This is a genomic window from Blastococcus sp. SYSU DS0828, from assembly GCF_054050975.1.
Window position 1 is genome coordinate 57381 of sequence record NZ_JBJHAK010000014.1, and the last position, 47675, is coordinate 105055.

43 protein-coding genes and 5 tRNA genes (1 of these 48 only partly in view) are annotated in these 47675 nt (G+C 73.5%); 14 read left to right on the plus strand and 34 right to left on the minus strand.

Going from position 1 to position 47675, the window contains the following annotated elements; all coding sequences use genetic code 11:
- The 19 genes from secD to ACI79Q_RS12825 form a co-directional block, all read right to left on the minus strand.
- Positions 1–607, minus strand: the start of a protein-coding gene (gene secD, locus ACI79Q_RS12735; protein WP_456614802.1) for a protein translocase subunit SecD. The gene continues 1025 nt to the left of window position 1, outside the view; 607 of the gene's 1632 nt are visible here — the first part of the coding sequence; its start codon is at positions 605–607; its stop codon lies beyond the left edge, outside the window.
- 14 nt (positions 608–621) lie between these two features.
- Positions 622–933: a preprotein translocase subunit YajC gene (yajC, locus tag ACI79Q_RS12740; RefSeq protein WP_456588630.1), complete on the minus strand. Its 312-nt coding sequence runs from the start codon at positions 931–933 to the stop codon at positions 622–624.
- A 148-nt stretch (positions 934–1081) separates the two neighbouring features.
- On the minus strand, positions 1082–2206 hold the full coding sequence (gene ruvB, locus ACI79Q_RS12745) for a Holliday junction branch migration DNA helicase RuvB (RefSeq protein ID WP_456588629.1): 1125 nt from the start codon (positions 2204–2206) through the stop codon (positions 1082–1084).
- On the minus strand, positions 2203–2841 hold the full coding sequence (ruvA, locus tag ACI79Q_RS12750; RefSeq protein WP_456597719.1) for a Holliday junction branch migration protein RuvA: 639 nt from the start codon (positions 2839–2841) through the stop codon (positions 2203–2205). The genes ruvB and ruvA overlap by 4 nt, the downstream gene beginning before the upstream one ends.
- Positions 2838–3410 carry a crossover junction endodeoxyribonuclease RuvC gene (ruvC, locus tag ACI79Q_RS12755; RefSeq protein ID WP_456597718.1) on the minus strand — a complete coding sequence of 191 codons (573 nt, stop codon included), beginning with the start codon at positions 3408–3410 and terminating at the stop codon, positions 2838–2840. The genes ruvA and ruvC overlap by 4 nt, the downstream gene beginning before the upstream one ends.
- A 108-nt stretch (positions 3411–3518) precedes the next feature.
- Positions 3519–4280, minus strand: a complete 762-nt coding sequence (locus ACI79Q_RS12760; protein WP_456588626.1) for a YebC/PmpR family DNA-binding transcriptional regulator — start codon at positions 4278–4280, stop codon at positions 3519–3521.
- On the minus strand, positions 4277–4906 hold the full coding sequence (gene pdxT / locus ACI79Q_RS12765; RefSeq protein WP_456588625.1) for a pyridoxal 5'-phosphate synthase glutaminase subunit PdxT: 630 nt from the start codon (positions 4904–4906) through the stop codon (positions 4277–4279). The genes ACI79Q_RS12760 and pdxT overlap by 4 nt, the downstream gene beginning before the upstream one ends.
- Positions 4903–5811, minus strand: a complete 909-nt coding sequence (gene pdxS, locus ACI79Q_RS12770) for a pyridoxal 5'-phosphate synthase lyase subunit PdxS (RefSeq protein ID WP_456614803.1) — start codon at positions 5809–5811, stop codon at positions 4903–4905. The genes pdxT and pdxS overlap by 4 nt, the downstream gene beginning before the upstream one ends.
- Before the next feature lie 48 nt (positions 5812–5859).
- Complete coding sequence (locus tag ACI79Q_RS12775; RefSeq protein WP_456588623.1) at positions 5860–6411, minus strand: hypothetical protein; 552 nt, start codon at positions 6409–6411, stop codon at positions 5860–5862.
- Between the two features lie 11 nt (positions 6412–6422).
- Complete coding sequence (locus ACI79Q_RS12780) at positions 6423–7637, minus strand: glycosyltransferase family 4 protein (protein WP_456588622.1); 1215 nt, start codon at positions 7635–7637, stop codon at positions 6423–6425.
- Entirely contained in the window at positions 7637–8581 is a 945-nt protein-coding gene (locus tag ACI79Q_RS12785; protein ID WP_456614804.1) for a phosphatidylinositol mannoside acyltransferase, read from the minus strand. The genes ACI79Q_RS12780 and ACI79Q_RS12785 overlap by 1 nt, the downstream gene beginning before the upstream one ends.
- Complete coding sequence (gene pgsA / locus ACI79Q_RS12790) at positions 8578–9195, minus strand: phosphatidylinositol phosphate synthase (RefSeq protein ID WP_456599338.1); 618 nt, start codon at positions 9193–9195, stop codon at positions 8578–8580. Before pgsA ends, ACI79Q_RS12785 begins: the two co-directional genes overlap by 4 nt.
- Positions 9196–9777, minus strand: a complete 582-nt coding sequence (locus ACI79Q_RS12795) for an HIT family protein (RefSeq protein WP_456588619.1) — start codon at positions 9775–9777, stop codon at positions 9196–9198.
- Positions 9774–11819: a threonine--tRNA ligase gene (gene thrS, locus ACI79Q_RS12800; protein ID WP_456614805.1), complete on the minus strand. Its 2046-nt coding sequence runs from the start codon at positions 11817–11819 to the stop codon at positions 9774–9776. The genes ACI79Q_RS12795 and thrS overlap by 4 nt, the downstream gene beginning before the upstream one ends.
- A gap of 50 nt (positions 11820–11869) precedes the next feature.
- Positions 11870–13000, minus strand: a complete 1131-nt coding sequence (locus ACI79Q_RS12805; RefSeq protein WP_456614806.1) for a CapA family protein — start codon at positions 12998–13000, stop codon at positions 11870–11872.
- Between the two features lie 10 nt (positions 13001–13010).
- Positions 13011–13556, minus strand: a complete 546-nt coding sequence (locus ACI79Q_RS12810; RefSeq protein WP_456599335.1) for an MOSC N-terminal beta barrel domain-containing protein — start codon at positions 13554–13556, stop codon at positions 13011–13013.
- A gap of 9 nt (positions 13557–13565) precedes the next feature.
- Complete coding sequence (locus tag ACI79Q_RS12815; RefSeq protein WP_456588615.1) at positions 13566–13949, minus strand: HNH endonuclease; 384 nt, start codon at positions 13947–13949, stop codon at positions 13566–13568.
- Between the two features lie 92 nt (positions 13950–14041).
- Positions 14042–14113: transfer RNA gene (locus ACI79Q_RS12820), tRNA-Val, on the minus strand.
- Positions 14114–14139: 26 nt separating this feature from the next.
- Positions 14140–14595: a TIGR02611 family protein gene (locus ACI79Q_RS12825; RefSeq protein ID WP_456588614.1), complete on the minus strand. Its 456-nt coding sequence runs from the start codon at positions 14593–14595 to the stop codon at positions 14140–14142.
- A 367-nt stretch (positions 14596–14962) separates the two neighbouring features.
- Here ACI79Q_RS12825 and ACI79Q_RS12830 point away from each other — a divergent pair, with 367 nt between their 5' ends.
- From ACI79Q_RS12830 to ACI79Q_RS12845, 4 genes are all read left to right on the plus strand, one after another.
- On the plus strand, positions 14963–15427 hold the full coding sequence (locus tag ACI79Q_RS12830; RefSeq protein ID WP_456588613.1) for an SsgA family sporulation/cell division regulator: 465 nt from the start codon (positions 14963–14965) through the stop codon (positions 15425–15427).
- A 95-nt stretch (positions 15428–15522) separates the two neighbouring features.
- Positions 15523–15595 (plus strand) — tRNA-Gly (locus tag ACI79Q_RS12835).
- Positions 15596–15636: 41 nt separating this feature from the next.
- Positions 15637–15707, plus strand: a tRNA-Cys gene (locus ACI79Q_RS12840).
- Positions 15708–15763: 56 nt separating this feature from the next.
- Positions 15764–15838: transfer RNA gene (locus ACI79Q_RS12845), tRNA-Val, on the plus strand.
- 123 nt (positions 15839–15961) lie between these two features.
- Here ACI79Q_RS12845 and coaE read toward each other — a convergent pair.
- The gene (gene coaE, locus ACI79Q_RS12850; RefSeq protein WP_456588612.1) at positions 15962–16558 is read right to left on the minus strand and encodes a dephospho-CoA kinase; all 597 of its coding nucleotides are present in this window, start codon (positions 16556–16558) and stop codon (positions 15962–15964) included.
- Between the two features lie 145 nt (positions 16559–16703).
- On the opposite strand from coaE, the gene ACI79Q_RS12855 reads away from it, so the two are divergent.
- On the plus strand, positions 16704–16964 hold the full coding sequence (locus tag ACI79Q_RS12855) for a hypothetical protein (RefSeq protein WP_456588611.1): 261 nt from the start codon (positions 16704–16706) through the stop codon (positions 16962–16964).
- Between the two features lie 212 nt (positions 16965–17176).
- Here the strand turns inward: ACI79Q_RS12855 and rpsA are convergent, their stop codons facing one another.
- Entirely contained in the window at positions 17177–18646 is a 1470-nt protein-coding gene (gene rpsA, locus ACI79Q_RS12860) for a 30S ribosomal protein S1 (protein WP_456588610.1), read from the minus strand.
- 220 nt (positions 18647–18866) lie between these two features.
- Here rpsA and ACI79Q_RS12865 point away from each other — a divergent pair, with 220 nt between their 5' ends.
- Positions 18867–19721: a class I SAM-dependent methyltransferase gene (locus tag ACI79Q_RS12865; protein WP_456613110.1), complete on the plus strand. Its 855-nt coding sequence runs from the start codon at positions 18867–18869 to the stop codon at positions 19719–19721.
- A 12-nt stretch (positions 19722–19733) separates the two neighbouring features.
- Here the strand turns inward: ACI79Q_RS12865 and ACI79Q_RS12870 are convergent, their stop codons facing one another.
- Positions 19734–20807: an AI-2E family transporter gene (locus ACI79Q_RS12870; protein WP_456588608.1), complete on the minus strand. Its 1074-nt coding sequence runs from the start codon at positions 20805–20807 to the stop codon at positions 19734–19736.
- 52 nt (positions 20808–20859) lie between these two features.
- Positions 20860–23598, minus strand: coding sequence for a DNA polymerase I (gene polA, locus ACI79Q_RS12875; protein ID WP_456588607.1), 2739 nt, complete (start codon positions 23596–23598; stop codon positions 20860–20862).
- Between the two features lie 66 nt (positions 23599–23664).
- On the opposite strand from polA, the gene ACI79Q_RS12880 reads away from it, so the two are divergent.
- The 5 genes from ACI79Q_RS12880 to ACI79Q_RS12900 all read left to right on the plus strand — a co-directional run bounded on the left by ACI79Q_RS12880 (position 23665) and on the right by ACI79Q_RS12900 (position 28517).
- Complete coding sequence (locus ACI79Q_RS12880) at positions 23665–24075, plus strand: PaaI family thioesterase (protein ID WP_456588606.1); 411 nt, start codon at positions 23665–23667, stop codon at positions 24073–24075.
- Positions 24076–24239: 164 nt separating this feature from the next.
- Positions 24240–25616 (plus strand): branched-chain amino acid ABC transporter permease, encoded by a 1377-nt coding sequence (locus tag ACI79Q_RS12885; RefSeq protein ID WP_456588605.1) that lies wholly within the window; start codon positions 24240–24242, stop codon positions 25614–25616.
- A 3-nt stretch (positions 25617–25619) separates the two neighbouring features.
- The gene (locus ACI79Q_RS12890; protein ID WP_456588604.1) at positions 25620–26618 is read left to right on the plus strand and encodes a branched-chain amino acid ABC transporter permease; all 999 of its coding nucleotides are present in this window, start codon (positions 25620–25622) and stop codon (positions 26616–26618) included.
- A complete protein-coding gene (locus tag ACI79Q_RS12895) occupies positions 26608–27615 on the plus strand; it encodes an ABC transporter ATP-binding protein (RefSeq protein ID WP_456588603.1) in 1008 nt (335 codons plus the stop codon). Before ACI79Q_RS12890 ends, ACI79Q_RS12895 begins: the two co-directional genes overlap by 11 nt.
- Complete coding sequence (locus ACI79Q_RS12900) at positions 27612–28517, plus strand: ABC transporter ATP-binding protein (RefSeq protein WP_456588602.1); 906 nt, start codon at positions 27612–27614, stop codon at positions 28515–28517. Before ACI79Q_RS12895 ends, ACI79Q_RS12900 begins: the two co-directional genes overlap by 4 nt.
- 379 nt (positions 28518–28896) lie before the next feature.
- On the opposite strand, the gene ACI79Q_RS12905 is transcribed toward ACI79Q_RS12900, so the two are convergent.
- On the minus strand, positions 28897–30237 hold the full coding sequence (locus ACI79Q_RS12905; protein ID WP_456588601.1) for an ABC transporter substrate-binding protein: 1341 nt from the start codon (positions 30235–30237) through the stop codon (positions 28897–28899).
- A gap of 234 nt (positions 30238–30471) precedes the next feature.
- The gene (locus tag ACI79Q_RS12910; protein ID WP_456597702.1) at positions 30472–31071 is read right to left on the minus strand and encodes an ANTAR domain-containing response regulator; all 600 of its coding nucleotides are present in this window, start codon (positions 31069–31071) and stop codon (positions 30472–30474) included.
- 79 nt (positions 31072–31150) lie between these two features.
- Between ACI79Q_RS12910 and ACI79Q_RS12915 the strand changes: the two genes are divergently transcribed.
- Positions 31151–31224: transfer RNA gene (locus ACI79Q_RS12915), tRNA-Leu, on the plus strand.
- Positions 31225–31232: 8 nt separating this feature from the next.
- On the opposite strand, the gene ACI79Q_RS12920 is transcribed toward ACI79Q_RS12915, so the two are convergent.
- Positions 31233–32561 (minus strand): MFS transporter, encoded by a 1329-nt coding sequence (locus ACI79Q_RS12920; RefSeq protein ID WP_456614807.1) that lies wholly within the window; start codon positions 32559–32561, stop codon positions 31233–31235.
- Between ACI79Q_RS12920 and ACI79Q_RS12925 the strand changes: the two genes are divergently transcribed.
- On the plus strand, positions 32560–33567 hold the full coding sequence (locus ACI79Q_RS12925) for a DUF5937 family protein (protein WP_456613113.1): 1008 nt from the start codon (positions 32560–32562) through the stop codon (positions 33565–33567). The two genes, ACI79Q_RS12920 and ACI79Q_RS12925, sit on opposite strands and share 2 nt — an antisense overlap.
- 21 nt (positions 33568–33588) lie before the next feature.
- A complete protein-coding gene (locus ACI79Q_RS12930) occupies positions 33589–35166 on the plus strand; it encodes a pyridoxal-dependent decarboxylase (RefSeq protein ID WP_456613114.1) in 1578 nt (525 codons plus the stop codon).
- A 16-nt stretch (positions 35167–35182) separates the two neighbouring features.
- Here ACI79Q_RS12930 and ACI79Q_RS12935 read toward each other — a convergent pair whose 3' ends face one another.
- The 8 genes from ACI79Q_RS12935 to ACI79Q_RS12970 all read right to left on the minus strand — a co-directional run.
- Positions 35183–36061 (minus strand): acyl-CoA thioesterase, encoded by an 879-nt coding sequence (locus tag ACI79Q_RS12935; protein ID WP_456588596.1) that lies wholly within the window; start codon positions 36059–36061, stop codon positions 35183–35185.
- Positions 36058–37473, minus strand: a complete 1416-nt coding sequence (gene pyk, locus ACI79Q_RS12940; protein WP_456588595.1) for a pyruvate kinase — start codon at positions 37471–37473, stop codon at positions 36058–36060. The genes ACI79Q_RS12935 and pyk overlap by 4 nt, the downstream gene beginning before the upstream one ends.
- Positions 37474–37586: 113 nt before the next feature.
- Positions 37587–39077 (minus strand): glutamate synthase subunit beta, encoded by a 1491-nt coding sequence (locus tag ACI79Q_RS12945; RefSeq protein WP_456613115.1) that lies wholly within the window; start codon positions 39075–39077, stop codon positions 37587–37589.
- Entirely contained in the window at positions 39070–43734 is a 4665-nt protein-coding gene (gene gltB, locus ACI79Q_RS12950) for a glutamate synthase large subunit (protein ID WP_456613116.1), read from the minus strand. Before gltB ends, ACI79Q_RS12945 begins: the two co-directional genes overlap by 8 nt.
- 358 nt (positions 43735–44092) lie before the next feature.
- Positions 44093–45034 (minus strand): prolipoprotein diacylglyceryl transferase, encoded by a 942-nt coding sequence (lgt, locus tag ACI79Q_RS12955; RefSeq protein WP_456588592.1) that lies wholly within the window; start codon positions 45032–45034, stop codon positions 44093–44095.
- Positions 45031–45831 (minus strand): tryptophan synthase subunit alpha, encoded by an 801-nt coding sequence (trpA, locus tag ACI79Q_RS12960; protein WP_456614808.1) that lies wholly within the window; start codon positions 45829–45831, stop codon positions 45031–45033. The genes lgt and trpA overlap by 4 nt, the downstream gene beginning before the upstream one ends.
- Positions 45828–47177 (minus strand): tryptophan synthase subunit beta, encoded by a 1350-nt coding sequence (trpB, locus tag ACI79Q_RS12965; protein WP_456597693.1) that lies wholly within the window; start codon positions 47175–47177, stop codon positions 45828–45830. Before trpB ends, trpA begins: the two co-directional genes overlap by 4 nt.
- Positions 47178–47262: 85 nt before the next feature.
- A partial coding sequence (locus tag ACI79Q_RS12970; protein ID WP_456614809.1) for an HNH endonuclease signature motif containing protein occupies positions 47263–47675 on the minus strand: 413 nt, incomplete at its 5' end.

Consider the following 47675-nt stretch of genomic DNA (forward strand, 5'->3'; position numbering starts at 1 on the left):
TCACCTCGCCCAGCAGCTCCTCCGCGTCGCAGGTCAGCGTCGCGAACTCGGCGGCGGCCTCCTCCTGCGTGACGGCGGGGGCGTCCGGGTCGGGCAGCGTGGGGTCGGCGACGGCGCCGTCGCCGGTCGCCGGGTCCTCCGCCGCGTCGCCGGTGTCCTCCGCGGCGCTCCCGTCGGCCGTCTCCCCCTCGGTCGCCTCGGCGTCGGTGCCGGGCTCCTCCTCGGCGGGGCCGGCGGGGGCCACCTCCAACACGGGCCGGAAGCGCAGCTGCGCCGTGGCACCGAGCTCCCGGGCCTGTTCGCCGTCGTCCCCGGGCACCGAGATGATGATGTTGGAGTCGCCCTCGGTGACCACCGAGGCCTCGGCGACGCCGAGGCCGTTCACCCGCTGCTCGATGATCCGCCGGGCCAGCTCCAGGTCCTCCTGGGCCGGCGCCTGGCCGTCGGGGGTGCGGGCGGTCAGGGTCACCGTCGTGCCGCCGCGCAGGTCGAGGCCGAGCTGCGGCGTCCGGGTGTCCCCGGTGAAGAAGACCAGCCCGTAGAGCAGGGCGACGATCAGCACGAACGCGCCGAAGTAGCGCCCCGCGGGGAGGGTGCGGTTGGCCACGGAGGTCCCCCGGGTCAGACCGTGCCGTCGGCCGGGCGCGCGGGGTCCTCGTCGGACGGCGCGGTCCCGGCCGGGCGGCGGACCTCGAGGATCGCCTGGCGGGCGAAGGTCGCCACGACACCCGGCGCGATCTCGAGGTCGATGGTGGTCTCACCGACCCCGGCCACCGTGCCGTGCATGCCGCTGGTCGTCATGACCGGGGTGCCGACGGTCAGGGAGGCCAGCAGAGCCGCGTGCTGCTCCTGCATCTTCTTGCGCTGTCGCGCGGGCAGCACGAACAGCACGACGGCCAGCAGGGCCAGCATGATCAGCGGGAAGTACTCCACGACAGGTGTGCCTCTCTTCCGCGACCGGTTGCTCGCGGTGGGTGCGGCCCGGGACGGGACCGCTCGGGTGCATCGGTTGCCGTACGCACGGCGACCAGGCGGGACGCGCACGGCCCGGCCTGCGAGTTGCGCGCCAGCGTCCGGGAGTCTAGGCGTCGAACAGGGTCTCTGACGACGACCCCGGTGCCTGTGGGTCTGCTGTGACCCGGCCGAGCGCGCCGCCGCCGGCCGGCAGCGGCCGGCCGAGGTGCGCCCAGGCGGCCTCGGTCGCGACCCGCCCGCGCGGCGTGCGGGCCAGCAGCCCGGCGCGCACCAGGAACGGCTCGCACACCTCCTCCACCGTGTGCGGCTCCTCGCCGACGGCCACCGCCAGGGTGGCGACGCCGACCGGCCCGCCACCGAACTTGCCGACCAGCGCGTCCAGCACCTCCCGGTCCAGCCGGTCCAGGCCCAGGTGGTCGACGTCGTACAGGGCCAGCGCGGCCTCGGCGACCTCGCGGGTCACCCGGCCGTCGGCCTCCACCTCGGCGTAGTCGCGCACCCGGCGCAGCAGCCGGTTGGCGATGCGCGGGGTCCCGCGGGAGCGCCCCGCGATCTCCGCCGACCCCTCGTCGGTCAGCTCCACCCCGAGCAGCGCCGCGCTGCGGGCCAGCACCCGCTGCAGGTCGGCCGGCTCGTAGAACTCCATCTGGCCGACGAAGCCGAACCGGTCCCGCAGCGGGCCGGTGAGCAGCCCGGCGCGGGTGGTGGCGCCGACCAGCGTGAACGGGTTGATCTCCAGCGGGATCGCCGTCGCCCCGGGGCCCTTGCCGACGACGACGTCGACCCGGAAGTCCTCCATCGCCATGTAGAGCAGTTCCTCGGCGGGGCGGGCGATGCGGTGGATCTCGTCGATGAAGAGGACGTCGCCGGGGGCCAGGTTCGACAGCATCGCGGCGAGGTCGCCGGACCGCTCGATCGCCGGCCCACTGGTGATCTTCACCGAGGTGCCCAGCTCGGAGCCGATGATCAGCGCCAGGCTGGTCTTCCCCAGCCCGGGCGGGCCGGAGAGCAGGACGTGGTCGGGCGTGCGGCCACGGCGGCGCGCCCCCTCGAGCACCAGCGCCAGCTGGCGGGCGACCTTGGGCTGGCCGATGAAGTCGTCGAGCGAGTGCGGGCGCAGCGCCGACTCGACGACCCGCTCCTCGTCCCCCGCCTGCGGCGACACCGACCACTCCGGCGCCGCCTCGGCGGCCAGCTCACCGGTCAGCGACCGGTCGAACGGCGCGGTCACGACCTACCCAGCAGCTGGAGCGCCCGCCGCAGCAGCACCGCGACCTCCACGCTCCCCGTCGCCGCGAGCTGCTCGTCGGCCACCGGGGCCAGCTGGGCGACCGCCCCCTCGGCCTCCTTGCCGCTCCACCCCAGCCCGACGAGGGCCGAGGTGAGCTGGTCCCGCCACGGGGCCACCGGCGTGACCGACGGCAGCCCGGCGGGCGCCGGCGCGTCCAGCGAGGTGTCGGTGCTGGTCGAGCCGAGGCGGTCGCGCAGCTCGAGGATGAGCCGCTCGGCCCCCTTCTTGCCGATGCCGGGGACCTGCATGAGCGCCTTGACGTCGGCCATCGAGACGGCGCGGCGGACCTCCCGTGGCGGGTGGATGGCCAGCACCGCCTGGGCCAGCCGCGGCCCGACGCCGTTCGCCGTCTGCAGCAGCTCGAACAGCTGGCGCTCGTCGTCGTCGGCGAAGCCGTAGAGGGTGAGCGAGTCCTCACGCACGACCAGGCTGGTGGCCAGCCGGGCGGCCTCCCCCACCTGCAGCCGGGCGATCGTCCCCGGGGTGCACTGCACCGCCAGGCCGATCCCGCCGACCTCGACGACGGCGCCGTCGGGCCCCACCGCGGCCACCCGGCCGTGCACGCTGGCGATCATCGGGCCGCCACCCCCGTCCACCGGGGCAGCGTGCCGGTGGACCGCACCGGCGCGCCGATCCCGCCGGCGATCGCGGCGGTCCGCAGCCGCTGCTGCGCCGGGCCGCGCCACGCGTGGCAGACCGCCAGCGCCAGGGCGTCGGCGGCGTCGGCCGGCTTGGGGGCGGTGGCGAGCCCCAGGACCCGGGTGACCATGAGGGTGACCTGCTCCTTGTCCGCGCGGCCGTTGCCCGAGATCGCCGCCTTCACCTCGCTGGGCGTGTGCCAGGCGACCGGGCGGTCGGCCTGGGCGGCGGCCAGCGCGGCGACGCCCGCCGCCTGCGCCGTGCCCGTCGCCGTGCCCTTGTTGTTCTGGGTGAACACCCGCTCGATCGCCACGACGTCGGGACGGTGCTCGCGCAACAGCGCCGTGACGGCGGTGTGCAGCTCGAGCAGCCGCAGCTCGAGGTCGAGCTCGGCCATGGTGCGGACCACGCCGACGCCGACCGCCGTCGGCCGCGCCCCCGGGCGCCCGTCGACCACGCCCCACCCGCACCGGGTGAGGCCCGGGTCGATACCGAGCACCCGCATCGTCACGCTCCCGTCAGCCGAACTGGTGTTCGACCGAGGCTAACCGCAGCCCCCGACCGGACCCCGTCAACACGCCAGGTGATCTGACGAATCGGCACCGGGGTCCTTCTAGGCGTCGGCGGTGACCTTCTCCATGACGTCGTCGGGCACCTCGTAGTTGGCGTAGACGTTCTGCACGTCGTCGAGGTCCTCGAGGGCGTCGATGAGCTTGAAGACCTTGGTCGCCCCGTCCTCGTCGAGCTCCACCTGGACGCTGGGCAGGAAGCCGGCGTCGGCCGAGTCGTACTCGATACCGGCCTCCTGCAGCGCGGTGCGCACGGCCACCAGGTCACCGGGCTCGCAGATGACCTCGAGCGTGTCGCCCAGGTCGCGCACCTCCTCGGCGCCGGCGTCCAGCACCGCCATCAGCACGCTGTCCTCGTCGACGTCGCCGGACTTCGGCACCACGACCACGCCCTTGCGGGAGAAGAGGTAGGAGACCGAGCCGGGGTCGGCCATCGACCCGCCGTTGCGGGTCATGGCGGTGCGGACCTCCATGGCCGAGCGGTTCTTGTTGTCGGTGAGGCACTCGATGAGCACCGCGACACCGCCGGCCGCGTAGCCCTCGTAGGTGATGCCCTGGTAGTCGACGCCACCGGCCTCGGCGCCCGATCCGCGCTTGACCGCACGGTCGATGTTGTCATTGGGCACCGAGCTCTTCTTCGCCTTCTGGATGGCGTCGAAGAGCGTCGGGTTGCCGGCGGGGTCACCGCCGCCCGTGCGGGCGGCGACCTCGATGTTCTTGATCAGCTTGGCGAAGAGCTTGCCGCGCTTGGCGTCGATCCCGGCCTTCTTGTGCTTGGTCGTCGCCCACTTGGAGTGGCCGCTCACGGCTCTCCCCTCTCTGCGTCGGCCAGGTGAGCGCGCACGATGTCGACGAACAGCGCGTGCACCCGGCGGTCCCCGGTCAGCTCGGGGTGGAAGCTGGTGGCCACCACGTCGCCCTGGCGGACCGCGACGATCCTACCGTCGGCCGCACCGCCCACGACCCGCCCGAGGACCTGCACCCCCGGGCCGGCCTCCTCCACCCACGGCGCGCGGATGAAGACGGCGTGCAGCGGGCCCCCGCCGAGCCCGTCCAGCTCGACCCGGGTCTCGAAGGAGTCGGCCTGCCGGCCGAAGGCGTTCCGCCGGACGGTCACGTCCAGCCCGCCGACGGTCGGCTGCCCCGGCGGGGCGCCGACCAGCCGGTCGGCGAGCAGGATCATGCCCGCGCAGGTCCCGTAGGCGGGCAGCCCCGCGCGCACCGCCGCGCGCAGCGGCTCGAGCAGACCGAACCGCCCGGCCAGGGTCCCCATCGTCGTCGACTCCCCGCCGGGGACGACGATCCCGTCGACGCCGGCCAGCTCCTCCGGCCGGCGCACCGGCCGCGGCTCGGCCCCCTCGGCCCGCAGCACCGCGAGGTGCTCGCGGACGTCGCCCTGCAGCGCCAGCACCCCGATGACGGGGGCGGTCACCACCCGCGGGTGGCGTAGCGCTCGGCCGCCGGCAGCGTCGAGACGTCGATCCCGACCATCGGCTCGCCCAGCCCGCGCGAGACCTTGGCGATCACGTCGGGGTCGTCGGAGAACGTCGTCGCCTGCACGATGGCCGCCGCCCGCTGCGCCGGGTGGCCGGACTTGAAGATGCCCGAGCCGACGAACACGCCCTCGGCGCCCAGCTGCATCATCATCGCCGCGTCGGCCGGGGTGGCGATGCCACCGGCGGTGAACAGCACCACCGGCAGCTTGCCGAGCCGGGCCACCTCGGCCACCAGGTCGTACGGCGCCCGCAGCTCCTTGGCGGCCACGAAGAGCTCGCTCTCGTCGAGGGTGCCCAGCGCCTTGATGCCGGCCCGGATCGACCGCATGTGCCGGGTGGCCTCCACGACGTTGCCGGTGCCGGCCTCGCCCTTGGACCGGATCATCGCCGCGCCCTCGGAGATGCGCCGCAGCGCCTCGCCGAGGTCGGTGGCGCCGCAGACGAACGGCACGGTGAACGCGTGCTTGTCGATGTGGTGCGCCTCGTCCGCGGGGGTGAGCACCTCGGACTCGTCGATGTAGTCCACACCGAGGGACTGCAGCACCTGCGCCTCGACGAAGTGGCCGATGCGGGCCTTGGCCATCACGGGGATGGAGACGGCGTCGACGATCCCCTGGACCATGTCCGGGTCGCTCATCCGCGCGATGCCGCCCTGGGCGCGGATGTCGGCCGGCACCCGCTCCAGCGCCATCACCGCCACGGCGCCGGCGTCCTCGGCGATCCGGGCCTGCTCTGGCGTGACGACGTCCATGATGACGCCGCCCTTGAGCTGCTCGGCCATGCCGCGCTTCACGCGGTCGGTACCGGTCCGGGCGACGGACGGGTCGGGCTGCGTCGTCACAGGTTTCCGCCTTGGGGTCGAGAACGGGGGTCCCCCACCCTACGGGCGTCAGCCGGCGAGGCGGCCGGCCACGTCGGCGTCCTTGGTCACGTCGCCCAGGCGGTCGTCGATGTCGAAGTAGCGCGGCAGCGGGCGCGTGCGGTGCAGGCCCGCCCAACGGGGGAAGCGCCGGCCGCGCAGCTCGCGGGTGTCGCGCACGGCGTCGTTGTAGAACCGGCGGGCCAGGGCGACCCGCGTCTGGGTGCCCGCCAGGTCCGCGCGCAGCGCCGCGGGGACGCCCGGCAGGCCGGGCGGCAGCTCGCGCAGCTGGTGCCCGAGCGCGTTCTCCGCCAGCTCGCGGTCCCCCGCGTCGCGGGCCGCGCGCGCCTCCGCTGCGTGCGACACCAGGCCGAGCCGGACCTCGGCGGCGAGGGCCGCTGGGTGGTGGCGGGCCAGCTCCTCGGCGAGCCCGGCGCGGCGCTGCAGCTGGGCGTCCAGCGTCGCCCAGGCCCGGTCGACCCGGGCGTCCAGCCGCCGCAGCCGGGTGAGCGTCCAGCCGGTCCAGACCACCAGGAGCAGGAGCACTCCGGCGGCGAGCAGCAACCAGGCCAGGGACGTCACGGTCCCCGAGGCTAGCGGCGCGGCCGCCGTATGCGGGGAGGTCCGGCCGCGGTGCCTGTCGGCGGCACGCCGGGGAACTCGTCCTCGGGCGCCGCGGTCACCACGCCGCCGCCGGGCGGCAGGACGGTCTCGTACACCGCCAGGACGCGGCGGGCGAGCACCTGCCAGTCGTAGCGCGCGGCCACCTGGGAGCCGCGCGCGGCGAGCTCGGCGCGCCGGGCGGGGTCGGCGAGCAGGTCCGCGAGCGCCCGGCCGAGCGCGGCCGGGTCGTCGCGTCGCACCACGACTCCCGCGGCCCCGTCGTCCAGCACCCGGACGAAGGCGTCCAGGTCGCTGGCGACGACGGGCGCCCCGGCGGCCATCGCCTCGATGAGGATCACGCCGAACGACTCACCGAGCAGGTTGGGTGCGCAGTAGACGTCCACGCTCCGCAGCAGCGCCGCCTTGTCCGCCTCCGAGACCTCCCCGAGCAGGGTCACGTGCGGCCGCAGCTCGGTGCCCACCATGGACCACAGCTGGTCGGCGTCACCGCGTCCGGCGATGAGCAGCCGCACCGCCGGGTGGGTCCGGACGACGGTGCGCAGCGCCGCCAGCAGCACCGGCAGCCCCTTGCGGGGCTCGTCGAACCGCCCGACGAAGCCGATGGTGGGCGGGGCGCCCGTCCCCCGGCCGTAGCCGGGCAGCGGCGGCCCGTCGGCGAAGAACGGCACGTGCACGCCGTTGGGGATGATGACGGCGTCGCCCCCCAGGTGCTCGACCTGCACGCGCCGGGCGAAGTCGGAGACGGCGATCCGGCCGCTGATCTTCTCCAGCCAGGGCCGCGTCATGGGGCCGACGGCAGCCAGCCACTTGGAGCGGGTCGTCGCCGCGTGGAAGGTCGCCACGATCGGCCCGGTCGCGATCATGCAGACCAGCAGGGACACCGACGGGGTCGCCGGCTCGTGCACGTGGACGACGTCGAACCGGCCCTCCCGGAGCCAGCGGCGCACCCGCGCGGCCGACACGGGGCCGAACTGGAGGCTCGCCATCGAGCCGTTGTACGGGACCGGGACGGTGCGGCCGGCGAAGGTGACGAAGGGGTCGGTGACCGACTCCTCGTGCTGCGCGGGCGTGAGCACCTCCACGTGGTGGCCCATCCCGCGCAGCGTCACGGCGAAATCGCGCACGTGGTACTGGACACCACCGGGGACGTCCCAGCGGTAGGGGCAGACCAGGCCGATGCGCATCAGTCCGCGCCCCCCCGGCCGGGCGCGACCGGATCGGCCGGCACGTCGGGCCAGATCCGGCCGAGCATGTGCCAGTCCTCGGGACGCTCGGCGATCCCGGCGGCGAACACGTCGGCCACCTGCTGCATCGCCGTCCCCACCCGGTCGGCGAGCCGGCCGGGACCCCGGACCGGCACCTCGGGCGAGATGCACATCCGCCACCCGGTCGCGGTGAACTGGCAGACCGCCGGCACGAGGGCGGCACCGGTGCGCTCGGCCAGCAGCGCCGCGCCACCGGGCATGGTGGCCGCCCGGCCGAAGAACGTCACCGGGACACCGCCGGCACCGAGGTTGCGGTCGACCAGCAGGCAGGCCACGCCGCCGTCGGCCAGCCACTCGCGCAGGACCTCCGAGCTCGACCGCTCCCCACCCGTGAGCGGCACCACCCGGAAGCCCAGGGACTCGCGGTAGTCGAGGAACCGCCGGTACAGCGACTCGGGGCGCAGCCGCTCGGCGACGGTCATGAAGGGGCCGTCCAGCCAATCGGTGAACCAGGCGCCGGCCGCGTCCCAGTTGCCGCTGTGCGGCAGGGCGGCGATCACCCCGCGCCCCTCGGCGCGGGCGCGCGCGATGTGCTCGATCCCGGGGACCACGCTGTCGCGCCGGATCCGCTCCGCGGTCAGCGTCGGCAGCCGGAAGGCCTCCTGCCAGTAGCGGGCGTAGGACCGCATCGCCCGGCGGGTCAGCTCCGCGAGCTCCGGCTCGGACAGCCGCCCGCCGGTCACCACCCGCAGGTTGGCGCGCAGCTGGCGGACGCCCCGGCCGTCGCGACCGGCGGCCCACTCCCCCGCCCGGTCGAACAGTGACCGCGCGGCCGGCTCCGGGAGCATGCGCACCGCCCGCCACCCCGCTGCGTACCCCGCGTCGGACAGCCGACCGGCCAGCCGCTCCCGAGCGCCGCTCACGGTTCGATCCGCCGTCCGTCCGCGGACCGCTTCACCGCCAGCACCCGCTGGGCCACCGTGACGGCGCTGCCGGCCAGCAGCACCCACAACGCCACGTGGACGGCGTACGGGATGCCCAGCCCGGTGAAGCCGGTGCCGGTCAGCACCAGGATCAGCCGCTCCGTCCGCTCGACGACGCCGACGTCGCAGGACAGCCCCATCCCCTCGGCCCGCGCCTTGATGTAGGAGGTGAGGACGCCCAGCACCAGGCAGAGCAGCGCGAGCAGGACGAGGAGCCGGTTGTCCCCGCTCCCGGCGAACCACCAGATCAGCGCGCCGAAGATGGCGGCGTCGGCGGCGCGGTCACCGGTGGAGTCCAGCACGGCACCGAAGACCGAGCCGCCGCCGCGCAGGCGGGCCAGCGCGCCGTCGAGCATGTCCAGCAGCACGAAGACCGTGACGGTGAACGCCCCCCAGAAGAGGTGCCCGGTCGCGATGAGCCCGGCGGCGCCGGCGATCGCCCCGACGGTCCCGGTGATCGTGACCATGTCCGGGGTGACCCCGAGCCGGGCCAGCCGCACGGCCAGCGGGTTGACCACCTTGGCCACCACGGGGCGGGCGTTGACGCCGAGCACTCAGGCCTCCGGGCTCGTGGCGTGGTGATCCGCCCAGGCGGCGGCGAGCAGGGCGCGCGTCTCCCCCAGCACCTGCGGGAGCACGCGGGTGAGCCCGATGACCGGCATGAAGTTGGTGTCCCCGCCCCAACGCGGCACGGCGTGCTGGTGCAGGTGGTCGGCGATGCCGGCGCCGGCGACGGAACCCTGGTTCATCCCGATGTTGAAGCCGTGCGCACCGGTCACCGCCCGCACCACCCGCATCGCCGTCTGCGTGAAGGCGCCGAGCTCGGCGACCTCCGCCGGCGTGAGGTCCGTGTAGTCGGGCACGTGCCGGTACGGCACCAGCATGAGGTGGCCGGCGTTGTAGGGGTACAGGTTGAGGACGGCGAAGACCGTCTCCCCCCGCGCCACGACCAGCCCGGCGGCGTCCTCCAGGGTGGGGATGACGCAGAACGGGCAGTCGTGCGCGCCCGTCGGCTTCCCCTCCCCGCGGATGTAGGCCATGCGGTAGGGCGTCCACAGGTGCTCGAACACCGTCGCCGGACCGCCGTCGTCGGAGGAGACCGCCACCCGGTACGGCTCGTGCGGCTCTCCGGTCATCCGGGGACCGCCGCGGTGTCCGCCGTCGGGTCGGCGTTGGTGCGGGCCGCGACCCAGGCCGCGACGAACTCGACGGCGTCGTCGACCAGCACACCGTTGCGCTGGCTGCCGTCGCGGAAGCGGAAGGAGACCGCGCCGGCGTCGGCGTCGGTGGCCCCGGCGATGAGGACGAAGGGGACCTTCTGCTTGCTCGCCGTCCGGATCTTCTTCTGCATCCGGTCGTCGGAGTCGTCGATCTCCACCCGCAGGCCGCGGGCGCGCAGCTTCAGCGCGACGTCGGTGAGGTAGGGCACCTGCTCGTCGGTGACCGGGATGCCGACGACTTGGACCGGGGCCAGCCACGCCGGGAAGGCGCCCGCGTAGTGCTCGGTGAGGACGCCGAAGAAGCGCTCGATCGAGCCGAACTTCGCCGAGTGGATCATCACCGGCTGCTGGCGGCCGCCGTCGGCGGAGGTGTACTCCAGGCCGAAGCGGGCCGGCTGGTTGAAGTCGTACTGGATCGTCGACATCTGCCAGGTCCGGCCGATGGCGTCGCGGGCCTGCACGGAGATCTTCGGCCCGTAGTAGGCCGCCCCGCCCGGATCGGGCACCAGTTCCAGGCCGGTCTCCTTCGCCGCCTCCTCGAGGACGGCGGTGGCGACCGCCCACTCCTCGTCGGACCCGATGAACTTGTCGGACGCGTCGCGGGTGGACAGCTCCAGGAAGTAGTCGTCCAGCCCGAAGTCGCGCAGGAGGCCCAGCACGAACGCCAGCAGGTGCCGGATCTCCCCGGGCGCCTGCTCGGGGGTGACGTAGCTGTGCGAGTCGTCCTGGGCGAAGCCCCGCACCCGGGTCAGGCCGTGCACGACGCCGGACTGCTCGTAGCGGTAGACCGAGCCGAACTCGAACAGCCGCAGCGGGAGCTCGCGGTAGGACCGCCCGCGCGACCGGAAGATCAGGTTGTGCATCGGGCAGTTCATGGCCTTGAGGTAGTACTTCGCGTTGTCCAGGTCCATGCCCGGGAACATGGTCTCCTCGTAGTACGGGAGGTGCCCGGAGGTCTCGAACAGCCCGCTCTTGCTGATGTGCGGGGTGCCGACGTAGTCGAAGCCCTCCTCCAGGTGCCGGCGCCGGACGTAGTCCTCCATCTCCCGCTTGATCACCCCGCCCTTGGGGTGGAAGACGGGCAGCCCGGAGCCGATCTCGTCCGGGAAGCTGAACAGGTCCAGCTCGACGCCGAGCCGGCGGTGGTCGCGTCGCTCGGCCTCGGCGAGGTGCTCCAGGTAGGCCTTGTGCGCCTCCTTGCTCTCCCAGGCGGTGCCGTAGACGCGCTGCAGCTGCGGGTTCTTCTCGCTGCCCCGCCAGTACGCCGCCGCGCTCCGGGTGAGGCTGAAGGCGGGGATGCTCGACGTCCGCGGCAGGTGCGGGCCGCGGCACAGGTCGGTCCAGACCCGCTCGCCCGACCGCGGGTCGAGGTTGTCGTACATCGTCAGCTGCGCGCCGCCGACCTCGACGTCGGCGCCCTCGGCCGCGGCCCCGACGTCGTCGCCGGCGCCGCCCTTCAGCCCGATGAGCTCGAGCTTGTACGGCTCGTGGGCGAGCTCCCCCTCGGCGTCGTCGTCGCTGATCTCGCGCCGGGCGAAGTACTGCCCGGCCTTCACGATCTCCTGCATGCGCTTCTCGAGCGCCTTCAGGTCCTCGGGGGTGAACGGCCGCTCGGGGTCGAAGTCGTAGTAGAAGCCGTTCTCGACCGGCGGGCCGATGCCCAGACGGGTGCCCGGGAAGAGGTCCTGCACCGCCTGGGCGAGCACGTGGGCGGCGGAGTGCCGGATGACCGCGCGCCCGTCGGCGCTGGACGCCGCGACGGCCTCGACCTCGGCGTCGGCGTCCGGGGCCCAGGCGAGATCCTTGAGGTTGCCGGTGGCCACGTCGCGGACGACGACGGCGCCGTCGGGGCCCTTGAGCGGGACGCCGGCGGCCTTGAGCGCGTCCTGGGCCGTCGTCCCGGCCGGCACCCGGATCGGTCCGACGGCGGTGGGCGAGGGCTGGGTGGACACGAGCATGCTCCAGGGGATCGAGGAACGGGCGCCCTGAGCCTAGTGCGCCCCCGCGCTCACCCCGGGACGATGCCCAGCCCCGCGGCCACCGCACCCCGCCGGTCGAGGACGCCGGCGATCCGCGCGAAGCTCTCGGGGTCGGCCGGGACGATCCGCACGGCGTCCTCCCCCAGTTCGATGCGCAGCGGCACCGCCTCCGCCCGGGAGACGGCGAACCGGCCGTCGGCGCCGCGGGTGAAGGTGAAGCGGGCGGCCACCGAGTCCTCGGTCGGGTACCCGCGGGTGGCGTGCTCGGCGAGGTGGTTGCTGAGGCCGTAGGCGACCCACTCGCCGCCGATCTGCTCGACCGGCTGCACCACGTGCGCATGGTGGCCGAGCACGAGGTCGACGTCCGGGGAGCCCAGCAGCGCCCGCGCGGCCGCCTCCTGGGTGGGCGTCGGGTCGTTGTCGTACTCCTGGCAGCAGTGGAGGCTCGCGACGACGACCTCGGCGCCCGCCGCCCGCGCCCGCGCCGCGGCGGCCAGCATGCCGGGCACGTCCGGCAGGGCGGCGACGTCCACCGACCACTCCCGGCCGGCAGGCAGCGGCACGCCGTTGAGGCTGAACGTCGCCGCGACGTGGCCGACGCGCACGCCGTCCACGTCGACGAGCGTCGGCCGGCCGCTCTCCTCCCGGCTGCGGTACGTGCCGGTGTGCCCGATGCCGGCCCCCGCCAGCGTGTCGATCGTGCGGGTGAGCCCGTCGAAGCCGGCGTCCAGCGAGTGGTTGGACGCCGTGGAGCACAGGTCGTACCCCGCGCCGGCCAGCGCGTCGACGATCTCCGGCTGGACGCTGAAGCTCGGGTAGCCGCGGTACGGGCCACCCTCCGGGGCGACCGGCGTCTCCAGGTGGCAGATGGCCAGGTCGGCGTCTCCGATCAGGTCGGCGACGGGCGCGAACACCCCGCTGAAGTCGTACGAGCCGTCGGGCTGCCGGGCACCGGAGGTGAGCGCCCGGCCCTGGTGCACCAGCACGTCGCCGGTCGCGAGCAGCGTGAAGCTCTCGGGCTCGGGCTCGGGCGGCGGTTCCGGGGCCGCAGCGGACGCCCCGGGCCCGGAGACGTCGGCCGGCTCGGCGGGCGCACCGGCCCCGCCACCGCAGCCGGCCAGCAGGAGCACGGCCGCCCCGGCGGCCCGCCAGCGACGCATGGCGCCGACGCTAGAGCAGGACGGCGTCGCCGACGGTCAGCTCGCCGGGCTGTCGCACCTCGGCGTAGACGCCGAGGCAGTGCTTGGGGGTGCGGACCACGGCCAGCTCGGCGGTGCCGATCCGCACCGTGCGGCCCACCCAGCTCCGCTCGTCGTCGTCGGGCAGGTCCAGGAGCACGTTGGCGCGCGGGTCGTCGGCGGAGCAGCCCTCGGGGACGTCGCCGGCCGCCGCCCGGTCGATCGCCTGGCGGGAGACGAGGTGCACGGGGGCCGCGTCGGCACCGGAGCCCCCGGGTGCCCGCTCGATGCGCACCGGCCGGCCCAGCGCACCGCTCACCGCCGCCGCGTCGGCCTCCGGAGCGCCGGCGGGCGTGAGCGCGGCCAGGCCCGGTGCGTGCTTGCCGCGCAGCACCTCCCCGCTCTCCGCGTCGACGACCGTCCAGGCCCGGTCGCCCTCCGGGCCGGCCCAACCGACGCGGACGGAGTTCCGGGCCGTGCCGCCGAGGGACTTGACGGGGTAGATCCAGATCCGCGCCACGCGCCCGGTCGTCGTCACGGCCCGACCCTAGGCCGCCGACCGCGATCGGCGCAGGCGGCGGAGCTGCGCGTCCAGGTAGGGCCGGGCGCGCCGCTGCCCACCGGTCCGGGTGATCGCGGCGGCGAGATCGCCCAGGGCTCGGGCCAGGCGCGCCTCGTCGGCCGGCCAGCCCCGGCGGCGGCACTCCTCCAGCCACTCGACCGGGCTGCGGTGGCCCCGCTCGCCGTTGCAGCGCGAGCAGGCGGCGACCTCGTTCTCCAGCCACGACGGCCCGCCCTTGACGCGGGGCACGACGTGCTCGGTGGTGGGGCGGACCAGCGGGGAGAACCGGCGCCCGCACCACATGCAGGTCGGCCCGTCGCGGTCCAGGAGCAGCTGGAGCCGGGCGGCGCGGTCGGGCTGGGCGCTCATCGCACCCATCGTCCCGCGATCCGGGCCGGGCCGCCGCGGAACGCCGAAGGGCCAGGCCTCCCTGCCGGGACGACCTGGCCCTTCGCGTGCGGTGGGCGATACTGGGTTCGAACCAGTGACCTCTTCGGTGTGAACGAAGCGCTCTACCACTGAGCCAATCGCCCGTTGCGCCTCTGATTGTGCCAGACGCTCATCGCCAGAGCGGTACCCACCCCGGCACCCAGTCGGGGACGCCCACCAGGTGCAGGCTGACGACGAGGATGCCGTACACGAGGGCCGCCGTCGCCAGCGCGAGCAGCAGCCGCACCCAGACCGGCTGCGCGGCGACCCAGTCGGTCCAGCGCGCGACGTGGCGCTTGGTGAACTCGAGCAGCCGCTCGGCCCAGGTGAACTCGGTGGCGAGGATGAAGAGGCCCGCGATGACCGTCAGCCACCCCGGTCCGGGCAGCGGGATGGTGACCAGGCCGATGGCCACGATGAGGCCGCCGACGATCCCCACGCCCACCCGGTAGCCGTGGTTGAGGCTCCGGCGCACGGCCAGCCGCCTCCGCCAGCGCGCCTCGGCCACGCGCTCGCGCAGGCTGCGCACGTCATCGGCGTCGTAGCGCGCGCGCCGCTCGTCCGGGGTCTCCGAGTGCTGGCGCACGCCCGCCGCCGGTGCCGTCGTGGTCTCTGATCCGCTCAGCTGGTCACCTGCCCGGTCGCGACTACCTCCGTCGGTGCCGACGGAGCCTGCCGACCGGGCTCGAGCAGATGCCGTATCCGGGGAAGCCGTCGAGGCCGGTCACCTGGGAGCCTACGGCGCCGATCTCGATCTGTGACCGCACGACGTCGCACGTGGCGAGCGCCACCGGGTCGCCGAGCCCCCCGCACGACGCACGTCGCGGCGGTGGCGACCCGGCCGGTGCGACACGCCCAGCAGGTTCGGAACACCCGTCCGTGGCGCATGATGCGGGTGTGACCAGAGCACACGAAGCACGTCACTTCTCACAAGCGCCGTCGTTGGAACTGTCATGACCAGCCGATGGACTCCCGGCCACATCTCCCCCGTCACCCTGCAGCTGGTCGGCCCGCGCTCGTGGACGGAGGTCCCGGCCCTGCTCTGCTACGACCCCACCGATCCCTACGCGGTGCGCATCGCCTTCGGTGACGCCGGGGACTCGGACGACGCGGTCGACGGCGAGGAGAGCATCGCCTGGCTGGTGAGCCGGGAACTGCTCCAGGCCGGCCTCGAGCACCCCGCCGGCGACGGCGACGTCCGGGTGTGGCCCGCGCGCGCCACGGCCGACCTGCTGTACCTGCACCTGCGGGCCCCCTCGGGCGAGGCGCTCTTCGAGCTCTCCCGCGCGACGGTCGCCGCCTTCCTCCGCCACACCGAGGCCCTGGTGCCGTCCGGGTCGGAGGGCGCACTGCTGCAGCTGGACGCGGAGCTCGACGCCCTGCTGTCCAACGGCGGGCCGGACTCGCCAGGGCACTGACCTGCGAGAACGCTCCGGCGGCCCCCCGGGGGAAGGGGGTGGGGGACCCCCCCTGCACACCCCCTCCGGACGTCCGCTAGAGTTCTTCTCGTAACGCGGACGTGGCTCAGCTGGTAGAGCATCACCTTGCCAAGGTGAGGGTCGCGGGTTCGAATCCCGTCGTCCGCTCGGAACCTCGGGCACCGGTCGAGAGATCGGTGCCCGCGTGCGGTGGAGTGGCCGAGAGGCGAGGCAACGGCCTGCAAAGCCGTCTACACGGGTTCAAATCCCGTCTCCACCTCGTCGCTTCCTCGCGGGGCACGAGCGCGGAGGAGGGTCCGGTCGTCAGGCCGGAAAGGGCGATTGGCGCAGCGGTAGCGCGCTTCCCTGACACGGAAGAGGTCACTGGTTCGATCCCAGTATCGCCCACCACGACAGCAGAGCCCCGGGCCGCGGCCCGGGGCTCTGCTGCGTCTCGGGACGGCGTGCCCGTGGTCGGCGCACGTGATCGAGCTCGCACCACCGCACGGTGACGATTCCCCGGGCGGCCGGCGCTCAGCTCCGCAGCGGCTCGACCCGCTGGGCCCAGAAGCGCTCGACCTGCTCGGCCAGCTGCTCGAGGGACCCGCTGTTGTCCAGGACGACGTCGGCGACCGCGCGCCGCTGCTCGTCGCTCGCCTGCGTGGCGATCCGGGCACGCGCGTCGGCCTCGGCGAGACCTCGCCCGACCAGCCGGGCGAGGCGCGTCGACAGGTCTGCCTCCACGACGACGACGAGGTCGTAGGTTCCCGCCTGCCCGGTCTCCACGAGCAGGGGGACGTCGTTGACGACGACGGCGTCGTCCGGCGCCGTGGCGACCAGCTCGGCGGACCGCTGCCGCACCATCGGGTGGACCAGTGCATCGAGCCGACGGCGGGCCTCCTCGTCGGAGAAGACGATCGCCGCCAGTGCGGCGCGGTCGAGGGAGCCGTCGGCCGCGAGCACCCCGTCGCCGAACGCGGCCGCGACCGCGGCGAGCCCCGGGGTGCCCGGCTCGAGCACCTCCCGCGCGATCCGGTCGGCGTCCACGACCACCGCGCCCCGTTCGGCCAGCAACCGGGCCACGGTGCTCTTGCCCGAACCGATGCCACCCGTGAGTCCGATCCTCAGCACGCACGGACAGTAGCGACCGCCCGGACGCAGATCACGGAGAGGTAACACGCCGCCGACGCGCCGGGCGCGTCGCAGCAGTCACACGCGCACCACCGTTAACGTCTGCCCCGGCGATCTTCCCCGCCGAGAGAGGCAGAACGAGAACATGTCACGTCACACGCCCGTCGCATCCCCGTCGTCCCGCGCCGCCGGCCGGCACCGGCTCGGTGCTGCCTCGGGCGTGCGCTGCGCCGACATCCCCGCCGTCCGCGAGCGGATGCAGTACCAGCGCCCCGCCGTCGCCCACCGCAGCTCGCTGCTGCGCTGGATGTTCTCCACGCCGACCACCGGCCGTCACACCTGGAGCTTCCTCGCCGGCTCTGGCGGCCGCCCCCGCACGGCGTTCGCCATCATCCTCAGCCTCTGAAAGAGGCCCCTCCTGCAGGGAGGGCGGGCCGACCCCAGCCGGGTCGATCACGATGCGAAGGGCCCGTGGACACCGTCCACGGGCCCTTCGTCGTGCTCGCGCCCGCGCCGACGCACCCGCGGGGCTCGGGCAGCGGCCGCGAACGTCAGAGGCCCAGGACCGCTCGGGTCCTGGGCCTCTGACGTTCAGCGCTGGCGGGTCAGACCCTCAGGTCACTCCCCGCCGGCCAGCTTGGCACGCAGCGCGGCGAGCGCCTCGTCGCTGGCCAGCGTGCCGCCGGTGCTGGCCGGGGCGTCCGGGCCAGCAGCGTCGTCGCTGGAGTAGCTGCCGCCCGCCGCAGCCTCGGCGTCGGCCTCCTTGGCCGCGGCGATCTGCTTGCGGTGCGCCTCGTAGCGCGCCTGGGCCTCGGCGTACTGCCGCTCCCACGCCTCGCGGGCCTCGTCGTAACCCTCGAGCCACTCGCCGGTCTCGGCGTCGAAGCCCTCGGGGTAGATGTAGTTGCCCTGCTCGTCGTAGGACGCAGCCATGCCGTAGGCGGCCGGGTCGAAGGTCTCCTCGTCGCCGACGACGCCCTCGTTGGCCTGCTTGAGCGACAGCGAGATCCGGCGGCGGTCCAGGTCGATGTCGATGACCTTGACCAGGATCTCGTCGCCGACCTGCACGACCTGCTCCGGGATCTCCACGTGGCGCTCGGCCAGCTCGGAGATGTGCACCAGACCCTCGATGCCCTCGTCGACGCGCACGAACGCACCGAACGGGACGAGCTTGGTGACCTTGCCGGGGACGACCTGCCCGATCTGGTGCGTGCGGGCGAACTGACGCCACGGGTCCTCCTGCGTCGCCTTCAGCGACAGGGAGACCCGCTCGCGGTCCAGGTCGACGTCGAGGACCTCGACGGTGACCTCCTGGCCCACCTCGACGACCTCGGACGGGTGGTCGATGTGCTTCCACGACAGCTCGGAGACGTGCACCAGGCCGTCGACGCCGCCCAGGTCCACGAATGCGCCGAAGTTGACGATCGAGGAGACGACACCCGAGCGGACCTGGCCCTTGGCGAGCTTGTTGAGGAACTCGCTGCGGACCTCGGACTGCGTCTGCTCCAGCCACTGGCGGCGGGACAGGACCACGTTGTTGCGGTTCTTGTCCAGCTCGATGATCTTCGCCTCGAGCTCGCGGCCCACGTAGGGCTGCAGGTCGCGGACGCGGCGCATCTCCACCAGCGACGCCGGGAGGAACCCGCGCAGGCCGATGTCCAGGATGAGGCCACCCTTGACGACCTCGATGACGGTGCCGGTGACGACCTCGTCGGCTTCCTTCTTGGCCTCGATCGTGCCCCAGGCGCGCTCGTACTGCGCGCGCTTCTTGGAGAGGATCAGCCGCCCTTCCTTGTCCTCCTTCTGGAGGACCAGGGCTTCCACCTCGTCGCCGACGCTGACGACCTCGTTCGGGTCGACGTCGTGCTTGATGGACAGCTCGCGCGAGGGGATGACGCCCTCGGTCTTGTAGCCGATGTCCAGCAGCACCTCGTCCCGGTCCACCTTGACGATGACGCCCTCGACGATGTCGCCATCGTTGAAGTACTTGATCGTCTGGTCGATCGCCGCGAGGAAGTCCTCGGCGGTACCGATGTCGTTGATGGCGACCTGGGGAGTGCTGGAAGGACGGACCTGAGTGGAGGTCATGTGGTTGGTTGCTCCGGACGGTTTATGCGTAGGGACAGGACGACCCGCGGCCGTCGGACCGCGGGGAGGTACAGCGGGGAGAACCGGCGCGGGCATTCCCGGAAAGGGAAGGGCACGACAGACCTCTGGCGCGTCTCCATGGTACGGACGCCGGGCGCGTCCGGTCCACCTGGGTGGGAGCGGTCTTCCCCGGTCGGCGGCGTGTCACCATCGGCGTGTCATGGACGCATCCTCCGCCGGCCCGCCCCTCCCCCTCGGCAGCGACGGCTACCCGGCCGCCGGGGGCGTCGCCCGCCGCCCGGCGGGCACCGCGGAGTCGGTGCGCGCCAACCGCCGCTGGTGGGACGCGGCCGCGCCCGCCTACCTCGCGGAGCACGGCCCCGACCTGGGGGACGCCGACTTCCTCTGGTGCCCCGAGGGGCTGCGGGAGGCCGATGCGCACCTGCTGGGCGACGTCGCCGGCCGGCGGGTGCTCGAGATCGGCTGCGGCTCCGCGCCCTGCGCCCGGTGGCTGCGGACGGCCGGGGCCGAGGTCGTGGCCATGGACCTCTCCGGCGGCATGCTCGCCCGCGCGGCGGAGCTGAACCGGTCCACGGGCATCGCCGTCCCGCTGCTGCAGGCCGACGTCGGCGCCCTCCCGGTCGCCGACGCGAGCGTCGACGTCGTGTGCTCCGCGTTCGGCGGGCTGCCCTTCGTCGCCGACGTCGAGGGGGCGCTGAGCGAGGTGGCGCGGGTGCTGCGACCCGGCGGCCGGTTCGTGGCCTCGGTCAACCACCCGATGCGCTGGCCGTTCCCGGACTCGCCCGATCCCGAGGACCTGCGGATCGTGGCCTCCTACTTCGACCGCACGCCGTACGTGGAGACCGACGGTGCGGGCCGGGCCGTCTACGTGGAGCACCACCGCACGGTCGGCGACTGGGCGCGCGCCGTCGTCGGCTCGGGCCTGGCGCTGCAGGACCTGGTCGAGCCGGAGTGGACGCCGGGCCGCACCGAGAACTGGGGCCAGTGGTCCCCCGAGCGCGGCGCGCTGGTGCCCGGGACGTTGATCATCGTCTGCGGGAAGCCGGCGGCCTGATCCCCGCGCCGGTCACGCCTCCGCCGGCTCCCCCGCGATGGGCGGGCACCCGCGCCGCACCCACAGCTCGTGCGCCGCGGCCGTGATCGCGGCCGCCAGCGGGACGAACAGCAGCGCGCCGGCGATCCCCCACAGGACGCCGCCCGCCGTGACGGCGATCAGCACGGTGGCGGCGTTGAGCGGCAGGCGGTTCTTCATCACCCACGGCTCGACGACGTCGTTGCCGATCTGCTGGACCACCACCACCAGCGCCAACACCAGCAGCGCCGTCGTCAGCCCGCCGGAGCCGTAGGCGACGGCCACCGCGAGGAGGCCGGCGACGAAGGCACCGATCGTGGGGATGTAGGAGGCGAGGAACTGCAGCACGGCCAGCGTGAGCGCCAGCGGGACGCCGATCAGCAGCAGCCCGGCGCCGATGCCGACCGCGTCGAACAGCGCCACGACCGTCAGCCCGCGCACGTACCCGCCGACCGTCGTCCAGGCCGCACGACCGGCGGCGTCGACGTCCTCGCGCACCTGGCCGCCGAACTTGCCCAGCAGCCAGCCCCACATGCCGGCCCCGCCGGCCAGGAAGAGGAAGGCCAGCACCAGGGTGAGGAAGGCGGCGATCAGCACCTCGGCGACGGTCTGGGCGGGGCCGAGGAGATCGCCGGCGCTCGCGCCCCCGGCCCCCGAGCCGCCACCGGAGGAGTTCGCCCACGGCACCTGGATGCCGAACCGCTCCGACAGCTGGGCGGTGACCTGCTGGAACTGGTCGCGCAGCTGGGGCAGCTGACCGACGATGCGGGCGCCCAGCCCGGCGGCGATCCCGGCCACCGCCGCCAGCAGCAGGGCGAGGGCGCCCAGGGCGCCCAGCCAGCGCGGAACGCCCGTGCGCTCGGCCCACCCCACCGCGGGCGCGGCGACACCGGCCAGCAGCAGCGCCACGGCCACGGCCACCAGGGGCAGGGTGAGCCGGACCGCGAACCCGGCGAGCAACCACAGCAGGACCGCCAGCACGAGCAGCCGACCACCCACGGCCGCCGACCGGGCCAGCCAGGGCGGGACCGACTGCTGCCCGGGACCGGGCGGGCGTGGAGAGCTCATGCCTCCGACATGATCAGCAGCGCGGCAGCTGACACATCGGCCCGGGAGGGCCTCAGTGCGCGGCGGCGTCCCAGCTCGGCCCGACGCCGACCGAGACCTCCAGCGGCACCGAGAGCTGGGCCGCCCCGGCCATCTCCCGGCGGACCAGCGCCTCCAGGGCGTCCTGCTCCCCCGGCGCGACCTCGAGCACGAGCTCGTCGTGGACCTGCAGCAGCATCCGGGACCGCAGGCCCTCGGCGGCGATCGCCTTCTCCACGTTGAGCATCGCAACCTTGATCACGTCGGCGGCGGAGCCCTGGATGGGCGCGTTGAGCGCCATCCGCTCGGCCATCTGCCGGCGCTGCCCGTTGTCGCTGGTGAGGTCGGGCAGGTAGCGCCTGCGGCCCAGGGTGGTCTCGGTGTAGCCGGTCTGCCGGGCGTCGTCCACGACGCCGTCGAGGTAGTCGCGGATGCCGCCGAAGCGCTCGAAGTAGGCGTGCATCTGCTCGCGCGCCTCCTCCACGGAGATGCGCAGCTGCCCGGACAGCCCGTAGGCGGAGAGGCCGTAGGCCAGGCCGTAGCTCATCGCCTTGATCCGGCGCCGCATCTCCGGGTCGACCTTCTCGATCGGGATGTCGAACGCCCTGGACGCGACGAAGGAGTGCAGGTCCTCCCCCGAGGTGAACGCCTCGATGAGCCCCTCGTCGCCGGAGAGGTGCGCCATGATCCGCATCTCGATCTGGCTGTAGTCCGCCGTCATGAGCGACTCGTAGCCCTGGCCCACCACGAACGCCTGCCGGATCCGGCGGCCCTCGGCGGTGCGGATCGGGATGTTCTGCAGGTTCGGGTCGGTCGAGGAGAGCCGGCCGGTGGCCGCGATCGTCTGCTGGAACGTGGTGTGGATGCGGCCCGCGTCGTCGACCATCGGGATGAGGCCGTCGATGACGGTGCGCAGCCGCGTGACGTCGCGGTGGCGGAGCAGGTGCTCCAGGAACGGGTGCCCGGTCGTGGCCAGCAGGCCGGTCAGCGCCTCGGCGTCGGTGGTGTAGCCGGTCTTGTTCTTCTTGGTCTTGGGCAGACCCAGCTCGTCGAAGAGCACCGCCTGCAGCTGCTTCGGGGAACCGAGGTTCACCTCCCGGCCGATGACGGCGTAGCACTCGGCCGCCGCCGCGGCGACGCCGTCGGCGAACTCCTTCTGCAGGTCGTGCAGGAACTCCAGGTCCGCGGCGATGCCCCGGTACTCCATCGCGGCGAGCACCCGGGTGAGCGGCAGCTCGATCTCGCCGAGCAGGTGGCCGCCACCGCGCTGGCCGAGCACCTGCTCCAGCGCATCGGAGAGGTCGTTGACCGCGACGGCCTTGAGGACGTCGGCCTTCGCGGCCTCGGCGGCCCGGTCGTCCTCGCTGGGCCCGAGCCCGTCTAGGGTGAGCTGACCATCGGCCTCGGCGGCGTCCTTCAGCTCCCGGCGCAGGTAGCGCACCGCGAGGTCGCCCAGGTCGAACGAGCGCTGCCCGGGCAGTGCGAGGTAGGCGGCCAGCGCGGTGTCGCTGACGACCCCGGCGAGCTCCCACCCGCGTGCCCAGATGGCCAGCAGCGGGCCCTTCACCTCGTGCACGACCTTGGGGCGCTCGGCGTCGGACAGCCACGCGGCGAGCGCCTGCTCGTCGGCGACGTCCAGGGCCGGGCCGAGGTCGACGAAGGCGGTGTGGTCGTCCGCGGCGGCCAGCGCCAGCCCGGTGAGCTCACCGGTGCCGCGACCCCACGTGCCGCGGAAGATGACGCCGGTCTGCCCGGTGCGGGCGTGGGCGTCCAGCCAGGAGCCGAGCTCGCCGGCCGGGACCTCGTCGACGGTGACGTCGAAGCCGCCCTCGACCTCCGGCTCGGCGCTGGTCAGCGTGGCGAACAGCCGGTCGCGCAGCACGCGGAACTGCAGGTTGTCGAAGAGGGTGTGCACCTCGTTGCGGTCCCAGGCCTGGACGGCGAGGTCCTGCGGCCCGACCTCGAGGGGAACCTGCCGGTCGAGCTCGGTGAGGCGCCGGTTCTGCAGCACGGAGGAGAGGTGCTCGCGCAGCTTCTCCCCCACCTTGCCCTTGACCGTGTCGACCTGGTCGACCAGGGCGTCGAGGGAGCCGTACTCCCGCACCCACTTGGCGGCGGTCTTCTCACCGACGCTCGGGATGCTGGGCAGGTTGTCGCTCGGGTCCCCCCGGAGGGCGGCGAAGTCGGGGTACTGCACGGGGCTCAGCCCGTACTTGGCCTCGACCTCCTCCGGCGTGAACCGGGTCATGTCCGAGACGCCCTTGCGCGGGTAGAGCACGGTGACGTGCTCGTTGACCAGCTGCAGCGCGTCGCGGTCGCCGGTGGCGATCAGCACGTCCATGCCGTGCTCCACCGCCTGCACGGTGAGCGTGGCGATGACGTCGTCGGCCTCGTAGCCCTCGGCGGTGATCACCGGGACCCGGAGCGCGCCGAGCACCTCCTGGACGAGGCTCACCTGGCCGCGGAAGTCGGTCGGGCTCTCGGCCCGGTTGGCCTTGTACTCCGCGTAGATCTCGCTGCGGAAGGTCTTCCGGCCGACGTCGAAGGCGACGGCGAGGTGGGTGGGCCGCTCGTCGCGCAGGATGTTGATCAGCATCGACGTGAAGCCGTAGACGGCGTTCGTCGGCTGGCCCGTGGTGGTCGAGAAATTCTCCACCGGCAGCGCGAAGAACGCGCGGTAGGCCAGCGAGTGCCCGTCGAGCAGGAGCAGGCGCGGGCGCGTGCCCGTGCTCGAGGGGGCGGCGGGCGCGGAGGTGGCAACCGGAGCGGACATCGTCGACGATCCTAGGGGCGGCTCCCGACAGAACCGGGGCGCCGACCGCTGGCTACGGTGCCAGCCGTGACCACCCCTCCCCCGGACTGGCTGCCCGACGGCATCAGCAGCCCTCTCGACGACAAGCTCGGCGTGCGGATCACCGACTGGAACCCCGACCGGCTGGTCGCCACGATGCCGGTCGCCGGCAACGAGCAGCCCTTCGGTCTGCTGCACGGCGGGGCCACCTGCACGCTCGCCGAGACGATCGGGTCCATGGCCGCGGCCGTCGGCGCCGGCCCGGACCGGCAGGTCGTCGGCATCGAGCTCAACGTCAGCTATCTCCGCGCGGCGACGGCCGGCACGGTGACGGCCGTCTGCACGCCGGTGCGCCGTGGGCGGACGCTCTCGACCTTCCTGATCGACATCACCGACGACCAGGGCCGTCGGACCGCCACCGCGCGGCTGACCTGCATGTCGATGGCCGCGCGGGGCTGAGCCCGCCGGATCGGCCGCGTCCCCCGCCCGGTCTACATCTCGCGACTGTCCGCAACGCCCGCAGCACGGCGTGTCGCGGAAAGGTCACAGCTCGGCGCACGGTGGCGGCTTGACCGCGCAACTGCGTTAGGTTCCTGCCTCAACGAATCCGCCGAGGAGGTCGAGTGACGCACCCGACGGACCGTGTCCGCCGGCACGGTCGACGATGCAGGCCCGCACGCGCGTGGTCTGGGAAGCCGGCCGGCACACCGGGGAGCGGCGGCCTCACGGCCCTGCGCCTGCTGCTGGTCGCGCTGTTCACCGCCGGCCTCGCCACGCTGACCCCGGGCGCCGCGCACGCAGCGGAGGACCCGGCGGAGACCGCGAGCGAGCAGGTCTCCGGCACCCTGCGCACCAGCCTCAGCGGCCCCATCGAGGGGGTCGAGGTCGTCGTCACCACGCCGGACGGCGACGAGGTCGGCACCGACGAGACCGACGAGAACGGCCGGTTCGCCGTCGAGCTGCCCGGCCCCGGCGAGTACACGGTCACCGTCCCCGAGGACGCGCTCCCCGAGGGGGTCGAGTTCAACTCGGGCAACAGCCGGACCGTCACCGTCGACCCCGGTCGCAACCAGGGCGTCATCATCGGCCTCGACGACGGCAGCCGGAACTCCGGCGGCGGCACGGTCCGGTGGGTCCAGCTGCTGGTGGACGGCCTGCGCTTCGGCCTGCTGATCGCCATGGCCGCGGTCGGCCTGTCGCTGATCTTCGGGACGACCGGCCTGACCAACTTCGCGCACGGGGAGCTGGTGACCATCGGCGCCATCGCCGCCTGGTTCATCAACGTCGAGGGCGGGGTGCCGCTGATCCCGGCCGCGTTGCTGGCGATGGTGATCGGCGCCGTCGTGGGCCTGCTCAACGAGCGCCTGCTGTGGCGGCCGCTGCGCCGCCGGGGCACCGGCCTGGTGGCCGCCCTGGTCATCTCGATCGGCCTCTCGCTGCTGCTGCGCTACGCCTACCAGATCTTCTTCGGGGGCAGCTCGCAGGCGTACGCCGACTACCGCGGGCAGCGCGCCGTCGACTACGGCCCGTTCAACATGACCGACAAGGACCTCTACTCGATCGTCATCGCGCTGGTCGTGCTCCTGCTGGTCGCGCTGATGCTGCAGCGGACCACGATGGGCAAGGCGATGCGCGCGGTGGCCGACAACCGCGATCTCGCGGCGTCGTCGGGCATCGACGTGAACCGGGTGATCCTGGTCGTCTGGATGATGGGCGGCGCGCTGGCCGCGCTGGGCGGCGTACTGCTCGGGCTGTCCGACGAGGTCCAGTGGGACATGGGCTTCCGGCTGCTCCTCCTGATGTTCGCCGGGGTGACCCTGGGCGGGCTCGGCACCGCCTACGGCGCGCTGGTCGGGAGCATCGTCGTGGGCGTCTTCGTGCAGATGTCCACGCTGGTCATCCCCAACGACGTCAAGTACGTCGGCGGGCTCCTGCTGCTGATCGTGATCCTCATGGTCCGACCGCAGGGCATCCTCGGCAGCCGGGTTCGGGTGGGTTGAGCAATGGGTGAGTTCATCGACGCGCTGGCGATCGCGGTCAAGGCAGGGATCGGCTTCCAGGCCGTCTTCCTGGCCCTCCTGGCGCTCGGCATCAACATGCAGTTCGGCTACGCCGGCCTGCTCAACTTCGGCCAGATCGCCTTCGCCATGGTCGGCGCCTACGGGATCGCGGTCTCGGTCAGCCAGTGGGGGCTGAACTTCTGGGTCGGGGTCGCCATCGGGCTCGCCGCCGCGGTGGTCCTGGCGCTCCTGCTGGGCCTCCCCACGCTGCGGCTGCGCGCGGACTACCTCGCCATCGCGACCATCGCGACGGCGGAGGGGCTGCGGCTGCTGTTCCGCTCGGTGTCGGCGACGCCGGTCACCAACGGCTCCCGCGGCATCTCCGGCTTCAACCGCGGCTTCGTGGAGCTGGCCCCGTGGGACACCAGCCGCCGCTACCGCCTGCTCGGCACCTTCTGGAGCGGTGCGGACCTGTGGGTGACGGCGGTGGGCTGGACGCTGGTCGCCCTCGGCTGCCTGCTGGTGTGGGGCCTGGTCCGCAGCCCGTGGGGCCGGGTCGTGAAGTCGATCCGCGAGGACGAGGACGCCGTCCGCGCGCTCGGCAAGAACGTGTACGTCTACAAGATGCAGGCGCTGGTCCTCGGCGGCGTCTTCGGTGCCCTCGGGGGCATGGTCTACGCCCTCGGCACCGGGTCGGCGACCCCGGACCAGTACCAGAACGCCAACACGTTCCTCGCCTACGTGGCGCTCATCCTGGGCGGCGCCGCGCGCGTGCTCGGGCCCGTCGTGGGCGCCATGCTGATGTACTTCATCATCCAGTTCGCCGACTCCGGTCTCCGGAGCATGATCGAGACCGGTGTCATCCCCGAGGGCCTGCTGTCGACGACCGACGTCGCCCAGATCCGCTTCGTCATCATCGGTCTCGGGCTGATCCTGCTGCTGGTGTTCCGCCCGCAGGGGATCTTCGGCGACCGACGAGAGGTGATGCTCGATGCCCGCTGAGCCCATCCCCACCGGCGCCACGGCGTCCGGCGCCACGGCGTCCGGCGCCCGCATGCTGGCCCGCGAGGCGCTGCGCGACGTCCCCTGGGAGATCGGCGTCGCCAAGCCGGACCCGACGATCGTCGTGGACGGCGTGACCCGCACCTTCGGCGGGCTGACCGCCGTCTCGGTCGACCACCTGGAGATCCAGCGCGGCGGCATCACCGGCCTGATCGGCCCGAACGGGGCCGGGAAGACCACGCTGTTCAACCTGCTCACCGGGTTCGACCAGCCCGACGGCGGGACCTGGTCCTTCGACGGGCGACCGCTGGGCAAGCTGGCGTCGCACCAGGTGGCCCGGCTCGGTGTCGTGCGCACCTTCCAGCTCACCAAGGCGCTGTCCCGGCTCACCGTGCTGCAGAACATGCTGCTCGGCGCCCAGGGCCAGAAGGGCGAGGGCTTCTTCTCGGCGCTCGTCCCCGGGCTGTGGCGGGCGCAGGAGCGGGCCAACACCGAGAAGGCGCTGGAACTGCTCCGACGGTTCAAGCTCGACGCCAAGAAGGACGAGTTCGCCGGCACCCTGTCCGGTGGTCAGCGCAAGCTCCTCGAGATGGCCCGGGCGCTGATGAGCGACCCGAAGGTGGTCATGCTCGACGAGCCGATGGCCGGCGTGAACCCGGCCCTGACCCAGAGCCTGCTCGGGCACGTCAAGGACCTGCGCGAGCAGGGCATGACGGTCATCTTCGTCGAGCACGACATGGACGTGGTCCGCGACATCAGCGACTGGGTCGTGGTGATGGCCGCGGGCAACGTGATCGCGGAGGGGCCGCCGGAGTCGATCAGCCAGAACCAGGCCGTGGTCGACGCCTACCTCGGCGCCCACCACGACGCCCCCCTCAGCATCGAGGAGGAGGACGCGCAGCTCGCCGAGGCCGAGGACACGATCGCCCGGCAGCAGGGCCGGGGCGGGGACACCCTCCGCTCCGACGGCACGCACCGGAAGGGCGGCGACCGATGACGATCGATCCGGGCGCGGGCGGGGACCCGCGCACCAGCACGAACCCCGAGTACGAGTTCGACCGGCCGGTCGACCAGGGCACCGGCGCGCCGGTCGCCGCGGGAGAGGACGGCCCCACGGCCGGCCTCTCCCCCGCCGAGCTCGCCGCCACCCGGCCCGAGCACACCCGGCTGGCCGAGGGCGCCCTGGTGCGGGGCGACGAGCTCGTCGCCGGCTACGTCCCCGGGGTGAACATCCTCAACGGGTGCGACTTCTACCTGCAGGAGGGCGAGCTGGTCGGCATCATCGGCCCCAACGGGGCCGGGAAGTCGACGCTGCTCAAGACCCTCTTCGGGCTGATCCCGGTGCGCTCGGGCACGGTGACGCTGCGCGGGGAGGACATCACCTCGGCGCCCGCGCACCGGCTGGTGTCCCTCGGTGTGGGTTACGTGCCGCAGAACAACAACGTGTTCCCCTCGCTCACCATCGAGGAGAACATGCAGATGGGCGCCTACCTGCGGCCCAAGGTGTTCAAGGAGCGGTTCGACTACGTCGCCGAGCTGTTCCCCATGCTCGGTGAGCGGCGTCGGATCAAGGCGGGCTCGCTCTCCGGCGGCGAGCGGCAGATGGTCGCCATGGGCCGGGCGCTGATGATGGAGCCGTCGGTGCTGCTGCTCGACGAGCCCTCGGCCGGCCTCTCCCCCGTCTACCAGGACGAGGTGTTCATCCGGTGCCGCCGGATCAACGCCACCGGGGTCTCGATCATCATGGTCGAGCAGAACGCCCGGCGCTGCCTGCAGATCTGCGACCGCGGCTACGTGCTCGACCAGGGCCGCAACGCCTACACCGCGACCGGCGAGTCGCTGATGCACGACCCGAAGGTCATCGAGCTCTACCTCGGGACGCTGGCCAAGGCGCACTGACCCCCGCTCGGCACGCACACGGCGCCGGCACCCCGCACGGGCTGCCGGCGCCGTCGTCGTCCTGACCGGTGCGCCGCGGGTGGCCCCGGGCCCGTGGTCGCGACCCCAGGCGTGTGCAGCTGCGGCGACGACGCACGCCCGGAGCGGGTATCCGTGCAGCCGGTGCCGGCGCCGTCGTCGTCCTGACCGGTGCGCCGCCGGGTGGCCCCGGGCCCGTGGTCGCGACCCCAGGCGTCTACCACCGCGGCGACGACCGCACGGCTGCGGCGACGGCGCGCAGCGGTGTGCACTGCGACCGGGCAGACGCACAGGGGCCCGGCACCGATGCGGTGCCGGGCCCCTGGTGGCTGTCAGCGGATCAGCGATCCGCTCGCCGGGTTCAGCCGCGCGCCGGGCCGATGCCCTGCGCGTTGAGCCCCTCGATGATCCGGGCGGACTCGTCGAAGCCGATGACCACGATGGCGTCGGGGTTGAGGTCGACCATCTGCTGCACCTCGGCGTCGTAGTTCGCCGCCGTGGGGTCGTAGATGACCAGCTCGATGCTGTCCTCCGCCAGCCCGCTGCTCACCAGGTTGTCGACGGTGTTCTCCGCCAGCCCGGTGCCGTAGGAGTCGTTGCGGGCGAGGATCCCGACGGTGCTCACACCGTCAGCGATGATCTCGTCGGCCAGGGCGCGAGCCTGCAGCGTGTCCGGCGGGGCGGTGCGGAAGTACAGCCCGCCGTCGTCGTAGTTGGTGAACTCGTCGGACGTGTTCGCCGGCGAGATCTGCACGACACCGGCACCGGTGACCTTGTCGATGACCGTCCGGGTGACGGCCGAGGAGGCCGCACCGACGATCACGTCGACGTTCTGCTGCAGCAGGGCGTCGACCGACTGGGTCGCGATGTCGGTCGAGGTGTCACCGGAGTCACGCTGGATGAGCTGCACCGGCTGGCCGAGCACGCCGCCGACCCCGTTGATCTCCTGGACGGCCAGCTCGGCGGCGGCGATCTCCGGGGGGCCGAGGAAGGCCAGGTCGCCGGTCTGCGGGAGCAGGGTGCCGATGACGAGCGGGTCGTCGGAGGTGGCGCCCGGCGGGGCCGGCGCAGGGCCCTCGTCCTCCGCGGCGTTCGCCTCGTCGCCGGCGAGCACGAACTCGGTCTCGTCGGCGGCGATCGTGTTGTCGTCGCCGAACTGCAGGATGCCGAAGCTGGCCACGGAGGGCTCACCGGGCGCGGCGAAGGCCAGCGGGCCGGAGACACCGTCGTAGTCGGGGTTGCCCCCGGCGTTGACGATCTCCTGGCAGGAGGCGAAGTCCGTGCAGGTCTCCCCGCCGAAGGTCACGCCGTTGATGTAGGGGGCGAACACGGCGGGGTCGGTGCTGCCCGCCAGCGACGCGGCGATCGCGGAGATCATGATCGCGTCGTAGGTCTCCCCGGCGTAGTTGAAGTCGACCAGGTTCGGGTCGACCTCGAGCAGCCGGTTGGTGAAGTCCTCACCCAGGTCGGTCAGGGGCGTGGTGCCCTTCATCCCGGCGAGCGCGCCCTCCTCGGTGAACGACTCCCCGAGCGCGTTGCCCATGTTGCCGTCGGTGCCGTAGACGTTGACCTGCTTCTCGCCGCTGTCGCCGCCGCCCTCGGCCGACGTGCCACCGTCCTCGTCGCCGCCACCGCAGGCGGTCAGCGCGAGCAGGGCAGCACCGGTGACGGCGATGCTGCGGGCAGTAGTGCCAGTGCGCATCAAATGACTCCCAGTGTCATCAGTGCGCCCGGCGCCGGCGCGCGTACGCGACGACCGCCGACCGGGCGCCGATCGGTGCGCAGAACCTAGCTGCCGTCCGGAAGGTTGCACCCGGCCCGAGAGGGACCGTGATGAGGTCGTGACCTCGGTGTCCGCATGGTGGAACCGCGGGCACGGTCGGTGATCGCCAGGCGACGCTGCGGCGCGACAGACCTGCCGGAACGCCGTCCGGGATCAGGCGGTGCTGTCGTCGGGCGTCGCGGTGGCCGTCAGGATCGACTCCGCGAGGGCCTTCATGCTGGTCCGCTGGTTCATGGCGGTGCGCTGGATCCAGCGGAACGCCTCGGCCTCGGTCATGCCCTGGTCGGCCATCAGCCGGCCCTTCGCCCGCTCGACGACCTTGCGGGTCTCCAGCCGCTCCTCGAGCGACTTCACCTCGCCGTCGAGCGCGGTCATCTCGGCGAACCGGCCCCGCGCCACCTCGATGGCCGGCACGAGGTCGTTCTTGGAGAACGGCTTGACCAGGTACGCCATCGCCCCGGCGTCGCGCGCCCGCTCCACCAGCTCGCGCTGGCTGAACGCGGTGAGCACGATGACCGGCGCCACGCGGGCCGAGGCGATCTGCTCGGCGGCGGAGAGCCCGTCGAGCACCGGCATCTGGATGTCGAGGATGACCAGGTCGGGGCGGAGCTCCTCGGCGCGTTCCACGGCCTGCTGGCCGTCACCGACCTCTGCGACGACCAGATACCCCTCCTCCTCGAGCATCTCCTTGAGGTCGAGACGGATCAACGCCTCGTCCTCGGCGATCAGAACCCGGATCGGCTCGCTGCTCACGGGGTGGCAGCCTATCGGCGTGGGCGCCGGCCCACCGCCCGGCTACTCTTCTCGGGCGCCGGTCGCACCTGGCCGGCACGCCCCCGTACCCCAATCGGCAGAGGGAGCGGATTCAAAACCCGCGCAGTGTGCGTTCGAGTCGCACCGGGGGCACCGAGCGGTCACCGTTCCACCGGGTCGGCCGCCCGGCGTGCGATGGCGAGCGTGAGCAGCCCGGCGACGAGGAAGGTCGCACCGAGCACCGCCCACCCCGCCGCGCCGTGCTCGACGGCGGTCGCGGTGACCACCAGCGGCGCGGCCATCGCACCGAGGGCGTAGCCGGTCTGGCTCACCCCCTGGTACGCCCCGGCGCGGCGCTCGTCGGCCAGCTCGAAGGCCAGCCCCCAGCTGCCGGCCTCACCCCACATCTCGCCGGCGGTGTGCGCGAGGGCCGCGAGCACCAGCACGCCGACCGCCACCACGACGCCGCCGAGGCCGGCCGCCGCGTACAGCGCGCACGCCACCGCCAGCATGGCCCCGGCCAGCGCCACGGCGCGCCCTGCGGTGGGGATGTCGTGGGTGCCGCGCGCGGCCCGGACCTGGAAGAGCGCGACGAGCACCGTGTTCAGCACGAGGAGCACCGAGACGGTCACCGGGGGCGCGGCCGTCCCGCCGGCCACCCAGAGCGGGACGCCGACGGTCTGCAACCCGAAGTGCATGGCGAGGACCGCGTTGAGGCCGGCGACGGCCAGGTAGCGCCCGTCCCGCAGCGGCGAGCGACCTCCCGGCGCCTGCGCGAGCGTGACGGCCGGGGTGTCGCCGCAGCGCCCCCGTACGAGCGCCGGGAGGCCGAGCAGCGGCAGGCAGGAGAGCAGCACGAGGACGCCGACCGCGGCGAGCGTGGCCCGGTAGGCGCCCGCGGTGTCGTGCAGCAGCGCACCCGCGGCCAGGCAGGTGCCCAGGCCGATGAAGACGTTGGTCACCACCCGCAGCCGCGCCCGCACGCCGACGCGGTCCGCGCCGGGGAAGCACCTGGCCAGCAGTGCGGAGCGGGCGGTGCCCTGGACCTCGCGGAACCCGACCGCACAGCAGGCGGTGAGGACGAACGCGACCGCGCTCGTCGCGATGCCGTACGCCAGCAGCGCGACACCCTGGGCGGCGGTCGCCGCCAGCAGGACGCGTTCCGCGCCGACGCGGTCGGCGAGGTAGCCGGCACCGAAGCTGCCGGCCACGCCGACGGCTCCGGCGACGACGAGCCCCAGCCCCACCGTGGTGGGCGCCAGGCCGATGACCCGGGTGAAGAAGAGCGCGCTGACGCTGTAGAACAACCCGCTGCTGAGCGACCCGGCCATGGTGGACCAGTTCAGCGCCCGGGCCAGCGGGTCGGACGGGCGCAGGGTGGAGGAGGCGGCCGCCGACCATCTCGCCGGCGCCGCCGCGATCGCGGAGGGCACGGGGCAGTTCTGCCAGCCGGAGACGGGAAGACCGATCGATGTAGCGTTGTACTTCATGATCCGCTACGAGCTGGCCGGGATGGACCTGGCGGACGTCCGCTTCGCCATCTCACCGCTCAACGAGCTGGTCTTCTCCCTGCGGGCCTGGCGCGACCCCGGCCGCTACCCGCTGCACCTGCCCTGGCTGCACCGCGTCGAGGCCGCACGCCCGGACCTCGACGGGGACCTGCTGCTGGCCCTGACCAACGAGGAGCTGTGGACGCCGGACTTCCTCACCCCGCGGCCGCACTCCCCGCTGACCCGGATCGAGGAGGAGCTCCGCGCAGTGGCGGACACCGACCCCGCGGTCGTCGTCCGCGACCTCCGCGTGCTGCACGACCCCCTGCCGCCGGCGCTGCGCGGGAGGCCGCAGGCGGTGCGCGCCCGGATCGTCGACGCGCTGCTCGGGTACTGGGAGCGATCGTTCGCCGAGGACGCGTGGCCGCGGATGCGCGCGGTGCTCGAGGCCGACGTCGTCCACCGCGGACGGGAACTGGCCCAGCGCGGGATGGCGCACACGTTCGCCCACCTCGGCGAGACGGTGAGCTTCGCCGACGGCGTCGTCTCGGTGCGCCTGAAAGCGGCGATCAGCTACACCCGGTCGACCAGCGGGGAGGGGCTGACGCTCGTGCCCACGCTGTTCGGGCGCACCGCCTCCGCCCCCATCTCGCCCGAGGAACCGCCGCTGGTCATGTACGCCGCCCGCGGGGTGGGCACGCTGTGGGAGAGCCGGCGGCTGACCTCCCCGGCGGCGCTCGCGGGCCTGGTCGGAGCTGTCCGCGCCGGGCTGCTCACCGAGCTGGCCACCCCGTCGTCGTCCACCGAGCTCGCGGTGCGCCTGGGGGTCACCACCCCCGCGGTCAACCAGCACCTGCGCGCGCTGCGCGCCGCCGGCCTGCTCCTCTCCGCCCGGCACGGGCGCTCGGTGCTCTACCGCCGCTCCGACCTCGGCGACCGGCTCGTCGCCGGCAGCGGGCCGGACGGCCCCGGTACCGCGCCCGGGTGCCCTCCCCGGTCGCGCTGAGCGACGCAATACGGTGGCACCGTGACCGAGCCCGCGCCGCACATGACGCCCGAGCAGTTCCGGCAGCACGGCCACGAGGTGGTCGACTGGATCGCCGACTACTGGACGCGCATCGCCTCCTTCCCGGTGCGCTCGCAGGTCTCCCCCGGCGACGTCCGCACGGCGCTGCCCGCGGATCCCCCGGAGTCGGGTGAACCGTTCTCCGCGGTGCTGGCCGATCTGGACCGCGTGGTCATGCCGGGCATCACGCACTGGCAGCACCCGGGGTTCTTCGGCTACTTCCCGGCCAACACCTCCGGCCCGTCGGTGCTCGGCGACCTGGTCTCGGCGGGCCTGGGCGTGCAGGGCATGTCCTGGGTGACCAGCCCGGCGGCGACCGAGCTGGAACAGCACGTCATGGACTGGTTCGCCGGCCTGCTGGGCCTGCCGGAGTCCTTCCTCTCCACGGGCAGCGGCGGGGGCGTCGTCCAGGACTCCAGCTCCGGGGCGAACCTCGTCGCGCTGCTGGCCGCCCTCCACCGCGCCTCCGGCGGGGCCACCGTCCGCGGCGGGGTGCAGCCCGACCGCGCCACCGTCTACGTGTCCGCCGAGACGCACTCGTCGATGGAGAAGGCCGTGCGCATCGCCGGCCTGGGCAGCGATGCGGTCCGGATCGTGGAGGTCGACGGCGACCTCGCGATGAACCCGGGGGCGCTCGCCGCCCGGCTCGAGCGGGACGTCGCCCGCGGGTACCGGCCCGTGCTGGTCTGCGCGACCATCGGCACGACGTCGACCACCGCGGTCGACCCGCTGGCCGCCATCGGTCCCATCTGCCAGCAGCACGGCGTCTGGCTGCACGTCGACGCCGCGTACGCCGGCGTGAGCGCGGTCGCCCCCGAGCTGCGCGAGCTGCAGGCCGGCGTCGAGTGGGCCGACAGCTACACCACCGACGCCCACAAGTGGCTGCTCACCGGCTTCGACGCGACGCTCTTCTGGGTCGCCGACCGGGCGGCCCTCACCGGCGCCCTGGCGATCCTCCCCGACTACCTGCGCAACGCCGCCACCGACGCCGGCGCCGTCGTCGACTACCGCGACTGGCAGATCGAGCTCGGCCGGCGCTTCCGCGCGCTCAAGCTCTGGTTCGTCCTCCGCTGGTACGGCGCGGAAGGGCTGCGCGCCCACGTCCGTGGGCACGTGGCGCTGGCCCAGGAGCTGGCCGGCTGGGCCGCGGCCGACGACCGGTTCGACGTCGTCGCACCGCACCCGCTGTCCCTGGTCTGCCTCCAGCCCCGCTGGCCGGCCGGTGTCGACGCCGACGTCGCGACGATGACGCTGCTCGACCGCCTCAACGACGGCGGCGAGGTCTTCCTGACCCACACCACCGTGCGTCGGGAGGTGGTCCTGCGCGTCGCGATCGGCTCGCCGGCGACGACGCGGGCGCACGTCGAGCGGGTGTGGGCCCTGCTGACCGAGGGCCACGACTGGCTGGCCGCCGACTTCGCCACCCAGGCCGCCGAGCAGGCCGCGGCACGCGCCGCCGAGCGCGAACGGGCCGAGCAGCCGGCTGCGCAGCCGGACGGGGAGCGCACCGGCGACACGGCGGGCGCGGGCCCCGCCTGAGCGGCGGGGCCGGGGCTCACCGGTCCAGGGACCGGATGAGCCCCTCCTGCGCCACGGTGGCCACGTGCCGGCCGTCGGCGGACCAGATCTGCCCGAAGCAGAGCGCGCGCCCTGCCGACGCCGCGGGGCTGTCGGTCTCGTAGAGCAGCCAGTCGTCGGCACGCACCGGCTGGTGGAACCACACGGCGTGGTCGAGGCTGGCGCCGATGAAGTCCGGCCACCCCCCGCCCAGCCGGGCGAACCCCGCCGAGAGCAGGGTCAGGTCGCTGACGAACGTCAGCGCCGCCGCCTGCACCACCGGGTCGTCCCCCAGCTCGCCGGCGACGCGGAACCAGGTCCACGACTGCGTGTGCGGCGGCGACTTGGGCGGCGCGGCGAACGGGTCCTGCTGGAAGCGCTGCTCGACGACCCGCCCCATCGCCGCCATGAACGCGGCCCGCTCGCCGTGCCGGGCCACGACCTCGTCGGTGCCCATCATCTCGTCGGGGCCGGGCGCCTCCGGCATGGGCAGGGAGTGCTCCGCCACGGCGGGCTCCCCCGCGTGGAAGTCGGCGGTGAGGGCGAAGATCGCCACGTCCTCGCCCCCGCGCCGCTGGCAGGCGATGACCCGCCGGGTGGAGAACGAGCGCCCGTCGCGGATCCGGTCGACGGAGTAGCGGATCTCCTCCGACGGGTCGCCGGGCCGGAGGAAGTAGGAGTGCAGCGAGTGCACGCCCCGCTCGCCGGGCACGGTGCGGCCCGCGGCCACGAGCGCCTGGCCGGCCACCTGCCCGCCGAAGATCCGCTGCCGCTCACTGCTCGGCGTCTTGCCGACGAACACGTCGGGCTCGCGCTCGGCGAGGTCGAGCACCGACAGCAGCGCCGCCGCCTGGGTGTCCTGCGGCCCCCCGGTCACGAGTCCGTCCCCACCTCGTGCACGCGGATGAGGTTCGTGGACCCGACCGTGTTGGGCGGGCTGCCCGCCACCACGACCACCCGGTCGCCCACCTTCAGCCGGCCGATGGACAGCAGCGAGAAGTCCACCTGCGCCACCATGTCGTCGGTGTGCTCCACCATGGGCACCAGGAAGGTCTCCACGCCCCACGACAGGGCGAGCTGGCTGCGCACCCTCGCGTCGACGGTGAACGCGAGCAGCGGCTGCCTGGGGTGCAGCGCCGCGAGCCGCCGGGCGGTCTCCCCCGTCTGCGTGAAGGTGGCCAGCGCCTTGACGTCCAGGGACTCCCCGATGTCCCGCGCCGCCCGGACGATCGCGCCGGAGCGGGACCGCGACCGCCGTGCCACCTCGGGCACCCACAGGTGGTCGCTCTCGACCGCCTCGATGATCCGGTCCATCGTCCGGACCGCGCCGATCGGGTACGCCCCGACGGAGGTCTCCCCCGAGAGCATCACCGCGTCGGCGCCGTCGAGCACGGCGTTGGCGACGTCGGAGGCCTCCGCGCGGGTCGGCCGCGAGTTGGTGATCATCGACTCGAGCATCTGGGTCGCCACGATGACCGGCTTGTTGCGCTCGCGGGCCGCCTGGATGGCCCGCTTCTGCACCAGCGGCACCTGCTCGAGGGCGAGCTCCACGCCCAGGTCCCCGCGAGCGACCATGATGCCGTCGAACGCCTCGACGATGGCATCGAGGTTGCGCACCGCCTCGGGCTTCTCCAGCTTGGCGATGACCGGGACGGAGATGTCCTCCTGGCGCATGATGTCGCGGACCAGCGCCACGTCCGCGGGCGAGCGCACGAAGGACAGCGCGATGAAGTCGACGCCGAGGTGCAGGGCGAACCGCAGGTCGCGCTCGTCCTTGTCCGACAGGGCCGGCACGCTCACCGCCACCCCGGGCAGCGAGAGCCCCTTGTTGTTCGACACCTTGCCGCCCTCGACGACGAGGCAGAAGACGTCGGGGCCCTCGACGCGGACGACGCTGAGGGAGAGGTTGCCGTCGTCGACCAGGAGCCGGTCCCCCACCCGGACGTCGTTGGCGAGGTCCTTGTAGGTGGTCGAGACCCGCTCCGCGGTGCCCTCGACGTCCTCGACGGTGATGCAGACCTCGCTGCCGGTCGCCCAGGTGACCGGACCGTCGGCGAAGGTGCCCAGCCGGATCTTGGGCCCCTGGAGGTCCGCCAGGATGGCCACGGCGTGGCCGGTGCTGTCGGAGGCCTGCCGCACCAGGTGGTAGGCGGTCGCGTGGTCCTCGTGGGAACCGTGGCTGAAGTTGAGGCGGGCGACGTCCATCCCCGACTCGACGAGGGCGGTGACCTGCTCGGCGGAGCTGGTGGCCGGACCGAGGGTGCAGACGATCTTCGCGCGGCGGGACATGGGGATAACGCTAGTGCCACGACGAACTCGGTGGCGGAGCGACCCGGGCCCGGTTCCCGCGTGTCGGTGATACCGACCGGTAGGAACCGGGCCCGGGGCTGGAGCGGGTGCTGCTACCGCAGCGCGACCGCCGTCGGGGTGACCGGCCGGGGCAACATGGACTCCCCGGTCAGCCAGGTGTCGACGGCGGCAGCAGCGGCGCGGCCCTCCGCGATCGCCCAGACGATGAGCGACTGGCCCCGGCCCATGTCGCCGGCCACGAAGACGCCGGGCACGGTGGACATGAACTCCCCGTCACGGGAGACGTTGCCCCGGCCGTCGACCTCGACGCCGAGGGTGTCGACGAGGCCCTCGCGCTGCGCCCCGGTGAAGCCCATGGCGAGGAACACCAGGTCGGCGGGGAGCTCTCGCTCGGTCCCCTCGATCTTCTGGAACCGGCCGTCGACGCGCTCGACCTCGTGGAGGAGCAGCGCGCGGACGTTGCCGTTCTCGTCGCCGAGGAACCGCTCGGTGTTGACCGAGTACAGCCGCTCGCCGCCCTCCTCGTGCGCGCTGGAGACGCGCATGATCATCGGGTAGGTCGGCCACGGGTTGCTGGCCTGGTCGCGACGGTCCGGCGGCGCCGGCATGATCTCCAGCTGCGTGACCGAGGCCGCGCCCTGGCGGTGGGCGGTGCCGAGGCAGTCGGCACCGGTGTCACCGCCACCGATGATCACGACGTGCTTGCCGTGGGCGTTGATCGGCGGGTCGTCGAGCTCGCCGAGAGCCTGGCGGTTGCCGTAGGGCAGGTACTCCATGGCCAGGTGGATGCCGGCCAGCTCACGGCCGGGAGCCGGGAGGTCGCGGCCGATGGTCGCGCCGCCGGCGAGCACCACGGCGTCGAAGTCGCCGCGCAGCTGCTCGACCGACAGGTCACCCTCGCCGCTACCGCCCACCTCGACGCCGGTGACGAACCGGGTGCCCTCGGCGCGCATCTGGTCCAGCCGCCGGTCCAGGACGGACTTCTCCATCTTGAACTCGGGGATGCCGTAGCGGATCAGCCCGCCGATGCGGTCGGCCCGCTCGTAGACGGTCACGTCGTGGCCGGCCCGGGTGAGCTGCTGGCCGGCGGCCAGCCCGGCGGGGCCGGACCCGACGACGGCGACCTTCTTGCCGGTGCGCTCGACCGAGGTCTGCGGCTGCACCCAGCCCTCGTCCCAGGCGCGGTCGATGATCTCCCACTCGATCTGCTTGATGGTGACCGGCGACTCCTGCAGGTTCAGCACGCAGGAGCCCTCGCACGGCGCCGGGCAGAGCTTCCCGGTGAACTCCGGGAAGTTGTTCGTCGCGTGCAGCCGCTCGATCGCGTCGTGCCAGTCGTCGCGGCGGGCGAGGTCGTTCCACTCCGGGATCAGGTTCGCCACCGGGCAGGCGTGGTGGCAGAACGGGATGCCGCAGTCCATGCAGCGGGCGGCCTGCTTGCGCACCTCCGCCGTCGGGAACAACGGGTCCTCCCCGTTCTGGCGCCGGGTGTAGACGTCCTTCCAGTCCAGGAGGCGGACCTCGACGGGGCGGCGCGGCGGGAGGTCGCGCTCGTACTTCAGGAAACCGGTCTGGTCAGCCACGTGCCGCCTCCATCACTGCTCGGTCCACGTCCGTACCGGCGGCCTCCGCGGCCCGTCGGGCCTCCAGTGCCCGCCGGTAGTCGCGCGGCATGATCACGCTGAACTGCTCCGACCAGCGGCCCCAGTCGGCCAGCAGCGCGGTCGCCACGGTCGACTCGGTGTCGGCCGCGTAGCGCACGAGCACGTCGCGCAGCCACTGCGCCGACTCGCCGTCCAGCGGCTCGACGTCCACCATCTCGGGGTTCACCCGGTGCCGGGCGAGGTCCAGCACGTACGCGATGCCCCCGGACATGCCGGCGGCGATGTTGCGGCCGGTCGGCCCGAGGATCACCGCGCGCCCCCCGGTCATGTACTCGAGGGCGTGGTCGCCCACGCCCTCGACGACGGCCAGCGCGCCGGAGTTGCGCACGCAGAACCGCTCGCCGACCCGGCCCCGGAGGAAGATCTCCCCGCCCGTGGCGCCGTAGCCGATGACGTTGCCGGCGATGACGTTGTCCTCGGCCGCGAACGACGCCTCGCGGGACGGCCGCACGATGATCCGGCCGCCGGACAGCCCCTTGCCGACGTAGTCGTTGGCGTCACCGAACAGCCGCATGGTGATGCCGCGCGGTACGAACGCGCCGAACGACTGCCCGGCCGATCCGCCGAAGGTGAGGTCGATCGTGCCGTCGGGCAGCCCCTCGCCGCCGAAGCGGCGGGTGACCATCGACCCCAGCATCGTGCCCACGGTGCGGTTGACGTTGCGCACCGGCAGCTCCAGGCTCACCGGTCGCGCGTCGAGCAGCGCCCCCTCGCACAGCTGGATGAGCGTCTGGTCCAGCGCCACGTCCAGGCCGTGGTCCTGGCCGCGCACGGCCCGCCGCGGCGTGCCCTCGGGCAGCTCGGGCACCACGAGCACCGGTGCGAGGTCGAGGCCCTGCGCCTTCCAGTGGTCGACGGCCTGGCGGGTGTCCAGCAGCTCGGCGTGGCCGACGGCCTCGTCGATGGACCGGAAGCCCAGCTCGGCCAGGTAGGAGCGCACCTGCTCGGCGAGGAACTCGAAGAAGGTGACCACGAACTCCGGCCGCCCGGTGAACCGCTTGCGCAACTCCGGGTTCTGGGTGGCGACGCCGACCGGGCAGGTGTCGAGGTGGCAGACCCGCATCATGACGCAGCCGGAGACCACCAGCGGCGCGGTCGCGAAGCCGAACTCCTCGGCCCCCAGCAGCGCCGCGACGATCACGTCGCGACCGGTCTTCATCTGGCCGTCGACCTGCACCACGATGCGGTCGCGCAGCCCGTTGGCCAGCAGGGTCTGCTGGGTCTCCGCCAGACCGAGCTCCCACGGCGAGCCCGCGTGCTTCAGCGAGGTGAGCGGCGCGGCACCGGTGCCGCCGTCGAACCCGGAGATCAGGACGACGTCGGCGTGCGCCTTGCTGACACCCGCCGCGACCGTGCCGACGCCGACCTCGGCGACGAGCTTGACGTGCACCCGCGCCTGGTCGTTGGCGTTCTTCAGGTCGTGGATGAGCTGCTTGAGGTCCTCGATCGAGTAGATGTCGTGGTGCGGCGGCGGGCTGATCAGGCCGACGCCCGGCGTCGAGTGCCGGGTCCGGGCGACCCACGGGTAGACCTTGCCGCCGGGCAGCTGCCCGCCCTCGCCGGGCTTGGCGCCCTGCGCCATCTTGATCTGGATGTCGTCGGCGTTGACCAGGTACTCGCTGGTGACGCCGAACCGGCCGGAGGCCACCTGCTTGATCGCCGAGCGGCGCAGGTCGCCGTTCGGGTCGGGGGTGAACCGGTCGGGGTCCTCACCGCCCTCGCCGGTGTTCGAGCGACCGCCGAGGCGGTTCATGGCGATGGCGAGGGTCTCGTGCGCCTCCTGCGAGATCGAGCCGTAGCTCATCGCGCCGGTGTTGAAGCGCTTCACGATCTCGCTGACCGGCTCCACCTCGTCGAGCGGCACGGGCGGACGCACGCCGGTCTTCAGCGTGAACAGGCCGCGCAGCGTGGCGGCTTCCTCGGACATCTTGTCGACGGTCTGCGTGTACTTCTCGAAGACGTCGTACTGCCGGGAGCGCGTGGCGTGCTGCAGGAGGAACACCGTCTCGGGGTTGAACAGGTGCACCTCGCCCTCGCGGCGCCACTGGTACTCGCCGCCGACCTCGAGGCGACGGTGCGCGGTCTCGGTGGGGTTCTCCGGGTAGGCGCGGCGGTGGCGCATGGCCACCTCCTCGGCCAGCACGTCGATGCCGACGCCGCCCAGGGGGCAGGAGGTGCCGGTGAAGTACTCGTCGACGAGCTCCTGGGAGAGGCCGACGGCCTCGAAGATCTGCGCCATCGTGTACGAGCCGACGGTGCTGATGCCCATCTTGCTCATGACCTTCAGGACGCCCTTGCCCAGCGCCTTCACCACGTTGCGCACCGCCTGGGCGGGCTCGACGCCGGTGAGGACGCCGTCGCGGATGAGGTCCTCGATCGACTCGAAGGCCAGGTAGGGGTTGACCGCTGCGGCGCCGTAGCCCAGCAGCAGCGCGACGTGGTGCACCTCGCGGCAGTCGCCGGACTCGACGACGAGGCCCACCTCCATGCGGGTCTTCTCCCGCACCAGGTGGTGGTGCACCGCGGCGGTCATCAGCAGCGACGGGATGGGAGCGCGCTGCTCGTCGCAGTCCCGGTCGGAGAGCACGATGATCCGGGCGCCGGCGGAGATGGCCTTGGAGACCTTGGTGCGCAGCTGCTCGATCGCCTCGGCCAGCGCCGTGCCGCCGCCGTTGACGTCGAAGTGACCGGTGATCCGGACGGCGGCGTACCCGGGCAGGTCGCCGTCGTCGTCGATGTGCAGGATCTTGGCCAGCTCGTCGTTGTCGATGACCGGGAAGGGCAGGTAGACCTGCCGGCAGGACGCCGGGGTGGCGGCGAGCAGGTTCTGCTCCGGGCCGAAGGTGCGGCTCAGGCTGGTCACCAGCTCCTCACGGATGGCGTCCAGCGGCGGGTTGGTCACCTGCGCGAACAGCTGACCGAAGTAGTCGTAGAGCAGCCGGGAGCGGTCCGACAGCGCGGCGATGGGGGTGTCGGTCCCCATCGAGCCGATCGGCTCGGCGCCGCTGGCCGCCATCGGCGTGACCAGCATGCGCAGGTCCTCCTCGGTGTAGCCGAAGAGGAGCTGACGGCGCACGACCGACTCGTGGCTGGGCCGGGAGCGACGGCGCTCGGGCAGCTGCGGCAGGTGCACCAGGCCGGCGTGCAGCCAGTCGTCGTAGGGGTGCTCCGCGGCCAGGGCGCCCTTGACCTCCTCGTCGGAGACGATCCGCCCCGAGGCGGTGTCGACGAGGAACATGCGGCCCGGCTGCAGCCGGCCCTTGGCCACGACGTCGGCGGCCGGGATGTCGAGCACGCCGACCTCGCTGGCCATGACCACCAGGTCGTCCTTGGTGTGCCACCAGCGGCCCGGGCGCAGGCCGTTGCGGTCGAGCACCGCGCCGATCAGCGTGCCGTCGGTGAAGCAGACGGCGGCGGGGCCGTCCCACGGCTCCATGATCGAGGAGTGGAAGCGGTAGAAGGCCCGGCGGGCGGCGTCCATCTCGGCGTGGTTCTCCCACGCCTCGGGGATCATCATCAGCACCGCGTGCGGCAGCGAGCGGCCGGACAGGTGCAGCAGCTCGAGGACCTCGTCGAAGGTCGCCGAGTCGCTGAAGTCGCTGGCGGTGACCGGGAAGATCCGGTCCAGGCCGAGCTCGCTGGCCGGGCCGGCCGGGCCGTCGAACAGCTCGGTCTCCAGCTTGGCCTCGCGGGCGCGCATCCGGTTGCGGTTGCCCTTGATCGTGTTGATCTCGCCGTTGTGCGCGATGAAGCGGAACGGGTGGGCCAGTGGCCAGCTCGGGAAGGTGTTGGTGGAGAACCGGCTGTGCACCAGCGCGATCGCCGACTCGTAGCGCTCGTCGCGCAGGTCGGTGAAGAACAGCGGCAGCTGGTCGGTGGTGAGCATGCCCTTGTAGGTGATCGTGCGCGACGACAGCGAGGCGATGTACAGCGAGCTGCCCGCGTCGACGGCGGCCCGCTCGGCACGCTTGCGCAGCACGAAGGAGCGCCGCTCCAGCCGGGTGACCCCGTTGCAGACGACGTTCCCGCCGAAGGCCTTCTCGTCGGCCCGGCCGCCCATGGTCTCGGCGACGAAGACCTGGGCGAAGTGCGGCATCACCGCCCGCGCCGTGGGGCCGAGGTCCGCGCCCTCGGGCTCGACCGGGACGTCGCGCCAGCCGAGGACGGTGAGCCCCTCCTCCTCGGCGAGGCGGGCCACGTCGTCGTACCGGGCGGCGCGCTCGGCCTCGTCGGTCGGCAGGAACGCGATGCCGACCGAGTACTCGCCGAGCGGCGGCAGGTCGAAGCCCACGCTGGCGCGCAGCAGCGCGTCGGGGATCTGGGTGAGGATGCCGGCCCCGTCACCCGAGTTCGGCTCGGCGCCGGCGGCGCCGCGGTGGTCGAGGTTGTGCAGCGCGGTGAGACCGGCGGCGACGATCCGGCGGCTCCGGCGGCCACGGGCGTCGGCCACGAAGGCGACACCGCAGGCGTCCTTGTCGTTGGCCGGGTCGTAGAGCCCGCTGGGGGCGGGCACGGCGGAGAACGGCACAGCGCTGGCGGGGGCTGCCGCGGTGGCGGTGGCGGGAAGGTCGGTCATGTCACTCCCGTCGTCGGCGCACCGTCGTCCCTCGGAGCGAGGGGTGGACGGGGGGCGGGGGCCCGGGCCGGGGGTCAAGGGCGGCGGTCAGGGGCGGCACGTGCGGAGGCGCGGGGACCGGCCGGACACAGGTGGCCCCGACCGGCAGCGGCGCGCGAGCCCACCGGTTGGTGCCGGCAGGCCGTCGTCCGCGGGGCAGCGCTGGCCCGGTCCGACACTACGACCCGACCAGGATCGCTGGCGGGTCAGCCGGAAGAGTACACAGCCGTAACACCGTCCTGACACGTCCGAAGCCGATCCGTGACGGTGCACACGCCCACCGGCCGCGGGTCGTCGCACCGGACCGGCGGTGCCGCCGTCAGCCCGTGGCCGGCGGTCGGTGATCGTCGTCACGCGCCCCGGCCGCCGAGGCCCCGGACGACTCGCCGGACGCCTCGGCCGCCGGCCCGGAGGACGGGCGGGGACCGCGGTCGACGACCTCCCGGGGGCGCCCGCGCTGCCAGACGAAGTAGGCGACGGCGAGCAGGCCGACGACGATCGAGGTGAAGACGTTGACCCGGACTCCGAAGAAGGTCTCCGCGGGGTCGGTGCGCAGCAACTCGATCCACAGCCGCCCGGCGCAGTAGGACGCCACGTAGAGCGCGAACGCGCGGCCGTGGCCGAGCCGGAAGCGGCGATCGGCCCAGATGACCAGCGCCGCGGCCGCGAGGTTCCACAGCATCTCGTAGAGGAACGTCGGGTGGAACGTCCCGAGGACGACAGGCTCACCATCCGCGCCGGTGACCGCCTGGCCCCCGCTCCACTCGTAGATGGTCAGCGCCCAGGGGAGGTCGGTCGGGCCGCCGTAGAGCTCGTTGTTGAACCAGTTGCCCAGCCGGCCGATCGCCTGGGCGACGAGCAGCCCGGGCGCCAGGGCGTCGGCGAACGCGGGCAGCGGGATGCCGCGCCGCCGGCAGGCGATCCACGCCCCCACCCCGCCGAGCGCGATCGCGCCCCAGATGCCGAGGCCGCCGTCCCAGATGGCGAAGGCGCGCAGCGGGTCGCCACCCTCGCCGAAGTACGGGCGGGGGCTGGAGACCACGTGGTAGAGCCGGCCGCCGGCGATGCCGAAGGGGACGGCCCAGATGGCGATGTCCAGCACGTCGTCGGCGTGCCCGCCCCGGGCGACCCAGCGCCGCTGGGTCAGCACGATGGCGGCGACGATCCCGGCGATGATGCACAGCGCGTAGGCGCGGATCGGCAGCGGACCGAGGTGCCAGACGGCCTGGGTAGGGCTGGGGATGGCCGCGAGGACGCTCACGCGCGCACCTCCGCCCGGCGGACGCCGTCGGCCAGGTCCCGGGTCAGCACGCGGACGCCCTCGGTCCCCCGCCCCTCGAGCAGCTCCCGCACGTACGCGGAGCCGACGATGACCCCGTCGGCGAACGCGGCCACCTCCGCGGCCTGGTCGCCGTCCGAGACGCCGAGGCCGACGCAGACGGCGAGGTCGGGCGCGGCCTCCCGGGTGCGGGCCACGAGCCGCTCGGCGGCGTCGCCGACGGTGGCACGGGTGCCGGTGACCCCCATGGTCGAGGCCGCGTACACGAACCCGCGGCAGGCGGCGGTGGTGGACCGCAACCGGGCGTCGGTCGACGACGGGGCGACGAGGAACACCCGGTCGAGGTCGGACCGCTCGGCGGCGGCGATCCACGCACCGGCCTCGTCGGGGATGAGGTCGGGGGTGATGGCCCCCGCTCCCCCGGCCGCGGCCAGATCGGTCGCGAACCGCTCGACGCCGTAGCGCTCGATCGGGTTCCAGTAGCTCATCACCACCGGGACGGCGCCGGCCGCGGCCACCGCCTCGACGGCCCGCAGGACGTCGCGCATGCCCACCCCGGCCCGCACGGCGACGTCCACCGCCTGCTGGATGACGGGTCCGTCCATGCCGGGGTCGCTGTACGGGACACCGACCTCGATCACGTCCGCCCCCGCCTCGACGGCCGCCACCATGGCGACGATCGACCCCTCGACGTCCGGATAGCCGACCGGCAGGTAGGCGATCAGCGCCGCCCGGCCCTCGGTCCTCGCCGCGCCGAGCCGCTCGGCCAGCCTGCTCACGCCATCTCCCCTGCGTCCGGGCCGGCCACGGCCTCGTCGTTGGTGACCCCACCCTCGGTGGGCTGCTGATCGGTGTCCAGGCCCGGGCCCGGGGCGGCGTCGTCCCGGTCGCCCAGCCCGAACCACCGGGACGCGGTCTCCACGTCCTTGTCGCCGCGGCCGGAGAGGTTGACCAGCAGCAGCGAGTCCGGACCCAGCTCGCGCCCCAGCGCGAGCGCCCCCGCGAGGGCGTGCGCCGACTCGATCGCCGGGATGATGCCCTCGGTCCGGCAGAGCAGCGCGAAGGCCTCCATCGCCTCGGCGTCGGTGACCGGCCGGTACTCCGCCCGCCCGATGTCGTGCAGGTAGGAGTGCTCCGGGCCGACGCCCGGGTAGTCCAGCCCCGCGCTGATCGAGTGCGACTCCACGGTCTGGCCGTTCTCGTCCTGCAGCAGGAAGGACCGGGCGCCGTGCAGGACGCCGGGCGAGCCCCCGGTGATCGTGGCCGCGTGGCGGTCGGTGTCGACGCCGTCGCCGCCGGCCTCCAGGCCGATCAGCCGCACCCCGTCGTCGGGGACGAAGGCGGTGAAGATGCCGATGGCGTTGGACCCCCCGCCGACGCAGGCCAGGACGGCGTCGGGCAGGCGCCCCTCGCGCTCGAGCACCTGGGCACGGGCCTCGTCGCCGATCACCCGCTGGAAGTCGCGGACCATCGCCGGGAACGGATGCGGCCCCGCGACGGTGCCGAAGACGTAGTTGGTGGTCTCGACGTTGGTGACCCAGTCGCGGAAGGCCTCGTTGATCGCGTCCTTGAGGGTGCGCGAGCCGGTGGTGACCGGGACGACCTCGGCGCCGAGCAGCCGCATGCGGGCGACGTTCAGCGCCTGGCGTCGGGTGTCCTCCTCGCCCATGTAGACGGTGCAGGACAGCCCCATCAGCGCCGCCGCGGTGGCGGTGGCGACGCCGTGCTGGCCGGCGCCGGTCTCCGCGATGACACGGGTCTTGCCGATCCGCCGGGTGAGCAGGGCCTGGCCCAGCACGTTGTTGATCTTGTGCGAGCCGGTGTGGTTGAGGTCCTCGCGCTTGAGCAGGACCCGCGCGCCGCCCGCGTGCGCCGCGAACTTCGGCACCTCGGTGACCGGGCTCGGCCGGCCGGTGTAGTCACGCTGCAGGCGGGCGAACTCGCTGAGGAACGCCGGGTCGACCCGCATCGCCTCGTAGGCCTCGGTCAGCTCGTCGAGGGCGGCGATCAGCGCCTCGGGGACGAACCGGCCGCCGAAGACCCCGAAGTGCCCGGTGGCGTCCGGCCAGCCCGGTCGCGCCGGGAGCGAGAGGTCTCCGGTCTGCGGTGGGCTGGTCGTCGTCATGCGCACAGTGTCCCGCGCCGGGGACCACGAGCGGCGCAGGGGTGCGCGGGACGTCACCGGATCGGACGAGTGCCCCGGCACGGGATCAGAACGGGGGTGGCTCCTCCGGTTCGGGCGGTGGTGGCGGTTGCGGTGGTGCGCTGAGGACGCGGTAGCCGGGTGGTCGGCTGGTGCGGGTGACCCCGGACGGAGTGATGACGGTGAGCACGCCGTCGTCGCTGAGGGTGTGCTGCCAGCCGGGGGCGAAGGTCTTGAGCCGGTGGTGGCGACGGCACAGGCAGCACAGGTTCTCGCAGGCCGTGGCCCCGCGGTCGGCGTGCGGGATGACGTGGTCCAGATCGGCCCAGCCGGCGGGCACGGTGCAGCCGGGGTGCCGGCAGGTGCGATCCCGCGTCGCGAGGAACCGTTGCTGGGCGGCCGAGGGCCGGTAGCGGTCCACCGGCCCGGGAACGCCGAGCAGCGGGCAGCCGCAGGACCGATCGGGGTCTTTGGGGTCGG

Coding starts and splice junctions, on each gene's coding strand:
- ACI79Q_RS12895 (WP_456588603.1), top strand. CDS start 26,608: ATGCCCGCTGAGCCCATCCCCACCGGCGCCACGGCGTCCGGCGCCACG.
- thrS (WP_456614805.1), bottom strand. CDS start 11,819: ATGCTCGTGTCCACCCAGCCCTCGCCCACCGCCGTCGGACCGATCCGG.
- rpsA (WP_456588610.1), bottom strand. CDS start 18,646: ATGACCTCCACTCAGGTCCGTCCTTCCAGCACTCCCCAGGTCGCCATC.
- ACI79Q_RS12830 (WP_456588613.1), top strand. CDS start 14,963: ATGACCAGCCGATGGACTCCCGGCCACATCTCCCCCGTCACCCTGCAG.
- ACI79Q_RS12865 (WP_456613110.1), top strand. CDS start 18,867: ATGGACGCATCCTCCGCCGGCCCGCCCCTCCCCCTCGGCAGCGACGGC.
- gltB (WP_456613116.1), bottom strand. CDS start 43,734: ATGACCGACCTTCCCGCCACCGCCACCGCGGCAGCCCCCGCCAGCGCT.
- ruvC (WP_456597718.1), bottom strand. CDS start 3,410: ATGCGGGTGCTCGGTATCGACCCGGGCCTCACCCGGTGCGGGTGGGGC.
- ACI79Q_RS12780 (WP_456588622.1), bottom strand. CDS start 7,637: ATGCGCATCGGCCTGGTCTGCCCCTACCGCTGGGACGTCCCCGGTGGT.
- ACI79Q_RS12920 (WP_456614807.1), bottom strand. CDS start 32,561: ATGAAGTACAACGCTACATCGATCGGTCTTCCCGTCTCCGGCTGGCAG.
- ACI79Q_RS12815 (WP_456588615.1), bottom strand. CDS start 13,949: ATGAGCGCCCAGCCCGACCGCGCCGCCCGGCTCCAGCTGCTCCTGGAC.
- ACI79Q_RS12805 (WP_456614806.1), bottom strand. CDS start 13,000: ATGCGTCGCTGGCGGGCCGCCGGGGCGGCCGTGCTCCTGCTGGCCGGC.
- ACI79Q_RS12870 (WP_456588608.1), bottom strand. CDS start 20,807: ATGAGCTCTCCACGCCCGCCCGGTCCCGGGCAGCAGTCGGTCCCGCCC.
- pyk (WP_456588595.1), bottom strand. CDS start 37,473: ATGTCCCGCCGCGCGAAGATCGTCTGCACCCTCGGTCCGGCCACCAGC.
- ACI79Q_RS12905 (WP_456588601.1), bottom strand. CDS start 30,237: ATGCGCACTGGCACTACTGCCCGCAGCATCGCCGTCACCGGTGCTGCC.
- ACI79Q_RS12795 (WP_456588619.1), bottom strand. CDS start 9,777: ATGACCGGAGAGCCGCACGAGCCGTACCGGGTGGCGGTCTCCTCCGAC.
- ruvA (WP_456597719.1), bottom strand. CDS start 2,841: ATGATCGCCAGCGTGCACGGCCGGGTGGCCGCGGTGGGGCCCGACGGC.
- ACI79Q_RS12900 (WP_456588602.1), top strand. CDS start 27,612: ATGACGATCGATCCGGGCGCGGGCGGGGACCCGCGCACCAGCACGAAC.
- polA (WP_456588607.1), bottom strand. CDS start 23,598: ATGTCCGCTCCGGTTGCCACCTCCGCGCCCGCCGCCCCCTCGAGCACG.
- trpB (WP_456597693.1), bottom strand. CDS start 47,177: ATGACGACGACCAGCCCACCGCAGACCGGAGACCTCTCGCTCCCGGCG.
- ACI79Q_RS12855 (WP_456588611.1), top strand. CDS start 16,704: ATGTCACGTCACACGCCCGTCGCATCCCCGTCGTCCCGCGCCGCCGGC.
- ACI79Q_RS12890 (WP_456588604.1), top strand. CDS start 25,620: ATGGGTGAGTTCATCGACGCGCTGGCGATCGCGGTCAAGGCAGGGATC.
- ACI79Q_RS12925 (WP_456613113.1), top strand. CDS start 32,560: ATGATCCGCTACGAGCTGGCCGGGATGGACCTGGCGGACGTCCGCTTC.